The sequence below is a fragment of the Janthinobacterium sp. PSRC1-1 genome (assembly GCF_049897525.1).
GTDB lineage: Bacteria > Pseudomonadota > Gammaproteobacteria > Burkholderiales > Burkholderiaceae_D > Janthinobacterium > Janthinobacterium tructae.
This window is the reverse complement of record NZ_JAFCWK010000020.1, coordinates 1-57,671: the sequence shown is the minus strand read 5'-3', so window position 1 is coordinate 57,671 and position 57,671 is coordinate 1. Positions and strand designations below refer to the sequence as shown.

At 64.0% G+C, this 57,671-nt stretch carries 39 protein-coding genes (1 of these 39 running past the window's edge); 14 read left to right on the top strand and 25 right to left on the bottom strand.

The genetic code is table 11. The features are described from left to right. The 4 genes from kynA to ACP7DW_RS27440 all read left to right on the top strand — a co-directional run. Nucleotides 1-753, top strand: the 3' portion of a protein-coding gene (gene kynA / locus ACP7DW_RS27455) for a tryptophan 2,3-dioxygenase (protein ID WP_426057573.1). It extends 135 nt beyond the left edge of the window; the window shows 753 of its 888 coding nt (coding positions 136-888); its start codon lies off the left edge, out of view; its stop codon occupies nt 751-753. A 23-nt stretch (nt 754-776) separates the two neighbouring features. Next, on the top strand, nt 777-1,322 hold the full coding sequence (locus ACP7DW_RS27450) for an RBBP9/YdeN family alpha/beta hydrolase (RefSeq protein ID WP_426057574.1): 546 nt from the start codon (nt 777-779) through the stop codon (nt 1,320-1,322). A gap of 96 nt (nt 1,323-1,418) precedes the next feature. Then, a complete protein-coding gene (locus ACP7DW_RS27445; protein WP_426057575.1) occupies nt 1,419-3,485 on the top strand; it encodes a hypothetical protein in 2,067 nt (688 codons plus the stop codon). 2 nt (nt 3,486-3,487) lie between these two features. Then, nucleotides 3,488-4,513: a hypothetical protein gene (locus ACP7DW_RS27440; protein WP_426057576.1), complete on the top strand. Its 1,026-nt coding sequence runs from the start codon at nt 3,488-3,490 to the stop codon at nt 4,511-4,513. A gap of 2 nt (nt 4,514-4,515) precedes the next feature. Here ACP7DW_RS27440 and ACP7DW_RS27435 read toward each other — a convergent pair whose 3' ends face one another. Beyond that, complete coding sequence (locus ACP7DW_RS27435) at nt 4,516-5,553, bottom strand: hypothetical protein (RefSeq protein WP_426057577.1); 1,038 nt, start codon at nt 5,551-5,553, stop codon at nt 4,516-4,518. Between the two features lie 134 nt (nt 5,554-5,687). Here ACP7DW_RS27435 and ACP7DW_RS27430 point away from each other — a divergent pair, with 134 nt between their 5' ends. Beyond that, a complete protein-coding gene (locus ACP7DW_RS27430) occupies nt 5,688-6,419 on the top strand; it encodes an alpha/beta fold hydrolase (protein ID WP_426057578.1) in 732 nt (243 codons plus the stop codon). Here ACP7DW_RS27430 and ACP7DW_RS27425 read toward each other — a convergent pair. The 3 genes from ACP7DW_RS27425 to ACP7DW_RS27415 all read right to left on the bottom strand — a co-directional run bounded on the left by ACP7DW_RS27425 (nt 6,396) and on the right by ACP7DW_RS27415 (nt 10,314). After that, the gene (locus ACP7DW_RS27425) at nt 6,396-6,761 is read right to left on the bottom strand and encodes a hypothetical protein (protein WP_426057579.1); all 366 of its coding nucleotides are present in this window, start codon (nt 6,759-6,761) and stop codon (nt 6,396-6,398) included. The two genes, ACP7DW_RS27430 and ACP7DW_RS27425, sit on opposite strands and share 24 nt — an antisense overlap. 111 nt (nt 6,762-6,872) lie before the next feature. Beyond that, the gene (gene htpG, locus ACP7DW_RS27420; protein ID WP_426057580.1) at nt 6,873-8,792 is read right to left on the bottom strand and encodes a molecular chaperone HtpG; all 1,920 of its coding nucleotides are present in this window, start codon (nt 8,790-8,792) and stop codon (nt 6,873-6,875) included. Nucleotides 8,793-8,895: 103 nt separating this feature from the next. Further along, entirely contained in the window at nt 8,896-10,314 is a 1,419-nt protein-coding gene (locus ACP7DW_RS27415; RefSeq protein ID WP_426057581.1) for a PLP-dependent aminotransferase family protein, read from the bottom strand. Nucleotides 10,315-10,451: 137 nt separating this feature from the next. Between ACP7DW_RS27415 and ACP7DW_RS27410 the strand changes: the two genes are divergently transcribed. The 3 genes from ACP7DW_RS27410 to ACP7DW_RS27400 all read left to right on the top strand — a co-directional run bounded on the left by ACP7DW_RS27410 (nt 10,452) and on the right by ACP7DW_RS27400 (nt 14,377). Beyond that, complete coding sequence (locus tag ACP7DW_RS27410; RefSeq protein ID WP_426057582.1) at nt 10,452-11,363, top strand: DMT family transporter; 912 nt, start codon at nt 10,452-10,454, stop codon at nt 11,361-11,363. A 176-nt stretch (nt 11,364-11,539) separates the two neighbouring features. Continuing rightward, nucleotides 11,540-12,733 carry a PLP-dependent aminotransferase family protein gene (locus tag ACP7DW_RS27405; protein ID WP_426057583.1) on the top strand — a complete coding sequence of 398 codons (1,194 nt, stop codon included), beginning with the start codon at nt 11,540-11,542 and terminating at the stop codon, nt 12,731-12,733. A gap of 285 nt (nt 12,734-13,018) precedes the next feature. Beyond that, nucleotides 13,019-14,377 carry a diguanylate cyclase domain-containing protein gene (locus ACP7DW_RS27400; protein ID WP_426057584.1) on the top strand — a complete coding sequence of 453 codons (1,359 nt, stop codon included), beginning with the start codon at nt 13,019-13,021 and terminating at the stop codon, nt 14,375-14,377. Between the two features lie 200 nt (nt 14,378-14,577). Here ACP7DW_RS27400 and ACP7DW_RS27395 read toward each other — a convergent pair whose 3' ends face one another. The 5 genes from ACP7DW_RS27395 to ACP7DW_RS27375 form a co-directional block, all read right to left on the bottom strand. Next, nucleotides 14,578-16,851: a TonB-dependent hemoglobin/transferrin/lactoferrin family receptor gene (locus ACP7DW_RS27395; protein ID WP_426057585.1), complete on the bottom strand. Its 2,274-nt coding sequence runs from the start codon at nt 16,849-16,851 to the stop codon at nt 14,578-14,580. A 246-nt stretch (nt 16,852-17,097) separates the two neighbouring features. Then, entirely contained in the window at nt 17,098-18,675 is a 1,578-nt protein-coding gene (locus ACP7DW_RS27390) for an FGGY-family carbohydrate kinase (protein WP_426057586.1), read from the bottom strand. A gap of 3 nt (nt 18,676-18,678) precedes the next feature. Beyond that, nucleotides 18,679-18,906, bottom strand: coding sequence for a hypothetical protein (locus ACP7DW_RS27385; RefSeq protein ID WP_071078277.1), 228 nt, complete (start codon nt 18,904-18,906; stop codon nt 18,679-18,681). A 147-nt stretch (nt 18,907-19,053) separates the two neighbouring features. Then, nucleotides 19,054-20,622 (bottom strand): glycerol-3-phosphate dehydrogenase/oxidase, encoded by a 1,569-nt coding sequence (locus ACP7DW_RS27380; protein WP_426057587.1) that lies wholly within the window; start codon nt 20,620-20,622, stop codon nt 19,054-19,056. Beyond that, on the bottom strand, nt 20,619-22,229 hold the full coding sequence (locus ACP7DW_RS27375) for an FAD-binding oxidoreductase (RefSeq protein ID WP_426057588.1): 1,611 nt from the start codon (nt 22,227-22,229) through the stop codon (nt 20,619-20,621). Before ACP7DW_RS27375 ends, ACP7DW_RS27380 begins: the two co-directional genes overlap by 4 nt. Nucleotides 22,230-22,368: 139 nt before the next feature. Here ACP7DW_RS27375 and ACP7DW_RS27370 point away from each other — a divergent pair, with 139 nt between their 5' ends. From ACP7DW_RS27370 to ACP7DW_RS27360, 3 genes are all read left to right on the top strand, one after another. Beyond that, complete coding sequence (locus ACP7DW_RS27370; protein WP_426057589.1) at nt 22,369-23,427, top strand: AraC family transcriptional regulator; 1,059 nt, start codon at nt 22,369-22,371, stop codon at nt 23,425-23,427. 95 nt (nt 23,428-23,522) lie between these two features. Further along, complete coding sequence (locus ACP7DW_RS27365; protein ID WP_298404474.1) at nt 23,523-24,305, top strand: 3-hydroxybutyrate dehydrogenase; 783 nt, start codon at nt 23,523-23,525, stop codon at nt 24,303-24,305. Nucleotides 24,306-24,368: 63 nt separating this feature from the next. Next, on the top strand, nt 24,369-25,217 hold the full coding sequence (locus ACP7DW_RS27360) for a DUF2071 domain-containing protein (RefSeq protein ID WP_426057590.1): 849 nt from the start codon (nt 24,369-24,371) through the stop codon (nt 25,215-25,217). On the opposite strand, the gene ACP7DW_RS27355 is transcribed toward ACP7DW_RS27360, so the two are convergent. From ACP7DW_RS27355 to ACP7DW_RS27340, 4 genes are all read right to left on the bottom strand, one after another. After that, nucleotides 25,189-26,826: a methyl-accepting chemotaxis protein gene (locus ACP7DW_RS27355; protein WP_426057591.1), complete on the bottom strand. Its 1,638-nt coding sequence runs from the start codon at nt 26,824-26,826 to the stop codon at nt 25,189-25,191. The two genes, ACP7DW_RS27360 and ACP7DW_RS27355, sit on opposite strands and share 29 nt — an antisense overlap. A gap of 145 nt (nt 26,827-26,971) precedes the next feature. Next, entirely contained in the window at nt 26,972-28,216 is a 1,245-nt protein-coding gene (locus ACP7DW_RS27350; protein WP_426057592.1) for an HD-GYP domain-containing protein, read from the bottom strand. Between the two features lie 396 nt (nt 28,217-28,612). Then, nucleotides 28,613-29,203 carry a hypothetical protein gene (locus ACP7DW_RS27345; RefSeq protein ID WP_426057593.1) on the bottom strand — a complete coding sequence of 197 codons (591 nt, stop codon included), beginning with the start codon at nt 29,201-29,203 and terminating at the stop codon, nt 28,613-28,615. Nucleotides 29,204-29,276: 73 nt separating this feature from the next. Beyond that, complete coding sequence (locus ACP7DW_RS27340; RefSeq protein ID WP_426057594.1) at nt 29,277-29,630, bottom strand: winged helix-turn-helix transcriptional regulator; 354 nt, start codon at nt 29,628-29,630, stop codon at nt 29,277-29,279. A 114-nt stretch (nt 29,631-29,744) separates the two neighbouring features. On the opposite strand from ACP7DW_RS27340, the gene ACP7DW_RS27335 reads away from it, so the two are divergent. Both ACP7DW_RS27335 and ACP7DW_RS27330 read left to right on the top strand, forming a co-directional pair. After that, the gene (locus ACP7DW_RS27335) at nt 29,745-30,452 is read left to right on the top strand and encodes a glutathione S-transferase family protein (RefSeq protein ID WP_426057595.1); all 708 of its coding nucleotides are present in this window, start codon (nt 29,745-29,747) and stop codon (nt 30,450-30,452) included. A 118-nt stretch (nt 30,453-30,570) separates the two neighbouring features. Next, nucleotides 30,571-32,655, top strand: a complete 2,085-nt coding sequence (locus ACP7DW_RS27330; protein ID WP_426057596.1) for a prolyl oligopeptidase family serine peptidase — start codon at nt 30,571-30,573, stop codon at nt 32,653-32,655. A 160-nt stretch (nt 32,656-32,815) separates the two neighbouring features. Here ACP7DW_RS27330 and ACP7DW_RS27325 read toward each other — a convergent pair whose 3' ends face one another. From ACP7DW_RS27325 to ACP7DW_RS27290, 8 genes are all read right to left on the bottom strand, one after another. Next, a complete protein-coding gene (locus ACP7DW_RS27325) occupies nt 32,816-34,870 on the bottom strand; it encodes an esterase-like activity of phytase family protein (RefSeq protein ID WP_426057597.1) in 2,055 nt (684 codons plus the stop codon). Between the two features lie 71 nt (nt 34,871-34,941). After that, nucleotides 34,942-35,868: an AraC family transcriptional regulator gene (locus ACP7DW_RS27320; protein WP_298404458.1), complete on the bottom strand. Its 927-nt coding sequence runs from the start codon at nt 35,866-35,868 to the stop codon at nt 34,942-34,944. 55 nt (nt 35,869-35,923) lie between these two features. Continuing rightward, nucleotides 35,924-36,841: a helix-turn-helix domain-containing protein gene (locus tag ACP7DW_RS27315; RefSeq protein WP_426057598.1), complete on the bottom strand. Its 918-nt coding sequence runs from the start codon at nt 36,839-36,841 to the stop codon at nt 35,924-35,926. A 14-nt stretch (nt 36,842-36,855) separates the two neighbouring features. Next, the gene (locus tag ACP7DW_RS27310; RefSeq protein WP_426057599.1) at nt 36,856-38,337 is read right to left on the bottom strand and encodes a mannitol dehydrogenase family protein; all 1,482 of its coding nucleotides are present in this window, start codon (nt 38,335-38,337) and stop codon (nt 36,856-36,858) included. Continuing rightward, complete coding sequence (locus tag ACP7DW_RS27305) at nt 38,337-39,386, bottom strand: ABC transporter ATP-binding protein (RefSeq protein WP_426057600.1); 1,050 nt, start codon at nt 39,384-39,386, stop codon at nt 38,337-38,339. The genes ACP7DW_RS27310 and ACP7DW_RS27305 overlap by 1 nt, the downstream gene beginning before the upstream one ends. Nucleotides 39,387-39,409: 23 nt before the next feature. After that, nucleotides 39,410-40,228 (bottom strand): carbohydrate ABC transporter permease, encoded by an 819-nt coding sequence (locus ACP7DW_RS27300; RefSeq protein ID WP_070219870.1) that lies wholly within the window; start codon nt 40,226-40,228, stop codon nt 39,410-39,412. A 10-nt stretch (nt 40,229-40,238) separates the two neighbouring features. Further along, nucleotides 40,239-41,099: a carbohydrate ABC transporter permease gene (locus tag ACP7DW_RS27295; protein WP_426057601.1), complete on the bottom strand. Its 861-nt coding sequence runs from the start codon at nt 41,097-41,099 to the stop codon at nt 40,239-40,241. Nucleotides 41,100-41,225: 126 nt separating this feature from the next. Then, on the bottom strand, nt 41,226-42,536 hold the full coding sequence (locus ACP7DW_RS27290; RefSeq protein WP_426057602.1) for an ABC transporter substrate-binding protein: 1,311 nt from the start codon (nt 42,534-42,536) through the stop codon (nt 41,226-41,228). 309 nt (nt 42,537-42,845) lie between these two features. Here ACP7DW_RS27290 and ACP7DW_RS27285 point away from each other — a divergent pair, with 309 nt between their 5' ends. Next, a complete protein-coding gene (locus tag ACP7DW_RS27285) occupies nt 42,846-44,114 on the top strand; it encodes a maltoporin (RefSeq protein WP_426057603.1) in 1,269 nt (422 codons plus the stop codon). A 77-nt stretch (nt 44,115-44,191) separates the two neighbouring features. Here the strand turns inward: ACP7DW_RS27285 and ACP7DW_RS27280 are convergent, their stop codons facing one another. The 4 genes from ACP7DW_RS27280 to ACP7DW_RS27265 form a co-directional block, all read right to left on the bottom strand. Further along, nucleotides 44,192-46,561 carry a chitinase C-terminal domain-containing protein gene (locus tag ACP7DW_RS27280; protein WP_426057604.1) on the bottom strand — a complete coding sequence of 790 codons (2,370 nt, stop codon included), beginning with the start codon at nt 46,559-46,561 and terminating at the stop codon, nt 44,192-44,194. 103 nt (nt 46,562-46,664) lie between these two features. Beyond that, a complete protein-coding gene (locus ACP7DW_RS27275; RefSeq protein ID WP_426057605.1) occupies nt 46,665-48,116 on the bottom strand; it encodes a glycoside hydrolase family 19 protein in 1,452 nt (483 codons plus the stop codon). Between the two features lie 290 nt (nt 48,117-48,406). Further along, on the bottom strand, nt 48,407-49,249 hold the full coding sequence (locus ACP7DW_RS27270; RefSeq protein ID WP_426057606.1) for a sulfotransferase family protein: 843 nt from the start codon (nt 49,247-49,249) through the stop codon (nt 48,407-48,409). Nucleotides 49,250-49,403: 154 nt separating this feature from the next. After that, nucleotides 49,404-57,653, bottom strand: coding sequence for a beta strand repeat-containing protein (locus ACP7DW_RS27265; RefSeq protein WP_426057607.1), 8,250 nt, complete (start codon nt 57,651-57,653; stop codon nt 49,404-49,406). Nucleotides 57,654-57,671: the final 18 nt, after the last annotated feature.

Here is a 57,671-nt window from a genome sequence, read left to right as displayed (position 1 = left end):
GACCGCATCCTGACGGCGCAGCATCCGCTGTCGCCGAACCACAACGAAATGCTGTTCATCGTGCAACACCAGACCAGCGAATTGTGGATGAAGCTGATGCTGCACGAAATGCACGCCGTGCGCGCCAACCTGCAAAGCGGCGACCTGGCGCCCGCCTTTAAAATGCTGGCCCGCGTGGCGCGCATCATGGACCAGCTGGTGCATGCCTGGGACGTGCTGGCCACCATGACGCCGCCCGAATATACGGCCATCCGGCCCTACCTGGGCGCCTCGTCCGGATTTCAGTCCTTCCAGTACCGCGAGATCGAATTCATCCTGGGGAACAAGAACGCCGCCCTGCTCAACGTGCATACGACCGCGCCGGAAACCTATGCGGTGCTCGACGCCGCCCTGCGCGCGCCGTCCGTCTACGATGAAGCCGTCAAGCTGCTGGCGCGCAGCGGCCTGCCCATCGCGCCCGAGCGCCTGGACGCCGACTGGACCCTGCCGACCGCCTCCGACGCCACGGTCAAGGCGGCCTGGCTGGAAGTCTACCGCGACCCGTCGAAACACTGGGCCCTGTACGAGCTGGCCGAAAAACTGGTGGACCTGGAAACGGCCTTCCGCTTCTGGCGCTTCCGCCATGTGACGACGGTGGAGCGCATCATCGGCTTCAAGACGGGCACGGGCGGCACGGCGGGCGTGAGCTATTTGCGCAAGATGCTCGACGTGGTATTGTTTCCGGAGCTGTTCGCCCTGCGCACGGAGCTCTGATTTCAATTTCAGAAGGAGAAGTGATGTCGCCTCTCGTCCTGACCCTGGCCGGCCTGTGGAATTCCGGGCCGCAGCACTGGCAAACCCAGTGGGAAGCGCGCCACCCGCAATGGTCGCGCGTGCCGCATGGGCAATGGCAGACGCCGGACAAGGACGAATGGGTGGCGGAGCTCGACCGCGCCATCGCCGCCTGCGAGCGAGCGCCCGTGCTGGCGGCGCACAGCCTGGCCTGCACGCTGGTGGCCCATTGGGCGGCCAGCGGTTCACCGCACAAGATCGCCGGCGCCTTCCTGGTCGCCCCCAGCGATGTGGAAGCGCCCTCCTATCCCGCCGGCACCACGGGTTTCTCGCCCATGCCGCTGCAAGCCTTGCCGTTTCCCAGCCTGGTGGTGGCCAGCGGCGATGATCCCTACGTCAGCTTCGCGCGGGCACGCGCGTTTGCCGCCGCCTGGGGCAGCGATTTCACCATGATCGGCGACGCCGGCCATATCAATGGCGATGCCGGCTACGGCCCCTGGCCGGACGGCGAACAGCTGCTGCTCGATTTTTGCGCCGCGCACCAGGCCTGAACGGGGGCGCGCACGATAGATCCGCATTTGCCCACAACTCAGAACACAGGCAGAATCGTGGCCTTTCCATAGCGGCGCCCCGGCGCCAGCCCCACGATGAAACGTCCGTTCCTGCCCGTTCTTCTGCCCTTGCTGCTGTGCTCCGCCCTCGCCCACGGCGCGCCCTTCTACGAAGGCAAGAGCCTCGCCCATCCCGCCATCAATGCCTCGCAGGATAGCGGCACCGACATCGCGTTTATCAAGGAGAAGGATGGCGTCAACGGCTATTACTGCGAGTGCAAGAGCAGCAACGCGAAAGCCATTGTGCTCGACCAGTTCGGCAACGCCGTCATCCGCTCCGTCTTCTACGCCTCGCTGGACAAGGAATCGGACACCAGCATGCAAACCATGCTGGTGCTGTTCCGCCAGGGAGACAAGAACGGCTTGCGCGCCTACCGCTACCATCGCGGCTCCGGCAAGTACCGGCGCCTGGACGGCTTGCAGCCGGCACTGAACCGCATCGTGGCGCAAAGCGGCTCTCCCAACGCGGGAACGGTCAAGGCGGCGCTGGCGACACTGGCGCCGATGGACTACAGCGTCGCGCGCGGCAAGAGCGACAATGCGGATGTCGACGCCATCGACCATACGCAAGGCACCATCGTCGGTTACTACAGCGATGACGGCAAGCCCGTGGCGGCAGGCGGCAAGGACGCCATCACCTACAAGAAAACCTTCCAGAAAAAAGGCGAGCGCTTTCTCACCGCCAGCTACACCCTGTACAGCGACGCGGGCGCCGGCATCCTGCCCAATTACCGCCTGTGGCAAGTGACGTGGGAAACGGCGCCGCAGCAATTCACGGGCAGCGAAGACGGCCCGTCCGTCATCTACAGCCTGGCCTGGGACGATGGCTCGGTCGTCGAGCGGGGCCAGTACGTGAAAGGCAAGCGCCAGGGACTGTGGGTGCGCGAAGGCATGCATGAAGGCAGCGAAAAAGGCCATTTCGTCAATGGCCTGCAGGAAGGCCTGTGGTCCTTCAACTATCCCAGGCAGAGCGAGAGCGGCATGTACCGGGCCGGCAAGCGCGAAGGCCGCTGGACCGTCGTCAACTATGCCGATGCAGAGGAAGTAACGGGTTTCGACACCTACGCGGGTGGCCAGCTGAATGGCCCGCATGAACGCCGCATGGGCGGCAAGCTGCAAACGCGCGGCACCTACGTCAATGGCACGCGCCATGGCGCATGGATCACGCAAGACGGCGACGGCAGCTTCATCGACGGCTTGCGCGACGGGCCGTGGAAACTCAAGCTCAAGGACAAGGTCACGCAAAGCGTCACTTTTGTGAAAGGCAAAAAACAGGGCGAGGCACTCGACACGGACGCCAGCGGCGCGCTGCGCGTGCGCGACCACTATCAGGCCGGTGTGCTCGAAGGCAGCCGCACGCGCTACCTTGGCCCGGCCGGCAAGGAGTACGTGGTCTACACGGCCACCTACCGCAATGGCCAGCTCGATGGCCGCGAACAGGCGTTCGACGACAGCGGCAAGATCCTGCGCCTCGATACGCTGTGGGACAAGGGCAAGAAGCAGGGCCTCGATGCGCGCTACTACCCGAACGGCAAGCCGGAGCGCCTGGCCGTCATCGACCAGGGACGCCTGCTCACGCACCTGCGCGAATACTACGAAGACGGCCAGCTGCTCAACGACATCCACCGCTGCACCTTCAAGGAGTACGGCAGCACGCGCGACGACGTGTGCGAATACCACCACATGTACTACCCGGACGGCAAGCCGCAGTATTACTACGCCTTCCAGTACGGCCAGCGCCAGGAAGGCTATTCGAACTACCCGGACGGCAAGCGCAAGGACGAATTGCTGGTCGACCGCGCCGCCGACACCTCCGTCTTCAACGCGTACTACGAAAGCGGCCAGCTCAAATGCACGGAGCCGCGCAGCGGCCACAGCACGCGCACGGTGAATGGCGAGTCGATGATCAGTTACGCCTCGGCCGACCGCGATGGCGACAATATCTGCTACCACCCGAACGGCAAGGTGGCCAGCATCTACACCTTCCGCAAACGCGTGCTCGTCGAGTGCGGCAAGCGCTACGATGACACGGGCAAGCAGACGTTTCCGGGGCCGGAAGGCTGCCCGCCACCCAGGAAAGTCGACTATCCGATAGGACTGTGACCATGACGCAAACAAGACAGCCGCAGCGCATCCAGAACCCCGAGCGCATCGACGCCGGGGCGATCCACGCCGCCATCGCCAGCGGCCAGCAGGTGCTGGTGCAGTTCAATACCCTGGGCGAGCCGGAGCCGCTGCTGGCCGACCTCGACGCCCTGGCCGCCACCTGCGGCTCGGCGCTGACCATCCGCATCTACGGTTACGATCCGAAGGTGTTCGATGCCCGCATCCTGCGCGCGCTGCCGCATGTGGCCAGCCTGTCCATCGACTGCCACCGGCAAGCCATCCATCTGGAAGCGCTGGGCGAGCTGCGCCACCTGAAGCGCCTGAGCCTGGGCGTGTACGAGCTGGCGCAAGCCGACATCCTGCAGCTGGACAATTTGCGCGGCCTCGAATACCTGAACCTGGGCGAATCGGCCAGGAATAATATCGACCTGGCTCCCCTGCGCCACTATGCGCAGCTGGCCAACCTGGCCATCGAGGGCCACCACCAGCACATCGACACCCTGGCCGGCCTGCCCGCGCTGCACGAGCTGTCGCTGTACCGCATCAAGAACAAGGTAGCGCTGGATTTCATCTCGCAGATGGCCCGTCTGGACAGGCTGCTGTTGCAGCTGGGTGGCCGCGAATCGCTTGCGCACATCGAGGCGCCGCTGTTGAAGAAACTGGAAGTGATACGCGTGCGCGGCCTGGAAACGCTGGGCGACATCGGCCGCTTCCCCTTGCTGCAGGCGCTATGGGTGGAAGACCAGATCAAGCTGCGGCACATCGCGCTGGGACCGAATCCCGTGCTCGAACGCCTGAATCTGCACACCTGCAAAACGCTCGACAGCCTACCCGGCCTCGCCGCCCTGCCCGCCCTGCGCCAGATGTCGGCATCCGAGACCATGCTCGACATCGACTCGTTGCTGGCGCACGGCTTGCCCGCGTCCCTGACGCATGCGCGCCTGCGCACCGGCAAAAAAACACGCGACGATGCCATCGCCGCGCAGCTGGTGCAACTGGGCTACGAACAAGCGCGCCCTGGCTGAAATCAGCGGCCGGCCGCCAGCTTGCGCTGCCATAGCGCCACGTCGATCATCACGCCATCGACGCCCGTGTTGCGGATGTAGACGCGGTAGCTGCCCTGTCCCATGTCGCCATCGAGGTAGGCCGTGCGCTCATTGCGCTGCAGCCGGGCACCCTTGGCCAGCTGGCGATAGCGCTCGACCACCGCATCGAAGCTGGCATAGCTGCGCAGCGCCACTTCCAGGTCGCGCGGCGGGCGGCCTTCGGCATGGTCCAGCACATTGTTCTGCTTCTTGCCCTTCAAGGTGAGCGGATAGGCAAACACGCCGGCGCCGGCCGACGTCAGCACCGTGGATGTATCGAGCAGCAGCGGCAACAGCGCCGGCGGATAGGCGGGCGGCAGCTGGGCGCGGTTCCAGCCCGGCAGCGGCGGCTGCGCCAGCACATATTCGACCGTGGCGATCTTCTGCCCGTCGGCACCCGTATCCTTGTCACCCGCGATCAGCGCCAGCATGGGCGGCAGCTGCCTGGCCCAGGCCAGCAGAGGCGCCGCGTCGCCGACCAGCATGCCCTTGCGGTGGAACACGGTCAGCACCGCGTTCGGATCGGGATTGCAGACTTTCGCCAGCGGCTGGCCCTCCAGGCGGCAATGGCCGTTGACCAGGCCAAAGGCGAGGATGACGCCGCGCTTGTCGAGCAGCATGGCGCCGCGTTCACGGCCCTGCTTGCGGTCATTCATCGACGCCAGCAACTGGCGGCCATCGGCCAGCGCGGTGCGCGTGGCGTCGCGCTTTTCGCTGATCGCCTCGAGCGCCTGCGCCAGCAGCAATTCATCGTCTTCCGTGTAGCTGCCGCGCGCGTAACCGAAGAAATCGAACAGCGCGGCGCGCACTTGCGCATCTTCGCTCAGGCGCGGCAAGGGGCCGCCGGCCAGCAGCGAGGACAGGCTTTTCCCGGCCGGCGCCGAGGGCGCCGCCTTGGCGCCGGCCGGCTGGGAAAGGACGCAGGCCGCTGCCAGCAAGACGCCGCCCAGGGTGCGATAATTCGAAAAAATGATATGCATGATTCTGTCTGTCGGGGATTTGAGCGCGATTACGGCCACGTATGGCGCGCCGGCGATTCTAGCATGGCGCCAGTCCCCATGCGGTGCGGCTGGCGGACGGCGCCTGCGCCGAGGCGGCTGTTATGATGGCCGCAATGACGACACCGACCCACGCCACGCCCCTGCTTGTCCTCCTGCCCGGCATGGATGGCACGGCCCGGCTATTCCAGCGTTTTGACGCCGCCTTGCGCGCGCAAACCGCCATCGCCACCCAGGCCATCGCCTATCCGGCCGCACCACTCGACTATGCGGCGCTGGAAGCGTTCGTGCGCGAACGCTTGCCGCGCAACCGCCCTTTCGTCGTGCTGGCCGAATCGTTTTCGGGCCCGCTGGGGGCGGCTTTGCGCGCCGATCCGCCACCGGGCATGCGCGCGCTGATCCTGTGCTGCTCATTCGTGCGCAATCCGCGCCCGCTGCTCGCGCCCTTGCGCCACCTGCTCGGCCTTGTGCCCTTCGGCGCCCTGCCCGGCTTCGCCCTGCGCCAGGCATTGCTGGCGCCCTGCTCCACGCCGCCACTGCAGGCGGAACTGGCAGCGGCGCTGGCGCAAGTGCCGCCCAGCGTGCTGCGCCAGCGCCTGCGCGCCGTACTGGAAACGGACGCCTCGCCCAGCTTCGCGCGCGGCAGCCTGCCGGTGCTGTATCTGCGCGCCCGCCACGACCGCCTGGTACCGCCGGCAAACGCCTTGCAGATACTACGGCAGGCAGCGGGCACGCAGCTGGTCGATATCGACGCGCCGCACATGCTGCTGCAGGCGGCGCCGGCAGCGGCCGCCGATGCGGTCGCCGCTTTTCTCACGGGCCTGTCAGCCGCGCAGGAATCGGCTTAAGCGCGCGCTGGCCAGCACGGCCAGCCAGCTCAAGCCGCCCGACAGCACGCTGAAATAGATGGCCCGCAGCGGATGCTGCGGCAGCAGATACGCAAGCACGGCCGCGCCCAGCAAGCCACACAGCGCAGGCTTCCACCAGCCGGGCGGCAGCAGCGCCAGCAGCAGATTCGTGCCCGCATACACGTAGAACACCAGCAGCAGGGCCAGGCCACCGGCCACGCCACGCGAGCCAAGGCTGCCGAACAGCTGCGTGTACAGGAAAAAACCCAGCCAGCTCAAGGCAATAAACAGCAGGCAGCCCAGCGCGTGCACGCCCAGGCCAGCCATCCAGCGGATCTTCATGAGGCTCCTTAAAGAAAAAGCCGGCCCTTTTCACGAGGAAAGAGCCGGCCTTGATGCATTAGCCGCTGTGTCGGATTACGCTTACGCTAATCCGACCTACACGCATCTGAATTACTTCGCCGTATTGAGCAGCAACTCGTTGAGACGCTTCACGAAACTGGCCGGATCGGCCAGCGAACCGCCTTCAGCCAGCATGGCCTGATCGAACAGGATGTTGGCCCAGTCGCCGAATTTGCCGCCTTGCGCATCTTCGTATTTCAGGCGCGTCACCAGCGGGTGGTTCGGATTGATTTCCAGAATCGGCTTCGATTCCGGCGCGCTCTGGCCAGCAGCTTTGAGCATGCGCAGCAGGTTGCCCGACAATTCGTTTTCATCGGCCACCAGGCAGGCTGGCGAATCGGTCAGGCGGAACGTGACGCGCACGTCCTTGGCCTTGTCGGCCAGCACGGTCTTCATCTTGCCCACCAGGTCGGCGTACGAGGTTTCCGTTTCTTCGTGCTCTTTCTTTTCCGCTTCGTCTTCCAGCGCGCCCAGGTCCAGGCCGCCCTTCGCGACGGAGACCAGTTCCTTGCCTTCGAAGTCCTGGATAAACGACAGCATCCATTCATCGACACGGTCCGTCAGCAGCAGCACTTCGACACCCTTCTTGCGGAAGATTTCCAGGTGCGGGCTGTTCTTGGCGGCGGCGTAATTGTCGGCCGTGACGTAGTAAATCTTGTCCTGGCCTTCCTTCATGCGCGCCACGTAATCGGCGAACGAGGTGATTTGCGCGTCGCTGTCGTTGGCCGTCGAGGCAAAGCGCAGCAGCTTGGCCAGGCGTTCCTTGTTGGCCGCGTCCTCGCCGATGCCTTCTTTCAGCACCTGGCCGAATTCCTTCCAGAAGACGGCGTACTTGTCTTTCTTGTCCTGCTCGTCCGCATTCGCCAGTTCTTCCAGCATGCCCAGCACGCGCTTGGTCGAGCCTTCGCGAATCACCTTGACGTCACGCGATTCCTGCAGGATTTCACGCGACACGTTCAGCGGCAGGTCGGCCGAGTCGATCACCCCGCGCACGAAGCGCAAATAGGTCGGCATCAGCTGCTCGGCATCGTCCATGATGAAGACGCGCTTGACGTACAGCTTGATGCCGCCGCGCTTGTTGCGGTCCCACATGTCGAACGGCGCCTTGGCCGGGATGTACAGCAGCTGCGTGTATTCGCTGCGCCCTTCGACGCGGTTATGCGTGTGCGTGAGCGGCGACTGGAAGTCGTGCGACACGTGCTTGTAGAATTCGTCGTACTGTTCCGGCGTGATGTCGGCCTTGTTGCGGGCCCACAGGGCGCTGGCCTGGTTGACGGTTTCGAATTCGTCTTTCAGGACGGTTTCTTTTTTCTCTTCGTCCCACTCTTCCTTCTGCATCACGATCGGCAGCGAGATATGGTCCGAGTACTTGCGGATGATGGACTTGATCTTCCAGCTCGACAGCAATTCGTCCTCGCCTTCGCGCAGGTGCAGGATGATGTCCGTGCCACGGCCCGTTTTTTCGATGGTTTCGATGCTGTAATCGCCTTCGCCGGCCGATTCCCAGCGCACGCCCTCGGACGCGTCCGCGCCGGCGCGGCGCGTTTCGACAGTGATCTTGTCGGCGACGATGAAGCCTGAATAGAAGCCCACGCCGAACTGACCGATCAGGGCCGCGTCCTGCTGCTGGTCGCCCGACAGCTTGCCGAAGAATTCCTTGGTGCCCGACTTGGCGATGGTGCCCAGGTGCGAGATCGCCTCGTCACGGGTCATGCCGATGCCGTTGTCGGAAATGGTGATGGTGCGCGCATCCTTGTCGAAGCTGACTTTGATCTTCAATTCGTGATCGTTGCCGTACAAGGCGTCGTTATCGATCGCTTCGAAGCGCAATTTGTCGGCCGCGTCGGACGCGTTCGAGATCAGTTCGCGCAGGAAGATTTCCTTGTTCGAGTACAGGGAATGGATCATCAGGTGCAGCATTTGCTTCACTTCGGTCTGAAAACCCAGGGTTTGCTTTTCGGAGACAGCCATTTTTACCTCATAGTCTTGTGGATGGGACGGATGCTACGGAGTTGGGGATTATATAAGCGATTTCAAGGCCCCCTGTTTTACGCGGCGCCTTCACGCAGTGGCCTTATCCCAGCGCGCGGCCCAAGAAATCCCAGACGCGCTGGTCCTGCACCGTGGCCAGGTTCAGGCGCATGCGGGTCGACGGCAGCTGGCGCGGCGAAAACAGGCTGCCCGGCGCCAGCACCAGCCCCTCGGCCAGCGCCTTTTCTGCCAGCAGATTCGTGTCGCAGAGCGCATCGGCCCACACGAACATGCCGGCCGGCGCCGGATCGAAGCGCAGGCCGGCCCGCTCGGCGCGGCGATACGTGCCCTCGCGCACCTTGTCGAGCCGCGCGCGCAGGCGCTCCGCATGCTTGCGGTACAGGCCCTGCGAGAGGATCTTGTACACCACGCGCTCGCCGATGTCGCTGGTGGTGAGCGTTGCCAGCATCTTGCGGTCGGCCAGGCGCTGCGCCCGCTCCGGCGATGTGGCGATGAAGCCCACGCGCAGGTTCGCCGCCAGGCTCTTGGAAAAGCCGCCCAGGTAAATCACGCGGCGCAACTGGTCCAGCGCGGCCAGGCGCGTGGCCGGCTGCACCGCGCCGCCCGGATGCATGTCGCAATAGATATCGTCTTCGACGATGAGGAAATCGTGCTGTTCGGCCAGGCGCAGCACCTGGAACGCCTTGGCCGCCGACAGCGACGTCGAGCTGGGGTTGTGCAGCACCGAGTTGATCACGTACAGCTTGGGACGGTGCAGGGCCGCCAGCTCGGCCAGCACGGCGATATCGGGGCCATCCCCCAGGCGCGGGATGCCGATGACGTGCATGCCCATGGCGGCAAAGGCGCCGAACATCAGCCAGTAGGCGGGATCGTCGACAAAAATGGTCTCGCCGGGACGGGCAAACTCGCGCGCCACCAGGTCCAGCGCCTGCATCACGCCCACCGTGGTGACGATCTGCTCGGGCGGACAGGCGATTTCCAGCCCCGCCAGTTTCAGCTCCAGCTGCTGGCGCAGCGGCAGGAATCCCTGCGGCGCGCCATAGCCCAGCAGCAAACTGCCGGGCTGGCGGCTGACGTCGCGCAAGGCGCGCGCCACCAGGTCGCCATCGAGCCACTCGGCGGGCAGCATGCCGGAGCCGGGCGCGGGGATGACCGGCGTCTGGCGGAACATGTTACGGATCAGCCAAACCACGTCCATCGGCTGCGCCGCCGCGTCCTGCGCGCCAGCGGGCGGCGCCGGCGCGTTCAGCGGCGAGCGCTCGCGCACGAAAAAGCCCGCGCCACGCCGCGATTCGAGGTAGCCGCGCGCCACCAGCTTGTCGTAGCTGGCCACCACCGTGGCGCACGACACTTCCAGGCTGGCGGCGCACTGGCGGATCGAGGGCATGCGCGCACCGCCGCGCAGCAGCTTGTCATCGATGCGCGCCGCCAGCGAGCGCACGATCTGGTCGATCAGCGTTTCACCCGAGGCGCGCGACAACAAAGGAAGTGTATTGCTCATATGACCATGACAGTATGTGAAATTATGCGCAGAAGTGTATTTGTACTGTATTGCTATTGCGCCCTAGGATAGCAGTACCGGGCAGATTCATCCACATCTGCCCGTCTTTCTTCCACACCACCCGCGCCAGGACAGCCATGCCATCGCCCGCCACCACCTCCCCCAGCTCCCTCCCGCGCCTCGGCGCCGACCGCACAGGCCTGTTGCTGGGCTTGATCGCCGTCGCCCTCTTCAGCCTGACCCTGCCCTTCACGCGCCTGGCGGTGGCCGAACTCGATCCCACCTTTGTCGCTCTCGGCCGCGCCCTGGTGGCCGCCTGCCTGGCCGCACTGTGGCTATGGCAGCAACGGGCGCCCCTACCGCGGCGCGAGCAATGGCTGCCGCTGGCGCTCGTCTCGCTGGGCTGCGTGCTGGGCTTCCCCTGGCTGACGTCGATCGCCATGCGCAGCCTGCCCGCCTCGCACGGCGCCGTGCTGGTGGGGATTTTGCCGCTGGCCACGGCCGTGTTTGCCGTGCTGCGCGGCAAGGAACGTCCATCGCCGGGTTTCTGGCTGATGGCCCTGCTCGGCACGGCGCTGGTGGTGGCGTTCGCGCTGCGCCAGGGCGGCGGCAGCTTCCACCTGGCCGACTGGCTGATCTTTGCCGCCGTGCTGCTGGCGGCACTCGGCTATGCCGAAGGCGGACGCCTGGCGCAAGCCATGCCGGGCCAGCATGTGATTTCCTGGGCGCTGCTGCTGGCCCTGCCTTTTGTCTTGCCCGTGGTGCTGTGGAACGCCTGGCCGCAGCGCGCGCTGATGGCGCAGGCCAGCGGCGCGGCCTGGCTGGGCTTTGCCTATATCTCCGTGTTTTCCATGTTTATCGGCTTCTTTTTCTGGTACCGGGGCATGGCGCTGGGCGGCGTGGCGCGCGTGGGACAGACGCAGTTGCTGCAGCCTTTCCTCACCCTGGTGGGCGCGGCCGTGCTGCTGCACGAGCCACTGACGGGCGAAAGCCTGCTGTTTGCCGGCGCCGTGATCGCCGTGGTGGCCATCGGACGCAAGCTGAAATAAGGCGCCCTGACGCCCATTTGCAACGCCCTTGCGCGCGCGGATGGGCAGAGCGGCGTGCAGGCCGTACAATACCGCAGCACCATGGCGACGCCTATCCGGCGCCGCTTGCGCATGCACCGCCACAAGCGGGCCAACAAATCCAGCCGGCGCAGCTCGGCATCTTCTGTGAGACTCGTATGAAAATTGAAAATCCGAATCCGATCCAATGGCGCTTTGCCGAACGCGCGGAACAGCTGCAAAGCTCGTTCATCCGCGAAATCCTGAAGATCACGCAGCGTCCCGAGATCATCTCGTTTGCCGGCGGCCTGCCCTCGCCCGCCACCTTCCCCGTGGAAGAAATGAAGACCGCCTTCGACAAGGTCCTGTCGAACAATGGCAAGGTGGCCCTGCAATATGGCCCCACCGATGGCTACCTGCCGCTGCGCCAGTGGATCGCCGACTCGCTCTCGATCAATGGCAGCACCATCCTGCCCGAGCAAGTGCTGATGACGTCCGGCTCGCAGCAGGCGCTCGACTTGCTGGGCAAGGTGCTGATCGACGAAGGCAGCCGCGTACTGGTGGAAACCCCCAGCTACCTGGGCGCGCTGCAGGCGTTTTCCGTCTACCGTCCCGAATTCGTTTCCGTCGACACCGATGACGAAGGCCTGGTGCCGTCGTCGATCGACCCCGTCGCCGATGGCGCGCGCCTCTTGTACGCGCTGCCGAACTTCCAGAACCCGACGGGCCGCAGCCTGTCCGTGGCGCGCCGCGTGGAACTGGTGGAAACCTGCGCCCGCCACGGCCTGCCGCTGATCGAGGATGATCCGTACGGCGCCCTGAGCTACAGCGGCGAACCGTATCCGAAGATGATCAACATGAATCCGGATGGCGTGATCTACATGGGTTCGTTCTCGAAAGTGCTCACGCCCGGCATCCGCCTCGGCTACGTGGTGGCGCCGACGCCACTGGTGCGCCGCCTGGAACTGGCCAAGCAGGCGGCCGACCTGCATACCTCGCAGCTGACGCAGATGGTGGTGCATGAAGTGATCAAGGATGGCTTCCTGGACCGCCATATCCCCAGCATCCGCAGCCTGTACGGCAACCAGTGCCAGGCCATGCTGTCGGCGCTGGAAGAACACTTCCCGGCCGGCGTCACATGGACGAAGCCGGAAGGCGGCATGTTCATCTGGGTCACCCTGCCGAAGCACATCGACGCGATGAAACTGCTCGATGAAGCCATCGCCAACAAGGTGGCCTTCGTGCCGGGCGCGCCGTTCTACGCCAACACGCCGGACACGCACACCTTGCGCCTGTCGTTCGTGACGGTGCCGCCGGAACGCATCCGCGAGGGCATCGCCATCCTGGGCAAACTGATCGCCGCAAAAATGTAATGGCACTCTCCACGCCCCGCCTGCCGCGGGGCGTGTCACTGCTGCCCGGCACCAACGGGCACGCCTCTGTCCGCCTAACAGCCTTCACGACAGCAACTGCGTGCATGTATTCTTAAAAATGCCATAAGAATAATATTTCACCACCTGCCACAGCATCGATTTTTCCACCCAAGAAATGGGCAAGGCGGTATGATTTGACCGCTGCATCCAATTTGACCCCGGTCAGCATCACGGAAAATGCAGCAAACGCTGGCAGCGCAGAGTACATCGAGAAGGCCGGAAGCAATGAGTTCAGGCAGTGTGGAGCATTCCCAGCGGCGCAACGCCGCCATTTTGATTGTCGACGATGCGCCGGCCAACCTTGAGCTGCTGCGCAAGCTGATGAGCGAACAGGGTTATCAAACCTATGTCGCCACGTCCGGCGAGCGGGCGCTGGCGATCGCCCAGCGCGCCCGCCCCGACCTGATCCTGCTCGACGTGCTGATGCCGGACATGGATGGCATCGAAACGTGCCGCCGTCTCAAGCAGCACCCGCTGACGCATGGCATCCCCGTCATTTTCATGAGCGCGAGGACGGAAACGGAAGACGTGGTGGCCGGTTTCGACTGCGGCGCCGTCGATTACATCAACAAGCCGCTGCGCATGGCCGAAGTGTGTGCGCGCGTGCGCGCCCAGCTGCACATCCGCAGCAGCAATGAAACCCAGCAGGAGCAGGCCGAGCGCCTGCACACCATCGTCAACAACATGGCCGAGGGCTTGCTGATCATCGAAGCCGATGGCCGCATCCAGTATACCAACCCGGCCTGCGACCAGTACCTGGGCTACCGCGAAAACGAACTGGCCGGACGCTCGATCGCTGAACTGCTCAGCCCCCTGGTGACGCAGGAATACCTCGATTACTTTGCCATGTATGCGGCCAGTCCGGAGACGGCGCACAACCACGGCACGCGCGAAGTGGTGATCCGCCACCGCAACGGCGCGGCGCTGAGCATGGACCTGACGCTCACGCCCATGTATCTGCGCCAGCCCCTGTATATCGGCCTGCTGCACGACATCACGCACCACAAGCAGTCGGAAGACGCGCTGCAGCGCGCCGCCTATCTCGATCCGCTGACCAAGATCGCGAACCGCCGGCATTTCGACAGCTTCCTGGAAAAAGAGTGGCAGCGCGCCGTGCGCAGCGGCGGCGCCCTGTCGCTGGTGGTACTCGACGTCGACCATTTCAAGCTGTACAACGATAGCCTCGGCCATCCGGCCGGCGACAGCTGCCTGCAGCAGGTGGCGCAAGCCATCGCCTCGCACGCCGCCCGCCCGGGCGACCTGGCGGCCCGCTACGGCGGCGAGGAATTCGTCATGCTGTGCGCCGACACGGATGCCGACGGCGCCCTGCATCTGGCCGAAACCATCCGCCTGCACATCGAAGCACTGCAACTGCCGCACCCGCGCTCGACCACCTCGCCGTGGATCACCGTCAGCATCGGCGTGGCGACCATCATCCCGCACCAGCCGGACGACCGCGAAGCGCTGTTCGTCGCCGCCGACCGCGCCCTGTACGTGGCCAAGGAAGGGGGCCGCAACCAGGTGCGCGTCACGCAGTCGGGCAGCCAGGCCTGGAAAACGGTCAAGGCATTGGTACTGCGTTAACAGGGAAGCTCAACGAAACATGTCGCGAACCAGGAGTAGGCCCACGCCCCAAACAAGGGCACTCCGGGCCAAGCGAGCCTGAAAAATGTCGAGGGCAAGGCGCAGCGACGCAGACAGTACGCAAGTACGGCAAGGAAGCTGCAACGCCGCCATCGGCATTTTCTCAGGCCCGCGTCTCCGGCCCGCTGTTCCTAAATTAATCAAAACTTACGCGACACGCTCAACTTTGCATTACGCCCCACGCCGGTAACGGCTTCGCTCAAGTAGGGCATGTAATTGCGATTGAAAACATTATCAACCGTCAGGCGCACCTCCGTGCCGCGCCACACGCCCTGTCTGCCATTCCACGACGCGAACAAGGTATGCAGCGCATAGCCTTTCGACGGCGGCAGGCGGTACACGCTGCCCACCGGTAGCACGCGCTCCTGCTTCGCCACGAAGCGACCCTGCCAGCCGATGCTGGCACCTAGGTCGGGCAAGCGCCAGCCCAGGCCCGCCATCAGTTTGTCCGGCGCAATCGTCGACACGGGTTCGTCCTGACCCCACGGGTCGCGCTGGGAACCGGTGCGCGTGCCGCGCTGCTTTGACAGCGAGGCGCTGGCAAACAGGCGCGGCGCGTTGTAATAGGATTCGACCTCCACGCCCTGCGTGCGGAAACCGGCCAGGTTGCGGTAGTCGGACAGCGCCGGCGGCACCTTGCCCGATCCCGGCTCGTAGCCTTCGACCAGCACGCCCAGGCGCGGGCCGATATTGTCGCTGACGCGATTGCGGTAGACCGTCAGGCGCAGCTGCACGTCGTCGCGCTGCATGAAGACGTTCTGGCGGTGCAGCATGACGCCCGCGCGTACGGCCGTCACGCGCTCGACGGCCAGGTTGCGGCTGGTGCCCGGCGTCGATGAACCGAGGCGCGGCGACACATAATATTCATTCGAATACATCTCGTCGATGGTCGGCGCGCGCCAAGTGCGGCTCAAGTCGCCGAACAGCGCCATGCTGCTCGATGCCTTCCAGAACAGGCCCAGGCGGGGCGACCAGTCTGCATGTACTTTCTCGCTGAAATCGTGGCCGGCGGCCGGTAACGGGCTGTTGTAGCGCGATGCCTTGTTCGGCACGCCCTCGGAGACGACCCGGTCGTGGCGCAGCGCCGCCGTCAGTGTCAGATCGCCATAGGTCATCGCATCCTGCAGATACAGGCCCGTGGTTTCCTGGCGCCCGGCCGGCATGTAGTAGGGCTGGAAGTAGCCGTAGTTGTAGCTGGGATCCTTCAGCGCCGTCGACGACGGGTAGTACATCAGGGTATCGCGCACGTTCTTGTGCCATTGCAGGCCCGTTTGCAGCACGTGCGACACGGCGCCCGTCGCAAACACGCTCTCATTGCGCACCTCAAAAATGCGGTCCACGTACGAAGCCCAGCTCTCGTTGCCCAGCGAACCCAGGTAGGAACCCAGCGAGGCGGACGGCAGGCGCTTGTCATGCTGGTCCGTGTGCGAATAGCCGGCGCTGGCCGTCAGCTTGATCCATGGATTGTCCTGCGGCGCGTACTGCCACTTCACGGAATACGTATCGTCGTCCTGGTCGCGGTACACGGCCTTGCGCTGCCACGCCTCTTCCAGTCCGTACTTTCTGATCTCCGCCTCGGTCGGCGTGGGCACGTCCTCGCCCATGGCGGCGAACGGGCCCCAGCCCGTGCTGCCGCTCTTCATCGCCGTCAGGGTCAAGAGCTGCTCCGGCGTCAGCCGGATATTCAGCTTGGCCAGGCTCGATGGCGCGTCGATGGCGGAAAAGCGGAATGGCTTGCCATCGGGTTTGCGCAAATCATCGGACTTGCGCTGCGTGGTAAAGGCCATCGCATCGAAGCGGCCATCTTCCGTGCGGCCATACACGGCCACGGTGGCGTCATTTTCCGCATTGTTCGAATGACGCGAATACTTGAGCATGGCGCCCACTTTCTCGCCGCCTTCCAGCAAGTCTTGCGCATCCTTGGTCTCGACCGTGATGACGCCGCCGAAACCGCCATTGCCATACAAGCTCGTATGCGCGCCCTTGTTCACCTCGATCTGCTTGATCAGTTCCGGCTCGATGAAGATGGAGCCCTGGCGGTATTTTTCAAAGCCCTTGGGCACGCCATCGAGGATGACTTTCACATCCTGCACTTTATTAAAACCCCAGATATTGAGGCTCTGACCACTGGGACGGGCCGTGCCGGCCAGGTCCACGCCGGGCAAGGTGTCGAGCAAGGACGCGACATTGTCGGCCTGCTGGCGCTCGATGTCGGCGCTGTTGATGTACGAGCGCCCGGCCGTGCCGGCGCTGATGGCGTCGCCAAACACGCTGATGGCAGGCATCTGCACGGCGTCAGCCTTCTCGGCCTTGTCGGCCATCGCTGCCGCCCACGCATGGCCGTGCGCGCCACCGAATGCCAGCGCCAGTGCGGCGGCCAGCGGGGTCCATCCTTGTTTGCTGCTGCTCTTCATCGCTATCCTTGCCTGGGTTTGCCTGTTACTCGATGTTGCTGGAGTGAAAATGCTGGGCAGAGGACAGGCGGTGCACGATCAAGCGGCGGCGTTGATGGAAGCGTTGCGGTTGAACTCTGCCCGCGCGGACACGCCGCCGGCGCATGGCCGGCAGCGCACTGCAGTCACCGGCATAAGTTGCCTTGGTGAAATGCGGAATACATCATATATTGGATGCGAATGATTCGCAATACGATTTAATGCGTTTTATTCCGGATAGCCGGTGATGTCGGCGATCTCGCGGTACAGGGGCTGCAGCCGCGCATACATTTTCTGGTACACGCGCCGGTACAGCTGCTCGTAGATTTTGCGGTGCTCGGGATGCGGATGGAATACCTTGCCCTTGCGCGTCATCGCTTGCACGGCGGCGGGAAAGTCCGCATGCCAGCCCAGGCCCACGGCTGCGGCGATGGCCGCGCCCAGGCCCGAACTTTCATACACGTGGGCGCGCGCGGCGGGCAAGCCGAAGATGTCGGCCGTCAGCTGCATGGCCGCGTCGCTTTGCGAGCCGCCGCCCGCGATGCGCAGCTCCGTAATCGCCATGCCGCTGCGCCGCTCGATGCGCTCCTTGCCTTCGCGCAGCGCATACGCGAGTCCTTCGAGGATGGCGCGGTACATATGCGCGCGCGTGTGCACGTCGCCAAAACCGATCATGGCGCCCTTCGCTTCCGGACCCGGCACCTTGATGCCCGGGCTCCAGTACGGCTGCAGCATCAAGCCCATGGAGCCGGGCGGCACGGCATCGACCAGGCGGTCGAACAGCGCTTCGGCGGACAAGCCCGTGCCGTCTTCGGCCGCCGCCGCCCGTTCGCGGTCGCCGAACTGCTCCTTGAACCAGTTGACCATCCAGTAACCGCGAAAAATCTGCACTTCCGTGCTGTAGGCGCCCGGCATGGCGGCCGGATACGGCGGAATGAAGCGCGTCACCTCCACGTACTTGCGGTTGGTCGTGTTGATGGTGGCCGTGGTGCCGTAGCTCAGGCACGCCACATGCGGTTCGACGCAGCCCGCGCCCAGCACCTCGCACGCCTTGTCGGCGGCCGCCGCCAGCAAGGGCGTGCCCTCAAGAATGCCCGTCGCCGCCGCAGCAGCAGCCGTGATGGCGCCCATGCGCGTGCCCGGCGTCACCAGCTCGGGCAGCATGGAGCGCCGGATCGCCAGTGCCTGCCACTTCCAGTCGAAGCGCCCGGCCCAGGCGTGGCGCTTGTAGTCGAACGGGATATACGCCACTTGCGAGCCGGTCGAATCGATATACTTTCCGCACAGGCGGTGGTTCAGGAAGCCCGACAGCAGCAGGAATTTATGCGTGCGGCGCCAGATATCGGGCTGGTGCGCGCTGATCCAGTTGATTTCGGCCTCGCGGCGGAAGTAGGCGATCGTGCCATCGAGGCGCATGGCGCGAAAGGCGGCGCGCCACCACGGCGCCAGTGGCGGAATGTCGCGCGTGCTGCGCTGGTCCAGCCAGGTGATGGCCGGGCGCAGGGGGACGCCATGTTCGTCCACATTGACCACCGTGCCGCGCTGCGTGGTCACGGCCACGCCGGCCACCGAGGACTTGGCTATGTCCGTGCTGCGCCACAGCTGCTGGCACGCTGCGCACACGGCTTGCCAGTAACCGTCGGCGTCATGCTCGGCCCAGCCGGGGTGCTCGGAATAATACGCTTCGAGGAACACTTGCGCCTTGGCCGCCAGGTTGCCATCGCTGTCGAACAGCAGCGCGCGCACGCTTTGCGTGCCATTGTCGATGGAGAGGATATACGGGCCATTGCCCGCTGCGCAGGCCATCGCTTATGCCACGCTGGCCAGCGCGGCGCGCAGCGCGGCCAGCAGCGCCTGCGGATCTTTTTCCGGCTGCGCGCTGAACACGGGCGCTTCCCAGTCCTGCCCGCGCACGGCCACCACGCGCAAGCGTCCCTGTTCGTTCCAGGCCGGATACCAGCCCACGTCGACGATGTCGCCATTCGCGCAGGTGATTTGCAGCAGGTCTTCGCCCAGATCGTCGACGAGAACCTCCACGCTCTGGCGCAGGTCCAGCGGCGACAGGCTGTCATAGGTGATGCGGGCGTCGCCCAGCGCCAGGGGCTGGCCAAACAGAGTGGTGTCGATGATGCTCTCCTCTTTGATATTTTTATCGTTGTTTTTATCGTTGTTTTTATCGTTGCTTCACTCGCCTTGCGGCACGCTGTAATGGCGGCGCCACAGGGCCAGGTAGCGCGCCTGCTCGTCATCCCAGCGCGCATCGTCCCAGCCCAGTGCATGCTGGCAGATGGCGCGCAGGCGCGGCATGATAGCAAGCGCGCCGCCGGCCAGCTGCAAACCGAGGCGCGTGCGCCGCAACAGCAGGTCGTCCAGGTGCTGCACGTCCTCGTTGCGCGCGCCCCAGCGCAGCTGGGCCCACAGCGTCTGCGTGCCGGGAACCGGCGCCAGTTCGCCCGCGTGCGCCGCATCGCACAGCGCCTGCGCTTGCGCGCCATGGCGGCCCAGCAGGCGCGCGCGCTGTTCGCCATCGAGCAGCAAGGCCTTGCCCGACAGGGGCGGCGTGGCGTCGAAAATCGGCAAGGGGCGCAAATCCGCCTGCCAGCCCGGCAGCAGTGGCGCGGCGCGGCGCAATGCGTCGAGGGCGATCACGCGGAACGTCGTCAGCTTGCCGCCCGCCACCGTCAGCAAGCCATGTTCCAGCCATAGCGCATGGTCGCGCGCTTCCTTCGACGGGTCAAGCTGGCCGCTGTCGATGACCGGACGCACGCCGGCAAACGTGGCCAGCACATCGTCTTCGCCCAGCGCCAGCTGCGGGAACTGCCAGCGCAGCGCCGTCATCAGATAATCGAGTTCGCCGCGCGTGATGGCAGGCTCCAGATCCAGGCTGGCGCCGTGGTCGACATCGGTGGTGCCCACCAGAGTCACGCCCTCCCACGGATACGCAAACACGGGACGGCCATCGTGCGGATGCATCAGGCTGACGGCTTGCGCCAGCGGCAGGCGCCAGGCCGGCAGCAGCAGATGGCTGCCGCGCAGGGGCCGCAGTTTCGGCTGCTCTCCCACCTGGCCGCGCAAGCCATCGGCCCAGGCGCCCGTGGCGCTGATCACCAGGCGCGCGCGCACCGTCTGCTGACCGCCGCCGACGCCATCGTTCAAGGTGGCACCGACGACCTTGCCATCTTCACGCAGCAGCGCATCCACGCCCAGGTAATTGACGGCCACGCCGCCATGGCGGCGCGCTTCCTGCAGCACGCGCAGCACCAGGCGCGCGTCGTCCGTCTTGGCGTCCTGGTACAGCATGCCGCCCCGCAGCCCATCGCGGTTGACATGTGGCGCCAGCATGGCAAAGTCGGCCGCATCGACATAGCGGCGCGCGCGCCGGCCCGCCATCACGTCATAGATGGCCAGGCCCAGCATGAACTGGCGCCGCCCCGGTTTCCTGCCCGTGTAGTCGCCAAAGGCAAAGCCCTGCGGCTCGACCAGCCCCGCCGCATCCGTCAGCAAGGCTTGCCGCTCATGCACCGATTCGCGCGTCAGCGCGAACTGGCCCTGCTTGAGATAGCGCAAGCCGCCGTGCACCAGCTTCGAGGAACGGCTCGACGTGCCCCAGGCGAAATCGCGCTGTTCCACCAGCAGCGCCTTCAAGCCGCGCCGCGCTGCTTCCAGCAGGATGCCGGCGCCCGTGATGCCGCCGCCGACGATCAAGATGTCCCAGTCGCGCGCCAGCACGCCAGGCAACTGCGCCCGGTTCACAATGGGCCTTCGACGTCAGGCAGCAGTTTTCCGGGGTTCATCATGCCCTGCGGGTCGACCTGGCGGAACAGCGCGCGCATGGCGGCGATGCCCAATTCTCCCTTTTCGGCGGCCAGCCACGGCGCGTGATCCGTGCCCACGCCATGCTGGTGGCTGATGGTGCCGCCGTTGGCGACGATGGCGGCGCAGGCCGCGTCTTTCAGGCTGCGCCAGCGCGCCATGTTGTCTTCATACGTGGGCGCCAGCCGGTACACATACGTGGTGTAGACGCTGGCGCCCTGCGCATACACGTGCGACAGATGCGTATACGCATGCACCTGCTCGCCGTGCGCGGCCAGCGCATTGCTGCCCGCCTGCTCCAGCGCCGCCATCATGGGCGTCACGCGGGGCCAGTCGACGGCCGTTTCCACCGTGTCGATGACATAGCCGTGCTCCCAGGCGCCATTGCGCAGGTAGACGTTGCGAAATCTCCCCTGCTTCCACTTGTCGCCCATGTGGCGTCCCACGTGCACGCCCTTGTGGCGCCGCGCCAGCGCCAGCGCGCCGCGCAGGGCCGCGCGTGCCGGTTTCGCTTCGCCGCTGACACCCAGCATCAGCATGCACTTGCCTTGCGCGCAGCCGCGCAGGGACAGGTAGCGCTCCAGCAGTCCCACCAGTTTCTTGTGTCCCGCCAGGGTCAACATGGTTTGCGTTTCAACCGCGTTCGACAGGCGCAACATGCACAGGGGCAGGCGCGACTGGGCCAGCGCCCGCACGGCCGCCTGTGCCTGTCCCCAATCGGCGAAAAACACGGCGTGGAACGCTTCGTAGGGCGGCAGCGGCGAGATGCGCACCGTGGCCTGCGTCAGGATGCCCAGCCGCCCCTCGGAACCGAGCACCATTTCGCGCAGGTCGATGCCGGCCGCCGAAGCGGGAAACGTGGGAATCGTCAGGGTGCCGGACGGCGTTTCCACCTCGCCGCCCGCGAACAGCTGCTCGATGCGGCCATAGCGCAGCGATTGCTGGCCCGACGAGCGCGTGGCGATCCAGCCGCCCAGGGTGGAATATTCGAACGACTGCGGATAGTGGCCCAGGGTATAGCCATGCGCGCGCAGCTGCGCTTCCAGGTCGGGACCGTAGACGCCCGCGCCAAACGTGGCCAGCTGCGCTTCGCGGTCCAGGTGGCCCAGCGCAGACAAACGCCGCAGGCTCAGCGCCAGCACGGGGCGCGACCCCGCCGCCACCGTCAGGTGCCCGGCCACGCTGGTGCCGCCACCGTGCGGTATCACGGCCACGCCGGCCTGGCGCGCGTAGTCGAGCAGCTGGCGTACCTGCAGTGGGCTGTCGGGAAACGCCACGCCATCGGGAACAACACCGATGCGGCCGTGGCGCAATTTGAACCAGTCGGGCAGGCTTTGACCGAGCGCATGGCGCACGCGCGTGGCAGGCAGGGTATCGATCAGCGGATGCGGCGCCAGGCGCGACGCGCTCACTTGCGAGCAAGCCTCGTCCAATGTGGCATCGAGCATGCCGCTGCCCGGCCCCAGGCGCTCGCCCAGGAATGCCAGCGCCTCCTCGCTCAGCGCGTACGTGACGCTCTCGTCCCCCCAGCCATTCCAGCGTTGCATTGACATCCCCTGTGTTGGGCCAGTTGCGCGCCACGGCGGCTTGCTATACTGTCCTTGCCTTATTTTCTTGCCAGATCAATAGCATATGCCGCCACACACGAAGGGTATTGGTTTTTCATGACAATCGCATTGTTCCATCATGACAAGTACTGACGGCCGTGTCGCCGGCGCCTATCTGCTGCCGCTGCTCGAAGCGGCCGGCGCGCACGGCATCCCCGCTGACACCCTGGCACAGGCGGCCGGCGTGCCGCCGCACAGCCTGGAAGCATCGGCGACCAGCCTGGCCGCGCGCGACTACGTGCGCCTGCTCGATGCGGCCGCACAGCTGGCGGGCGACGCGCATTTCGGCCTGCACGTGGGCCAGCGCGTACGCATGGGCACGTACAGCGCCTACGGCTTGATACTGCTCAGTTGCAGCAACGTGGGGCAGGCGCTGGAGCAGACGGCCCGCTACGAGCGGCTGGCGCACGACCTGGGCCGCTCGACCCTGCAGCGCGACGGCGCCGTCGCGCATTACCGCTGGGCCAGCAATTACCCGGGCGCCAGCCGGCACCTGGTCGACAGCGTCTTTGCCGGTGTCAAGGTGTGCGGCGACTGGCTGGCGGGCATGCCGCTGCCGCCGGCCCGGCTGGCGTTTACCCACGATGGCGGCGGCGAGCTGCTGCGCCACGCCACGCACCGCGACGAATACGTGCGCGTGCTGGGCAGCCTGCCCGCATTCAACGCCCCCGCCAACACAGCCACCTTCGACGCGCAATTGCTGGACTGGCCCGTGCCAAACGCGGACGTCAGCCTGTACCCCGTGCTGTGCCAGCATGCGGAACAGTTGCTGGCGCAGCGCCAGGCCGAAACGGGAAGCGGCGCCGGCATCGAGGCGCACGTGCACGCGGCCATCGTCGCGGGCTTGCGCCAGGGTTCGGCGCGGCTGGCCAGCGTTGCCGCCACCCTGGCCGTCACGCCGCGCACCTTGCAGCGCAAGCTGGCCGACGCTGGCACCAGCTTCCAGGCCCTGCTGGACCAGGCCCGCTACGGCCTGGCGCGCGATTATTTGCGCGCGCCGGATTTGTCGCTGGTCGACATCGCCTTTCTGCTCGGCTACCAGGAACAAAGCGCGTTCAACCACGCGTTCCGCGTCTGGGCGGGCACCAATCCCGGCGCCTGGCGCCTGCAGCAATTACAGGAGAAGCTAGCCGGTTGACAGGCGTGCGCGGGTCATGCCTGACGCGTTTTCTGGCTATACTGGCATAGTCTGACTTCCCACGATCACTCCAACCCGCAATGCAAAGGATTAATATGCAACTCAAAGACAAAGTCGCACTGATTACCGGCGCCGCCAGTGGTATCGGCAAGGAAATGGCCATTGAATACGCGAAACAAGGCGCCAAGGTCGTCATCGCCGACCTGGTCCTGGAAGCGGCCAGCAAGACGGCCGAGGAAATCAAGCAGTCAGGTGGCCAGGCGTTTGCCGTCGCCATGGATGTCTCCAGCGAAACGCAGGTCGACCAGGGCGTGGCCGATGCCGTGGCCCACTTCGGCGGCATCGATATCCTGATCAGCAACGCGGGCATCCAGATCATCAGCCCCGTCGTCGACTACCCGTTCGAGCAATGGAAAAAGATGCTGGCCATCCACATGGACGGCGCCTTTCTCACCACGCGCGCCTGCATGCGCGAAATGATCAAGGCCGGCCGCGGCGGCGCCATCATCTACATGGGTTCCGTGCATTCGCACGAAGGCTCGCCGTTCAAGAGCGCCTACGTGGCCGCCAAGCACGGCCTGCTGGGCCTGGCCAAGGTGGTGGCCAAGGAAGGCGCCAAGGACGGCATCCGCGCCAACGTCATCTGCCCCGGCTTCGTGCGCACGCCGCTGGTCGACAAGCAAATCCCCGAGCAGGCGGCCCAGCTGAACATCAGCGAAGAAGACGTGATCAAGAAAGTGATGCTGAAAGACACCATCGACGGCGAATTCACCACCACGCAAGACGTGGCGCAAACGGCCGTCTTCCTGGCGGCGTTCCCGTCGACGGCACTGAGCGGCCAGTCCATCGTCGTGAGCCACGGCTGGCACATGCAATAAGACGTAGCGTCTCCGGCAGGCGGCGCCGTCCGCCTGCATCACCGCACTCGAAAGACTTCCCAATTGCAAGACAACACCTATCGTCACCCGCGCGCGGGCTGGCCGGGGCGCCTGTTTGCCGCGCTCGCCAATTGCACGCGTTTCGCCAGCGTGCGCCAGGCTGTCATGGCGCGCCTGCCTTTCCTGACCCTGCACAGCGACGTGCGCGACGTCGTGTACGTGAGCTGGCTGGTCGACGCCGCTGCCGCGCAACAATTAGTGCCCGCAGGTGTGGCCTTGTGGCAGCGCGACGGCAAGACACCGTTCACCGTGCTGACCTACCGCCACGGGCATTTCGGTCCGGCCCTTCCGGGTCCGTTACGCAAGCTGCTGCCGTCGCCCCTGCAAAGCAACTGGCGTTTGTATCTGGACCACACGCCGCCGGGCGCGCCCGCCGTGCCCTGCGTGTATTTTCTGAAAAACATCATGGACAGCTTGCCGCATGCGCTGGGCACGCGGCTGTTCAGCGACATCTTGCCGACCCACCTGGCCGCCACCATGACGCTGGAGGTCAGCGCCACGCAAGCGCGCTGCAGCATCGCGCCCGGCGCCGGCAGCGCACCCGCGCTCGAGGTGCAGGCGGACATCACGGCGAAGCATGGTCTCGATGCCGATTGGCAGCAGCTGTTCGGCAACTGGCGCGACGCCGTCGCCTTCCTCGCTTGCCAGGATGCGGCCATCGCGCACGTGCCGCGCAACGGCAAGCTGGTCTTCGGCGAAATCGAACTGCCCGTTGATGTGGATCAAGTGCAAGCACTGACCGCCTGGCGTGCCGACTGCGGCTTGCTGAGGCAGTTGCCGCCCGTGTCCAGGCCGTTTGCCTTTCTCGTACCCGAGGTTGCCTTCAAGGCGCTGTCAGAGCGCCTGCTGTAGCGCGGCGCTCCGGCGCGCGCAGTGGCGTGGCCTGGCTGCGCCGCCGTTCCAGCTTGAACAAGGCCATCGCCTGCTCCAGCTGCATGGTCTGGTCTTGCAGCGACGCCGAGGCGGCCGCCGATTCCTCCACCAGCGCCGCGTTCTGCTGCGTCACTTCATCCATCTGCGTGACGGCCATGTTGACCTGGCCGATGCCGTGGCTCTGTTCGCGCGAGGCCGAGGCGATCTCCGCCATGATGCCGTGCACGCCCTGCACGGCGCCCAGCATTTCGGCGCTGCTGGCGCCCGCCTGCTGCGCCAGCTTGGCGCCCGCCTGCACCTGCGCCAAAGACGCCGTGATCAATTGCTTGATTTCCGTGGCGGCCGCCGCGCTGCGATGGGCCAGGCTGCGCACTTCGCCCGCCACGACGGCGAATCCCCGCCCCTGATCGCCCGCGCGCGCCGCTTCCACTGCCGCGTTCAGGGCCAGGATATTGGTCTGGAAGGCAATGCCTTCGATGATGCCCGTAATGTCGCCGATCTTCTTTGACGAGGCGTCAATGTCCGCCATCATCGTCACCATCTGGCCGACGATTTCACCGCCGCGCCCGGCCAGACCGTGCACCTTGCCCGCCATGTCGCTCGCTTGCACGGCGTTGCCGCTGTTTTGCTGCACCGTGGCGGCCAGCTCTTCCATGCTCGACGCCGTCTGCTGCAGGGCCGACGCCTGCGCTTCCGTGCGGCCCGACAAGTCCATATTGCCGGCGGCGATTTCCTGGCTGGCCATGCTGATGCGCAGGAAATTGCCGCGCACGTCGCCGACGATGGAATGCAAGTTCACGCGCAACTGGCGCAAGGAACGCAGCAGCTGCCCCATCTCGTCGCGCCGCGTGGTGTCGAGTTCGCCCGTCAGGTCGCCACCGGCCATCACGTCGCAGGCCTGGCGCGCCCGCTGCAGCGGTTGCAGCACGGCGCGGTGCAAGCTGTGCCAGAAATACAGCGTCGCGCACAAGGCCAGCACGGACAGGCCCGTCAGCCAGCCACCCGCACTGGCCGGCAGCACGCCCGTATTCCAGGCCAGTTGCAGCAGAAATACCAGGCTCAGCAAGCCCAAATTCCAGCCGATGCGTTTGCCCAGCGGCAGGTCGCGCAAGCTCGCCAGCCTGGCCAGCCAGCCCGTGCGCACGGCCGCGCCCTGGCTGAGGGCGATGCCATCGGCCTGCCCTGCCTTGATGCGCGCGTACAGGGCCGACGCCTGCGCCACTTGCTGACGCGTCGGTTTGGTGCGCACGGACATGTAGCCGACAGCGACGCCGTCTTCCACCACCGGCGTCACGTTTGCCAGCACCCAATAGTAATCACCATCCTTGCAGCGGTTTTTCACCATGCCGCTCCACGAACGCCCGGAGCGGATGGTGGCCCAGAAATCGGCGAAGGCTTCGACCGGCATGTCCGGATGCCGCAGGATGTTTTGCGGCGCACCGATCAATTCTTCCGCACTGTAGCCGCTGACGGCGATGAAATACGGGTTCGCATACGTGATATTGCCTTGCAAGTCGGTAGTCGAGACGATGGTCTCGGTATCGCTCAGAGTGATCTCGGTATCGTTGACGGGAAGATTGATTCGCATGGTCACATCCTCAGTGGTAGCCCGTAAGGTAACGGGTGTGCGGACAAGGAACGGTCGCCAGACAGGAAAACAGACGCGGCACTGGCATCATTATTTTAATATTTTATTATTAATAAAATATACTTTATTCCTGGCGTGGCTGCCGCTATGCCACAGCAGCTTCGCCGACCCAGTAACGGTCGACGTCCAGCAAGCCCCACTGGGCCGCGCTTTCCGTGGAAATAATGCGCTCTTGACAACCCGGCGCCGCCAGGTCGATGACGCAGGGTGCGATACACGTGCCGGCGCGGATGGAAAAAAATACGCGGACCGTGGGCGAGGTCAGCGCCTTGCCCGCCGCCTGCCCCACCACCACGGCCAGGCGTTCCGATTGCAGCCGCACCAGGGTGCCCAGCGGATAAATGCCCAGGCATTTGACGAAGGCGGCAAACAGTGTCGCGTCCAGATGCCCGCCGCGCCAGGCCGCCATGCGGCGCAGCGACTCGGCCGGGCACCAGCCCTGCTTGTACGGCCGGTTCGAGGTAATCGCGTCGTATACGTCGCAGATGGCGCCCATGCGCGCATACAGGCTGATTTCCTCGCCGCACAAGCCTTTGGGATAACCGCTGCCATCGAGTTTTTCATGGTGGTGCAGACACACGTCCAGCGCCACCGGATCGATCTCGTCCACCTCGAGCAGCATGCGATGGCCGGCCGCCGGATGGGCACGCACGGAGGAAAACTCCGCGTCGCTCAGGCTGCCAGGCTTGTTCAGGATGGCCGACGGCACGGCCATCTTGCCGATATCGTGCAGCAAGCCCGCCAGGCCGGCCGAGCGCACCTGCTCCGGTGCCAGTTCCAGCTCCCTGGCCAGCGCCGTCATCAGCGCACACACGGCCACCGAGTGCATATATGTATAGTTGTCGGCCGTTTTCAGGCGCGCCAGGCCCAGCAGCACGCCGCCGCCGCGCAGCACCGAGGAGGCGATGTCATCGACCAGCTCGTAGGCCTGCCCCACGGCCAAGGCCTTGCCCATGCGCGCTTCGTCAAACATCGTCTGCACGGCCTGGCGCGTACGCTCGAGCAGGCGCCGGGCGTGCGCCATTTCCGCCTCGCGCGACAGGGCAGGCGCCACATGCGCAACGGCGACGGAGACGGCCTGCGCTTCAGCTTCGGTGCAGACTGTGCCGGCTGCGGCAACGGGCGGCGCGGCAACAGGTTCAGGCGGCGCCAGTCCGCGCGCCGTGTCGATCCACACTTCATTCAGGCGGGCCACCCGGATACGCTCCATGTCAGCCGGCGATTCGAGCAAAAAGGAACGCTTCCAGAACGGGTTCTCCAGCCAGGAGCGGCCGAGGCGCTCGACATACATTCCCAACATGAGTTCGCTACTTGTTATTTTTTTCAGCACGACGGTTCTCCACCCATTCAGATCGCGGCATTTACTTGCCCAGTCTCAATATCATACGCCGAAAATAATGATTAAACCGAATAAATTAGTTTATATGGCAGAATCACAACAATTGCAGCAATAATCACCAATTCTATCGTTTTAATTGGAAATAAATGATTAATCAATAAATATATCAATTAATCCATATTGGTTTCGTGGAATTGCAAGCATCCTGCCGAGCAGGGAGGCGCATGCCTGCCGGCGGCCTCATGGGCCACCACACGGGCATGCTGTGCAGGAAAGGAAACGCGTGCGCCAGCGCCAGACGTCGCGAAAAGACGCTGGCGCCGTGCAGGGAGAAGTATCAGGCGGATGCGCGAGCGGCGTGGCCGCCGGCGGCCGGCGGCTGGCGGTCTAGCGCGGCACGTAGCGCCAGTTGCCGCTGTCGAGCATGAAGGTCAGTTCCGTCTTGATGCCATCCGGACGGCTCGGCACGCTCAACTCCGTGTCGCACACGAGGTAGCCCGTCTTGCGCTTGACGTCGCACTCGTTGACGGCCTTGACCTGCATGGTGCTCTGCGCTTCCTGCATCTGCACGTCCTTGGCCGCCTCCGGATTGCGCGCCACTTCGTCCTTGGCCCAGGCGCGTATCATCGCTTGCGCCTCGGCCGGCGACGGTCCCGCGAACCTGGCGTTCTTGCGTTCGACGCCGACCCAGGTATCGCCCTCTTTACGCAGGGGCAATACATTAAAACCGTCGCGCATGCCGGCGCTCATGGCCACCAGGCACACCACTTCGCCTGGCACTTCCAGCGAATCCTGGCAACCCTGCAGGCTGGTGACCTTGACAGCGAACGGCATGGCTGACTGCGTCTTGGCTTGTGTCCTGGCCACGCCCGCCTGCACGGCGGCGTGGATTTGTTCGAGTGTCGGCATGGTAGCGGCATGGGCCGGCAAGGCGGCAAACAGGGCGGCGGCGGTCAGGGCAAGGGAAGTCAGGCGCATGGGTATCGAGAGTAGTGAGCTAAGGCCGGCAGTCTAGCACTTTGCATAAAAACAGCTGTTTCTCTAGAGACATTTATCCAGCGTCGGACGCAAGAAAGGCGCCGCCCGCATCCGCCTGCCCGCGCAGGCGCAGGCCAATGGCGCGCAGCATCTCGACCAGCTCGCGCAGGCGCAAGCCCTCGTGCGTCAGTTGGTACTCGACCTTGACGGGCACTTCCGCGTAGATCGTGCGCGTCAGAAAGCCCGCCTCTTCCAGCGCGCGCAAATCCAGGGTCAGCATGCGCTGCGAGATATTCGGCACGGCGCGGCGGATTTCGCTGAAACGCTTCGGCCCCGCCATCAGATAGCTGAGCAACACCACTCTCCAGCGCCCGCCCAGCAGTCGCATGGCTTCTTCCACGGCGCAGCCGGAGACATTGTCTTTCATGGTTCGCTTCCCACCTGGTATAAAAAATGTACCTATACCACATTATTCTGCCTTCTTCCAAATAGTAACCATACCCCTTAGACTGCCCTTCCCTCATCCAATTGGAGCTCCAGCATGGAAACCACCCTGATCTATAGCGTGCCGTTCGGCTGCTCGTTTGCCGCCATCGCCGCCCTCGAATGGAGCGGCTTGCCGTATCGCCTGGCTCGCGTGGAAGCACGCGACCCGGCCAGCAAGCAGCATCCCGCCTTTCTCGCCATCAATCCGCTGAGCCAGACGCCGGCCCTGCTCACGCACGCGGGCGCGCCGTTGCTGGAAAGCATGGCGATCCTGCTGCACCTGGCCGCCCGCGCACCGCACAAAGGCCTCGGTTTTGCGCAGGGCACGCCCGTCTACGACCGCCTGAACAGCGTACTGTCCTTTCTGCACACGACGTTTCACGCCGCCTTCATGCCCGCCTTCCAGGCGTCGCGTGCGGCGCCGGACGATGCGCGCGCGGCTATCTGGCGCGAGATGGCCATCGAGAAGGTCAACAAAAGCCTGGCGCACCTGGAGCGCCTGCTCGCTAGCCGCGCCTGGCTCGCTTCGGAGACGGCACCGTGCATCGCCGACGCCTACCTGGCCGCCACGGCGCGCTGGGCCGAACCGCTGCAGCTAGCCAGCCTGGCCGATTATCCGCACGTTGCGCGCGTGCTGGCCGCGCTGGAACAAGACTCCGGCATCCGCTTTGCCCACGCCATCGAAGACGGCTTGCCGGCCACCAGCCAGGGCGGCTTCCTGGGCCACGTGGCACTCGACCAACTGGCACTGCCAGCCGGCTAACCGGCGGTCAACTCCCGCAGCAAGCGCATCTTTATTGCTATGATGTCGGGCTGCCGGCGGTACAGCCGGCCACGTCAATACCATATCGATAACGTCGTCATAAGAATCGGGAGTTTGAATGAGTTTACGTCTGCTGCTCTTGGGAGCATTCAGTGCCGCCATGGCCACCACCGCCGCCGTGCCGGCATTGGCCGCGCCGCGCGGTTTCACCGTCGAAGACATGGTCGCCATGGAACGCGTAGGCAGCCCCGTGCTGTCGCCGGACGCCACGCGCGTTGTCTACACGGTGCGCACGACCAACCTGGACAAAAACCGCGGCAACACGCAGCTGTGGATGATCGACCTGCGCGCGCCGAACGCGGCGCCACGCCAGCTCACGCGTGGCGATGCCAGCGCCAGCGACCCGCAATGGTCGCCGAACGGCGACGCCATCTACTTCCTCTCCGGCCGCTCCGGCTCCTCGCAAGTGTGGCAGCTGCCCCTGAATGGCGGCGAAGCGGCCAAGGTCACCGACCTGGCGCTGGATGTCGACACCTACCGCCTGTCGCCGCAGGGCGACCGCCTGGCCTTCAGCATGGGCGTCTTCCTCGATTGCGCCGATATCGCCTGCACGAAAAAGCGCCTCGATGAAAAAGCCAAGAACAAGGCGACCGGCATGGTCTACGAGCAGATGTTCGTGCGCCACTGGGATTCCTGGGCCGATGGCCGCCGCAACGCGCTGTACTCGGCGCCGATCGACGCCAGCGGCAAGGTCAGCGCCGCACCCGTGAGCCTGAGCGGCACCCTCGATGGCGACGCGCCATCGAAGCCGTTCGGCGACAACGGCGAATATCACTTCAGCCCGGACGGCAAGACGGTGGCCTTCTCCGTGCGCGTGGCCGGCCGCACGGAAGCGTGGTCGACCAACTTCGACGTCTACACGATTCCGGCCGCCGGCGGCCAGGCGCCGCGCAACCTCACGGCCGACAATCCGGCCTGGGATGCGAAAGCCACGTATTCGCCCGATGGCCGCACCTTGGCGTATGTCGCCATGACCAAGCCTGGCTTCGAAGCGGACCGTTTCCACCTGGTGCTGATGGATGTCGCCACCGGCAAGAAGCGCACCGTGGCCGACGACTGGGACCGTTCCGTGGCCGACTTCCGCTGGACGCCGGACGGCAAGGCCTTCCTGGTCTCCGCCGATGACGTGGGCCAGCACCGTTTGTTCCACATCGACGCGGCCAGCGGCAAGGTCGCTGCGCTGACGGGCAAGGGCGCCGTGGGCGACTTCGACGTGCGCGGCAACACCATCGTGCTGGCGCAAGCGAACCTGGCCTCGGGCGCGCAGCTGTACACGCGCAAACTCGACGCCAAGTCGGAAACCGCGCCGCTGGTGCAGCTGACGAAACAGAACGCGGCAGCGCTGGCCGACGTGCGTTTCGGCGAATATGAACAGTTCTCGTTCGCCGGCGCGAATGGCGAGACCGTCTACGGTCACGTGATGAAGCCATGGAATGCCAAGGCCGGTGAAAAGTATCCGGTCGCCTTCCTCGTCCACGGCGGCCCGCAAGGCAGCTTTGGCAACAGCTGGAGCTACCGCTGGAATCCGCAAGTGTATGCCGGCGCCGGCTACGCCACCGTCTTCATCGACTTCCACGGCTCCACCGGCTATGGCCAGAAGTTCACGGATTCCATCAGCGGCGACTGGGGCGGCAAGCCGCTGCTCGACTTGCAGAAGGGCCTGGAAGCGGCCACCAAAAAATTCCCATGGCTGGACCGCGAGCGCAGCTGCGCGCTGGGCGCGTCGTACGGCGGCTACATGATGAACTGGATCGCCGGTAACTGGCCGGACGGCTTCAAGTGCCTGGTCAACCACGACGGCGTGTTCGACAACCGCGGCATGGCTTACGCGACGGAAGAACTGTGGTTCATGGAATGGGAAAATGGCGGCACCTACTACGACGCGCCGGCCAGGCACGAGCAGTTCAATCCCGTGAACTTCGTGAAGAACTGGAAGACGCCGATGCTGGTGGTCCAGGGCGACCTGGACTTCCGCATCCCCACCGCGCAAGGCCTGGGCACCTTCACGGCGCTGCAGCGCCGTGGCATCCCGAGCAAGCTGCTGGTCTTCCCGGACGAGAACCACTGGGTGCTGAAGCCAGCCAATTCGCTGCTGTGGCATCACACGGTGCTCGATTGGTTGAATACCTATACCAAGAAGTAACGGGGGAGTGTCGGATTACGGCCTTCGGCCTAATCCGAACTACCCTCGATTTCCACAATAAAAAGCCGCAGGGTGCATCCAGCACCGCGCGGCTTTTTGTTTTGTAGGTCGGATTAGCGGCGCGCAGCGCCGCGTAATCCGACATCACCACCGCGCTCGTTCAATAGCTATTAAGCGCCTTGGCGAACTTCACGATCCACAAGCGGCTAGGACGCTCGCGGTCGTCGCCGCGCGCCACACGGATGGTGTTGGCGGCATTGCAGCCGGCCGCGCTGCTGGTGACGATGGTACCGTTGGCATCGACCGTGCACTTGGTCACGTCGGCATCCGCCACTTCCACGCCATTCGCGTCGAAGATCTTGGTTTTCAGGCCGAAGTCATTGTCGTTGGCCAGCGCGATGGTGGAGTCGTCGATCAGGGTCAGGCCTTCGGCTTTTTCCGCCGCCCAGCCGATGGCGTTCAAGTCCAGCAGCAGGGTTTTCTTCAGGGGCGTGACGGCGGCCCAGTCGGCGCCATTGACGGGGGCGCCGCCCATGCTGCTCTTTTCCAGGTCCGAGGTCGTCGCGTTGAAGGCGGCGGCCGCAATGTCCGTGGCGCCCTTCAGTTCGACCAGCATCAATTTGTTGAAGACCTTGCCCGATGGCGCGGCACCCTGCTCGATGACGAGGAACTTGCCGCCGCCCAGTGCCACCATGTCGCCCAGCTTGGCGTTGCCCGTGCGGCCATCCTGGTAGTCGGCCGCGTTCAGCGGATACGCGTACATCTTGCCGCTGCTGCCCGTCGTCGGGTCGAATTCGATCCAGCGCGTGAAGCGGGCGAAGCGCTCGACCTGCTCATTCTTCTTCGTCACCGTGTATGGCGCCGTGCCGTCGGACAGAGGGCTTTGCAGGAAGGCGTACAGCTTGTCATTGCTCGTATCTAAGGTCATGCCTTCCATGCCGCGGTTCGCGCGGCGCTTGGCGAACAGCGCCGGCAAGCCCTTGCCCGGCTCGTACTTGGCCTGGATGATGCCCGTGGTGGCATCGATCTTGACGATGAACGGGCCGTACTCGTCCGAGACCCACAGCGCATTGCGCTTGGCATCGACGACGATGGCTTCCGAATCGAGGCCGCCCGCATTGAAGACGGCCTTGCCGGCAGCATCGAACTTCATCGCATCCATGACGGGAATCTCGGCCGAATTGCCCACTGCACCGACGGGCACGGGCAAGCCCGAGCTGTTGACGGCGGCCGATACCTTGATCGGCGTGCTCGAACCCAGCACGGCGCCGCTCTTGCCCACCGTGATGACGCCGAACGAAGGCGTAAAGCTCGGCGACGGGAAGATCTTGCTGCCGATCGTGCCCTTGCCCGATGGATCGGGCAGCAGCGGGCCGTCGCCGTTCGGGCCGCGGTCCGTCAAGCCATAGAATTCCAGGTCGCCCGCCGCGTTCTTGCCTTTATACGCCAGGCCCGAGCCGTAGGACGGCAAAAAGCCGTTCGGGAATTCGCCCTTGATCTTCGCGTTCGCGCCTTCGTACGGCACGTAGAATTTATCCGCCGCCTGGATCTGGTAGCGCGTTACGGTGACTTTCACTTCGCCCAGGGGATTGGCCTGCGTCAGCGCTTCATTGACGGGCGCGCCCGCTTTCGAGGCGAGCGTGTCTTCGAAATGCTCGCGCGCCAGCGCGCGGCGCTCGGCATCGACCGTGCGGCCGGCGAATTTCCCGCCCACCGCTGCCAGATGCGCGGCCAGCGCCGTGTTGAACACGGCCGGAGCGACGGCAAAGTCCAGCGTCTTGCCGGCCAGCGCCGCCTTCACTTCGGCCGTCAGCTTGATGCCGTTCGACGGATCGCTGTCGTCATCGAGCAGTTGCAGCGCCAGCAGGCGATTGACGACCTTGTCGTCCGCCACATTCGTGCTGGCGGCCAGCGCCAGCGGCGTGACGACGGCGCCGCATGGCGCCGAACCCAGGGCCAGGCCGCCCACGCTGAAGGCCACGGTGTCGCCCGGGTTGCACATGAACTCACCCTTGGCATTGGTGCTGGCCTTGGCCGCGCTGCCGGCCACGTAGTCGAGCCCTTCCACCGCGCCGTCGAGGAACACGCCCGTCTGCGCCACGGGCTTCGAAGGCTCCGCTGGCGTATTATCGCTGCCGCCGCAGGCGGCCAGGCACAGGCTGGCGGCGATGGCCAGCAGGGTCAGTTTCGGGGTCGACGTTACAGCAGCGTTCATGCATTCCTCGGCTAAAGTGGGATGGAAGCCGTGGAGAGTAACTGGGCAAAGTGACAAGCCCGTGACAGCCATCAAGCCCGTGGCGTATCCGCAACAGGCCCGCCGATGCCGCCAAAGCGCCCATCGGCCTGACGCCGGAATTCCTTCGGCGTGACGCCCTTCACCTGCAAAAAGCGGCGGTTGAAATTGGCCACGTTCTGGAAACCCACGTCGTAGCAGACGTTCGAGACGTATTGATCCGTGTCCATCAGCAGCTGGCAGGCCTTGTTGATGCGCAACCGGCTGAGGAAATCGGTAAAACTGTTGCCCGTCGCCTTGCGGAAGAAGCGCGAGAATTTACTCAGCGACATGCCCACCTGCTCGGCCAGCATTTCCGCCGAAATCGGCTCGCGGTAATTGTCCGTAATGTAGTTAAGGACGGCGTTCACCTTGGCCAGGGTAGCGTCATCGTCGTAGGAACGCAGTGAAGCGCTCGACAGCAGCCGGTAATTGGCCGTGCGCGCCAGCTTGCTCATCAGTTGCACGAATGCGGCGAAGCGCTCGGCGCCATGCGTGGCGCGGATGCGCGCCAGGTGCTGCTCGGCCTCGTGGCCCATGTCGAAAAACTCCACGCCATAACTGGAGCGCTCGAGCAGCGGCAGCAGCTCGCGCAGTTCGGGGATGACGCGCGCGGCGCCGGCCAGCGGCGCGTGGGCGAATTGCACGATCATGTCGCGCAAGGCCACGCCCCCTTCCGGCACCACGTTGGAAATCCAGTTGTGCGGCAGGCGCGGGCCCGTCAGCACCAGGTGGCCGGGCGAGAATTCGCCGATATAGTCGCCCACGAACAATCGCCCGCTGGTGGCGACGATCAGGTGCAACTCGTATTCTTCGTGGCAGTGCCAGCGCACGCGCGAGCTGGGATAGCCGTGTTCCAGGTAATTGATGATGCCATCGTAGCTTTCGCGCTCCAGTTCGGGCGCCTTGCGCTCGCTGTCCTTGTGCCACAGGTATTCCATGCTTGTCTCTCCCAGGCGGCTCCCGCCCGTGCCATCGAATGTACCTTAAAAAGCCTCAGGCGCCAAAACGGCCTTGCGCCTGCTGGCGAAACTCCTTCGGCGTCATGCCCTTCAATTCAAGGAAGCGCCGGTTGAAATTGGCCACGTTATTGAATCCTGCTTCATAGCAGATGTTGCTCACATACCGCTCCGTCTCCATCAGCAGCTGGCACGCCTTGTTGATGCGCAGGCGGTTGACGAAGTCCGTGAAGCTGTTGCCCGTGGCGCTGCGAAAGAAGCGCGAAAACGTCCGCTCGGGCATGTCCACCTGCTCGGCCAGCTGTTTCAGCGAAAACTGGCTGCTGTAATTGTGCACGATGAAGTTGATGGCTGAACTGATGCGCGCCAGCGCCACGTCGTCGTCGCTCGACTGCATGGGCACCGTCGACAGCAATTGGTAATCGCTGGTCTGCGCCAGTTCGCCCAGCAGGGTCAGAAACTCGATGAAGCGCGGCAGGCCGCTGCTGTCGCGGATACGCCGGAAGCGCCGCAGCGACTGCTCGCTGACGCCGAAAAATTCCACGCCATGCAGGGCACGCTGCAGCAGCGGGAACATCCCTTTCAGTTCCGGGATGGCGGCTGCCATCGACGCCAGCGGCGCATGGCCGAACTGGATCACCATGTCGCGCAGCGCCACGCCCTCGGCCGGCGTATCGAGCGAGACCCAGTTGTGCGGCACGCGCGGCCCCGTCAGCACCAAATGACCGGGCGCGAACTGGCCGATATAGTCGCCGACAAAGACCTTGCCGCTCGTCTCGACGATCAGGTGCAGCTCGTACTCGTCGTGATAATGCCAGCGCACCAGCGCATTCGGATAGCCATGCTCCAGGTAGCGGATGAAGCCGAAACTGCCTTTCGGCTCGAAGCCGGGCGTGGCGTCGCGCTGCTGTTCCAGCTCCATCTGCGGCAACGAAACATCGGTTTTGCGGGGCATGGCGCGCCCTCCCCTCAAGCGACGCTCTGTTCCAGCGCCGCCCGCGCGCCCAGCCCATACAGGCTGGCCAGCGCATCACCCACCGCCTGCGTGAACGCCGGTGTGTCGCAAAGGTCGCCGAACAGCTCGCGCAGGGACAACAACGGCGCGGCGTCCGCGCCGCCCTGCAGCGCCAGCGCGCGCAGGCGCGCCGCATACGGGTCGTTCAAAGGCATCTCGCGCCCCTGCTCGTCGTGGCCTTCCAGATAGCGGAACCAGCACGCCACGGTAAACGCCAGCAGCGTGATGGCGCCGCCCCGGGCCAGCGCTTCGCGCACGGACGGCAGCACGAATTTCGGGATGCGCGCCGAGCCCTCCGTGCCGATGCGCGCCAGCTGGTCGCGCACGGCCGGATTCGAAAAGCGCTCGATCAGGGTCGCCTTGTACCGTTCCAGGTCGATGCCTTCCACGCTATCGAGCAGCGGCGTGACCTCGTCATCCATCATGCGCCGCACCAGCCGGCGGATGCCGGGGTCACCCATCGCTTCATGCGCAAACGTGTAGCCGAGCTGCATGCCGATGTAGCACAGGGCCTGGTGGCTGGCATTCAAGAGACGCAGCTTCATTTTTTCATACGGCAGCACGTCGTGCGTCATCTGCGCGCCCACCAGTTCCCAGGCCGGGCGGCCCTGCGGGAATTCGTCTTCGATGACCCACTGGCGGAACGGCTCGCAAACGACGGGCCAGGCGTCGATGATGCCAAAAGACTCGCGCACCAGCGCCCGGTGTTCATCGGTGGTGGCCGGCGTGATGCGGTCGACCATGCTGTTGGGGAAGCTGCCATGCGTGGCCAGCCAGCGCGCCAGCTCCCCGTCGCGCAGGGAGACAAAGGCCAGCAGCATCTTGCGCGTCACGTCGCCATTGTTTTGCAGGTTATCGCAGGACATGATGGTAAACGGCGCCAGTCCCCGCTGATGGCGCAGCGCCAGCGCGGCGGCCAGGTAACCGAATGAGCAGCGCGGCGCCTGCGGGCGCGCCAGTTCGTAGGCGATGTCGGGATGGTCCGCATCAAACTCGCCCGTGCCCTGGTTCACATAATAGCCGCCCTCGGTGATAGTCAGCGCGACGATGCGCGTGCCGGGGTCGGCCAGTTTTTCCAGCACGGCTTGCGGGTCGTCGGGCGCATACAGGTACTCGCCGACGCTGCCGATGATGCGCGCGGCATCGCCGGCCGCGCTGCGCTCGACCACCGTATATAAACCGTCTTGTGTCCGCATGGCGTCGCGCATGGCCGCGTCATGCGGCAGCAAGCCCACGCCGCAATAGCCCCATTGCGCATGTTCCTGGCCCGGCAAGGCCAGTAAATCATCGAGGTACACGGCCTGGTGGGCGCGGAAAAAACCGCCCACGCCGATATGCACGATGCTGGCCACGAGCGCCTCGCGCGCATACGCGGGCACGGCCACGTTGGCGGGCAGCTTGGCCAGGTTCGCCTGGTTCAATGCGATGGCGTCCATTACAGCGCTCCTTTCGCCGCCGCGTAGGTCTTGCCGGCGCGGTCAAAATAGTGGACGAAGCCCGGCTCGAACGTCAGGTGCGTCTGCTGGCCCGGCTGCAGGCTGCTGCGCTCGGCGCCGCGCGAGACCACCTGCACGTTGTTCGGCAGGCGCACATAGGTCAGGGTTTCCACGCCCAGGGATTCCACCAGGTCGACGGTGACGGGCACGCTGCCCGGCTGCGCCGCGCCCAGGTGCACGTGCTCGGGGCGGATGCCGACAAAACCATCGGCCTGCGCCGCGCTGCCCGCCTGCGCCAGCAGCTGCGGCGCCGCATCGGCCGGCACCACGTTCATGCTGGGCGTGCCGATGAATTGCGCCACAAAACGGTTGGCGGGGCGGTCATACAGTTCCAGGGGTGAGCCATGCTGCTCGATCTGCCCGTCGCGCAGCACCACCACCCTGTCGGCCAGGGTCATCGCCTCGACCTGGTCGTGCGTCACATAAATCGTGGTGGCGCCCAGCTCGCGGTGCAGCTTGGCGATCTCGATGCGCGTCTGCACGCGCAGGGCCGCATCGAGATTCGACAGCGGTTCATCGAACAGGAACACTTTCGGGTCGCGCACGATGGCGCGGCCGATGGCCACCCGCTGACGCTGGCCGCCCGACAATTCTTTGGGCGTGCGTTCCAGGTATTTCCCCAGGTCGAGGATGGCGGCCGCCTTGTCGACCTTTTCGCGGATGATGGCCGGATCGACGCCGGCCAGTTTCAGGGCGAACGACATGTTCTGGAACACCGTCATGTGCGGATACAGCGCATACGACTGGAATACCATCGCCAGGTCGCGCTTGGACGACGGCACGTTGGTGATGTCACGCCCGTCGAGCGACAGCTTGCCGCCGTCGATCGGTTCCAGGCCCGCGATCAGGCGCAGCAAGGTGGATTTGCCGCAACCGGACGGTCCCACGAAGACGACGAACTCGCCCTGTTGGATGTCCAGGTCGATGCCCTTGATGGCGCGGTGCTCGCCAAAGAATTTTTCGATATTGCTCAGTTGAAGGTAAGCCATGATGTGTGTCTCTATTCTGTAGTTTATTTGACTGCGCCAAAGGTCATACCCTGGACTAACTGTTTCTGGCAGAACCAGCCCAGCGCCATGATGGGCGCGATGGCCATCAGCGATGCGGCCGACAATTTGGCCCAGAACAGGCCTTCCGGGCTCGAATACGAGGCGATGAGCCAGGCCAGCGTGCCCGCGTTGGACGCGCCCAGGTTCAGCGACCAGAACGATTCATTCCACGACCACACCATGCACACGAGGGCCGTGGAGGCGATGCCGCCCACGGACAGAGGCAGCACGACGTGGCGGAATTCGTCCCACACGGTGGCGCCATCCATGCGCGACGCTTCCAGGATTTCGCGCGGCAACTCCTTCATGCTCGTGTACAGCAGCCAGATCATGATGGGCAAATTCATCAGCATGAACATGATGGTCAGGCCGATGCGCGTATCGAGCAGGCCGAAGTACTGGTAGCAGATATAAATCGGCATCAACGCGCCCACGCCGGGCATGTAGCGCGAGCTGAGCATGAATTTCAGCAAACCGATGGTGCCGCCCGTGGGAAAGAAGGCCATCGAATACGCGGCCGGGATGGCGATCAACAGGCCAATGGCGGTGGAGACCACGCTGGTAAACAGCGAGTTCCACGCGTAACCGAAGTAATTGTCGCGCGCCAGCACTTCGCGAAAACTGTCGAGTGTCGGCGTGAAGAACAGCAGGGGCGGCGTGGAAATGGCTTGCCCTTCCGTCTTGAAAGCCATCAGGCCCAGCCAGAAGATGGGAAAGAACAGCAGCAGCGCGCACAGCCAGGCGGCGGCCGTGCGGCCATACAGATTGAGTTTGCTATGCATCAAGGTCTCCTTATTTCGACAGATTCTTGCCGATGACGCGCATCAGGAAGAAGGCGGCGATGTTGGCGATGAGCACGGCGAACAGGGCACCGGCCGAGGCCGCTCCCACGTCATACGACAGCAGTGCCTGCTGATAAATCATGAAGGTGATGGTGGTCGTGTCGAAACCGGGACCGCCGCCCGTGGTGGTGAAGATTTCCGCAAAGATCGACAACAGGAAAATCATCTCGATCATCAGCACCACCGAGACGGCGCGGCCCAGGTGGGGAATGTAGAGATAGCGCAACTGCTGCAAATAGGTGGCGCCATCCATGCGCGCCGCTTCCAGCTGTTCGCGGTCCATCGATTGCAGGGCCGTCATGAAGATCAGGCAGGCAAATGGCAGCCATTGCCAAGAGACCATCATGATGATGGAAAACAAGGGGTGGGCCGACAGCCAGTCGACGGGCGTGGCGCCAAAAAAGATGCTGATTTGCGCGAACAGGCCGTAGATCGGATTGAGCAGCATGTTCTTCCACATCAGGGCGTTCACGGCTGGCATGACGAGGAACGGCGAGATCAAGAGCACGCGCACGATGGCGCGCCCGGGGAATGCCTCATTGATCAGCAGTCCCAGCGCCGTGCCCAGCACCACCGTGATCAGCATGACGGAAAACAGCAGGGTGAACGTATTCTGCAAGGCCGGCAGGAACGATGCATCGGTAAAGAAAAAGTGAAAGTTGGCCAGGCCATGGAAAGGATGGCCGCTCGGATCGAGCATGGAATAGCGCACGAACGCGTAAAACAGGGTGATCAGCAGCGGAATGACGGAAATGACGGAGACGGCAAGCACGGCCGGCGTCAGCAAAGTCCGGGGGATAAGGCGTTTCATAGGATTCTCTTGAGACGTGAGGGAATGATCAGCAACAGAAATCCGGGGTCAGACCCGTCGGGTCTGACCCCAGCTTTAAGCCACCAATCTCTTCGCCTGTTGGCAAACCAGACGGCAAGAAAGGTCTTACTTGTAATAACCACCTTTACGCATCTCGCGTTCCGCCGTCTGCTGCGATAATTCCAGCGCCTGCTCGACCGTCACCTTGCCCAGCAGCGCCGCCGCCATCTGCTGGCCTGCCGCCACGCCGATCACCTGGAATTCGGGGATCGAGGCGAATTGCACGCCCACGTACGGCGACGGCAGCATGGTGCTTTGCACGGCGCGCGTGGTGGCCAGGGCCTTGCCTTCGGCGGCGGCAAATTTCGCCACTTTCTGGAACTCGGGACTCGCATACGTCGACTTGCGCGTGCCCGTCGGCACGTTGGCCCAGCTGGTTTCCTTGGCCACCAGTTTCACGTAATCGGGCGAGGTGGCCCAGTTGATGAAGCGTTGCGCTTCATTCGGGTGCTTCGAACTGGCGGGAATCGCCAGCGACCAGATCCACAACCAGTTGGCGCCCCGCTCCGTCACGCCGATGGGCGACTGCGCAAACGCCACCTTGTCGGCCACCTTGCTTTGCTTGGGGTCGGTGATGAAGGAAGCGGCGATCGTCGCGTCGATCCAGATGCCACACTTGCCCTGGTTGAACAGCGCCAGGTTTTCATTGAAGCTGTTGGCGGCGGCGCCTGGCGGGCCGTATTTCTTCATCAGGTCGACATACATGGTGACCGCGTCCTTCCACGGCTTGCTGGTAAATTGCGGTTTCCATTGCATGTCGAACAGCTGGCCGCCGTAGGAATTGGCCATGGTGGTGATCAGGGCCATGTTGTCACCCCAGCCCGGCTTGCCGCGCAGGCAGATGCCGTACACGCCGTTGGCCGGATCGTGCAGCTTGGCGGCCACGTCGCGCAACTGGTTCCAGGTGGGACGGTCTTCGATCATCACGCCCGCCTTTTTGACCAGGTCGCTGCGGTACATGATCATCGAGCTTTCGCCATAGAACGGCGACGCGTACAGTTTGCCGTCGCCGGAGAGACCTTCGCGGATGGCCGGCAGCAGGTCGTCGATATCGTATCTGGCGTCCGGCTTGATGGGGATCAGCCAGTTTTTCTTGCCCCAGATCGGCGTTTCATACAGGCCGATGGTCATCACGTCGAACTGGCCGCCCTTGGTGGCGATATCGGTGGTCATGCGCTGGCGCAAGACGCCCTCTTCCAGGGTCACCCATTTGAGCTTGATGTCGGGATTGGCTTGCTCGAAGAACTTGCTGAGCTTTTGCATTTCGATCATGTGGCCGTTGTTGACGGTGGCGATGACCAGGTCGGTGGCGGCAATCGCGGATGAGGCGAAGCAGAAGGCGCCGGCGCACAGCGCGGCAATGGCGGAACGTTTCATTGTGTGTCTCCAGTGTTTTTTGTCGTTGGCAATGCCGGCATGCTTGGCACCACGACCACAATGTAGCACCGGACTTTGATACTTTCTGATACTCCGAAACCGCAATTCGATACTCTTTTGCAGACCCGCTATGCACCAGAGTATCAATATTGAGTAAAAACAACACTTTGAAAGAAAGTATCGTCACTTGTACGTTTTGTATCGGCCTGGTTAAAAAAGCGCTGCTAGACTTGGTTTTCGGCATTAGACCGTATGCGCTGCCCGTCCTCCGGGCGCCAGCGCTACCACCTACATTTTTCTGGAGACCGCATGAATCGCACTGCATTGAAAACTTTACCTGCCCTGCTGCTGGCCATCGCCAGCGCGTCCGCCATCGCCGACCCCATGTACCCAAGCGATGCCGAAGGCTTCCACGGCTACCTGCGCGCCGGTGCCGGCAGCAATACGTCGGGCGACGGCGGTTCGCAAGGCTGCTTCGGCCTGGGCGGCAATACCATGAAATACCGTCTGGGCAATGAGTGCGACGCCTACACGGAATTCGGCTACACCAAGTCCGTCGCCAAGTCCGGCGGCGTGAACTACCTGGCCACCATCTGGGTCAACGCCTACGCGCCAAACTCCGATTTCGGCGACAACAAGCTGGGCATCGTCAAGGCCTACGTCGAAGCGCAGGGACTCGATTTCCTGAACGGCGGCACGGCCTGGATCGGTAAACGCTTCTACTACCGTCCCGACATCCACATGCTGGATCTGCAATACATCAACATGAACGGCACGGGCGCCGGCCTGGACCGCATTCCTGCCGGCCCGGGTAAATTCTCGTATGCCTTCTTCAAGGACAACGACATCAAGATCGCGTTGCCGAACGGCGGCGTCAACACCAAATCGGCCGTGCGCCAGAACTTCATCTTTGGCGAGATTCCCGTCAATGCAAACGGCACGCTGGACCTGGCCGCGACCTACATCATCGGCGAAGGCAAGGATGATGTTGCCACGGGCAAGCGCAATAACGGCTGGCAACTGTCGGCCTTCCACCGTCAAGGTAAAGTGTTCGGCGGCGGCAACACCTTCGGCGTGCAGTACGGCGTCGGTCCTGGCACCGGCAATGGCGCGCAGTTCGGCGCTTCGGGCGACACCAATTTCGGTTCGGACGTGAAACGCACGCGCATCTTCAATGACATGGCGATCCAGCCGATGGCCAATTTCGGCATGGAATTCGTCGCCCTGTGGCAAAAAGACGAGTCGAACGCCAAAGGTTCCTCGACCTGGACTTCGGTCGGCGTGCGTCCTGTGTATGCATTCACCGACAACTTCAAACTGGTGGGCGAACTGGGCACGGACCGCGTGACGCAAGCGGGCGGCCAGCCGGCCAAGCGCCTGACCAAGCTGACCATCGCGCCGACGATCTCGGCCGGCCCTGGCCTGTGGTCGCGTCCTGAACTGCGCGCTTTTGTTACCTACGGCAAATGGAACGATGCGGCCACCGCGTCGGTCAATGCGTCGAACAACGGCGGCCCGATCTACAACAACAATACCAGCGGCACCTCTTATGGTTTCCAGGTAGAAACCTGGTTCTAAACGGAATCAACGGTAAACACTAAAAAGGGCGGAACCTCGGTTCCGCCCTTTTCTGTTTACACGACGGCATCAAGCCATTACGGCAGCGCCACCGGCAATTCCGGATACTCTTGCGTCAACGCATATTTAGTGCCGCCCACGGTCACCGTGTAATTGGCCGGTCCCGAGATCGGCAAGCGGTAGTTCAGGGTCAGCGCCACGGAGCCGCCCGGCGCCAGCGATTGCCAGGCGGGAATCGCAAAGCGGGCCCGGTTGTAGTTCTTCGTGAAGCCGCCGATATTGTTCGGTCCCGTGTAGCCGGCATTGATCACCGTCAAGCCGAAGCCCGACTGGTCGCTCATGTCCGACGGTGCCGAGACGGGATAGTCGAACTCCACCACGGTGCCGCCCGGCAAGGTCGACGCCGTGTTGTTCTTCACCGTCATCACCGGGTTGATGGGGAAGTTGTTGTCGCCCAGCTTCCAGCCACCGAGGCTGATGCTGACGTTGGCCGCCGTGCCCGGCATGGCGATTTCGGCGCGCTTGTTGCCATATACGCCAGCCGTGCGGAAGGCCTGGTACAGCACGTCCGTCAGGGTGGTGCCCATGAAGTACTCGCCCTTGCCGCCATTGCGCGTGGCATCCCAGGCATAGTCGCCCGCCATTTCCCAGATCATCACGCCGCCGATATTGTTGTTGACGATGTACTGCGCCTTGGCCGCGATCGATTGCGTGGTTTCCGTGGAAATGAACACTTTCTTGGTCGCATTCCACAGCCACGGCGCCACCATGGTGCTGCTGTAGAACGGCACATAGGTGCCCACCAGCGCCTTGTCCGTGACTTTATAGGCGTCCAGGTAGCTCGGCACGATGCCGTTCTGCAGGTTCAACGCATGCCAGATGGGGTTGCCGCCACCGGGCGTGGGTTTCCCTTGGGAGTCGAGGTCGTACCACACGTTGTCGATGCCGGTGGCGCCCATGCCGCAGGTTTTCACGCCCGCGCAGGTGACGGTGGAATTGGTCAGCGCCGTCGTGCCCCACAAACCGTTGGTGCCGCCCGTCACCTCCTTCCAGCCACGCGTGTAGAACGGCACGCCGATATTGATGCGTCCCGCCTGCATGGCGCCCCGGTAGTAACGATACGCCCAGTCCGTGTTCAGGTAGCCGATGTTCTGGTACTGGTAAGCGTTGCCGGCACGCAATTCGCCATCGTTGCCATCGTCAAACAGCGCCGCGTTCGGTCCCACATACTGGTTCCACGCGCCATGCAAGTCGTAGGTCATCAGGCTGGCGTAATCGAGATATTTCAATCCCGACATATTTTCTTCGCCCCGCAAGACCCAGCCCGAGGCGGAGCCGGCAATGGTGAGCAGATAGTATTTATTGTCCTGCACGGCCGCTTCGTCGAGCTTCTGACGCAGCACTTTCAGCAGCACGTTATAGCTCGTCATCAAGCCCGCCAGGCGCGGTTTCGAGGCGGCGAAGTCGTTCGGATTGCCCGCTTCATTGTTGGTGGTCGGGTGTTCATAATCGACATCGACGCCATCGAAGAAGTTGTACTGGCGCACGAAGGCCACCATGGAATCGGCCAGGGTGTTGATGCCAGCCGTGTTGATGCTGCCATCCGCATTCGTCGTGGCCGTGTAGAAGCCGCCGCTGCCGGCCCAGCCGCCCACGGAAATCATCAGTTTCACGCCAGGATACTTCTTCTTGTATTGCGCCAACAAGTTGAAGTGGCCCTTGTAGGGCAAAGACGGGTCCATGGCCGCCGCCGGCACGTTCGGCCAGGTGAGGCCCGTATCGGGATTGGCCGCGCCGCTGCCGATGGCGATTTTTGACGTGGCCGGGTCGACGGAGGCAAACGCATAGTTCAGGTGGGTGATCTTGTCCCACGGCAGGTTGTTCACCAGGTAAGTCGGGCTGCCATCGACGCCCGTGCGCCAGCTGGCGAAATAGCCGACGATGCGCCGGTTCAAGCCATTACCGAGCACTTCGCGGCCATTCGCGTCATACACCTTGCAATACGGCACATTCGGCACGGCCGAGATCAAGCCGTCCGGGCGGCAAGCCGTGGGCGTCGGTGTTGGTGTCGGCGTCGGTGTCGGTGTCGGTGTCGGGGTCGGCGTCGGTGTTGGCGTCGGGGTTGGCGTCGGCGTTGGCGTTGGCGTTGGCGTCGGCGTTGGCGTTGGCGTCGGCGTTGGCGTCGGCGTATCCGTCACGGCCCACGGGCCCCACTGGTCGGCGGCGCTGGGGACATTGCCCTGCGTCCACCACTTGGCCTTGTAAGTGACGCCCTGGTACAGCACGCACTGGCCGCCCGTGTAGACGGTGGCGGCATCCCAGACGGCGCACGCTTCCACGGCGGCGAGCAAGGTGTTCGGCGTGGCGGTCGTGCCGTCCTGGCCACCGCCGCCGCAAGCGACGAGCACGCCGCTGAGCAGGGCCATCAATAATGCATTCGATTTCATGTTGTACTGGTCTCCGTTATGGTTTTACATCGAGAGCTTGTTGCAGGCCCCTCTGGGGGCTCTTGTCAACTGTGATCCCTGGCCGGCTGTCTTGCATTGACTGCTACTGCAACTTCACATTCCAGTTGGCTTCCACGCATTTCACGTAGTTCCCGGCCAGCAAGGCGCTGTACGGGGTTTGATAGCTGACCAGCTGGCATTGGTTGTCGCCACCGGCGCTCCAGTTCTTTTCCCAATAGATGTTGTAGGAAGCGGAACTGGCCGGGGTGAAACGTTGCATATTGGCGCAAGACAATTGTTCACCGGAATAATCCCAGCCCATGTCGGCGGCAAACTGCTTGTAGTAATCGATGCGGTTTTGTGCGGCCTGCTTTTCCGTGCCCTGCCCGCACTCGGCATTGATGATCATGATGGTGGTGGCAAAGTTATTGCCCGCACCGGCTGTCGTATCGGCCGCGTTCGGCACCCAGGTACCGTCGAGCACATGCAGCATCGACGGTTTCGGCGGTTGCGGATAGACAAAGAAGAACGTGGCCGAGGCCAGGTTCAGCCAGGTCGACGCCACCAGGTCCGGGTTTTTCAGCAGGACCGTTTGATCGCCGTCATGCATGGCTTGCGAAAACGGACCGTAGTTGTAGTTGTACGACAGTTGCTTGGCGCCGCGGCCAAAGTATTTCTTGAAGCTGCCGTCGGCATTGGTGCCGCAGGTCCAGACCTTGTTGAAGACAGGGTCGGCGCACTCGATGTTGTAGCCACAGCCGGCGCCCGTCTCGTCGCAGCCCAGTTCGCGCAAATACTTCAAGCCCTGGCGCCATTGCGGCAAGGGGCTGCTGGCGTTATGGTCGCCCGTTTCCTGGCCGAAGTGGGCAAACATGGTGGCCAGGCTGTGGCGGCAGATGGCGTCCGCATTGCGCCCGTCCCCATAGTCGTCGCACACGGCGGGGAATTTCGCCACCGCTTGCAGGAAGCGCTGGTAAGTGTAGCTGGCGTCGCGCGCGGCAAAATAATAATCCCACTTGGCCGCCGGCAGCAGGCGTTCGACGCGCTTGACGTTGAGCGGATTGCCGGCCAGGCCAGGCTGCACGGCTTCGACGGCCGCATTGCCCAGGGTGCGGATCGAGGCCTTGACCTTGCGGAAGAAATCATTGTTCGTCAGCGCCGCCTCGTTGGCCTCGGCCTGGACCCTGGTGGGCACGCCTGGCGTGGGTGTCGGTGTCGGTGTCGGCGTTGGTGTCGGCGTTGGTGTCGGCGTTGGTGTCGGTGTCGGTGTCGGCGTGGTGGTATCGATGCTCCACGCTCCCCACTGGTCGTTGCCCGGCGCCGTGCCCTGCACCCACCATTTGGCCCGGTACACCTTGCCGTCGTACACGGCGCACTGCCCGGCCGTGTAGACGGCAGCGGCGCTCCAGGCTGCGCAACTGTCGCTGGCGGCCGAGGCGGCCAGCAGGGTCGATGGGGGTTCGGTGGTGGAATTGCCGCCGCAAGCGAGCAGCGCGCTGCCCAGCAGGCCGGCCATCAAAGGCGTAGCCAGCCGGCTTGATTGCCGTGTTTTCACATTGTCTCCTGAACGTTAGACGCAAACTATCGAAGTAGCTTTTTATGTTGTACGTAAAGAAAGCACAGCGAAGCATCGGCTTTCTGCACAGAGAATGCGACGCCAAAAATTGGTAGTCAAGTGGTTTTATATAACGGTGTTTTTTACAATACCAGTGACTTCAGACGGTACGGCCACGGTGCGCCAGGCGAAGAGTCAGGGAAGAGAAAAAAGGAGGATTTGCGCCAGTTGCCGGCAATACCGCGTTGGCGGCGGTGCGGCAAGTGGTATTAACACTGCCGCACGTGTTTTCAGGCGGAGGGCGTTGCCGCGCGCAGGTGTTGCGGATAATACAGCTCATAAAACCAGCCGTACGCCTCCTCGATTTGCGCCTGGATGCGCGGCGGTATCGCATGCGGCCTGGGCGCGCTGATCGTCGCCTGCTGGCGGTGCGTGTACTTCATGCGGTAATGGCTGTCGCTCTCCTGGATGCCCACGGCAAGATCGTGCGGGTCGATCTGCCATGGCGCCAGGCCCAGCCACGCGTACAGGTGCGACATGCATTCCACCGGCCGCGCCATCAAGTCTTCGAAACGCACGAAATACAGCTTTTTCTGCACCTCGACCGGCAGGTCCAGCACGGCGTGCAGGGAGCTCAGGGGCGCGCCTATGGTGCGGTCCTTGGCAAACAGCATGTCCGCGCGCCCCATGCGGTCAAAATCGGCCAGGTGATCGATAAAATCGACAAGAATGGTGCGCTGGTGCTGCGCTTCGATGGAGCCGTATACCTGGCCCAGTTCGCGCACGCAGACAATGACTTTCGCTTCCGGCGCCAGTTGCAGCAGCATCTCCACGCAATGCAGCCAGCCGCGGTTCTTGTCCACCACGCCCTGCTTGCCGCAATCCTGGTACCAGCCGCGCAGGAAGCCCTGCATGGCCGTTTTCAGATGGTCATAGCTGGCGTCGAAGGTGCTATCGAGCTGCGACAGGAAAAAAGCATCGTCGCTGACCATGCGCCGCATGCCCAGCAAGGTATTGCACAGGGGGGAACTATTGCCTTCGCAATGCAGGTCGGGATGCTGCGCCAGCAACTGGCACAGCAAGGTGGAGCCAGCGCGTGGCAAGCCGGCCACGCCGATGAAATGGGATGTCATGCGATGGTACTTTCTGTTCAGCACTGCTCTTCTGACGGAAAACAAGGATGGTGCAGCCATTATAAAACTGTTGCGACGACGCGACGGCATAAAAAATGCCGCTTCGAAACACGAAGCGGCACTCCGACGCCACCCTATGGTGACGCAGCATGCTTTACTGGCTGTCCTGGCGCGTGCCGACGGAAACTTCGACCGGCAGGCGCAAGCCGCTGTCGACCACGCTCAGGCGCAGGCCTGGCAGGACATTGCTGACGACATTGCCGGCCAGTTGCACCACCGGCGCGCTGCCTGCTTTACCCGTCTCTCCCTCGCGCGGCGCCTCCTGCGTGGCGGCAGGCTTGCCTGGCGCCGTCTCGCCACTGACGATCATGTCGGCCTGCACCATATTGCCCTGCGATGGCGCCACGGCTACGGCCGCGATCACGCTGGCGACGGCGCTTTCCAGCGCTTCCGTCGGCTTGACCTTCAGCACGCCATCCACATAGTTCAAGGCGTAATTGTTCGACGCCTGGCCCGATGCCGATACCAGATAATTGCCGGCCACGGATGCCGTCGTCGCCGACGTGCTGAACGCCAGGTTGCCGCTCACTTCGGCAGCCAGCGTGTCACCACCGAGCAAGCCGCTGTAGCCGGCGCTGAAGTCGGGGTTGACGCGTCCCTGGTCTTTTTCAGTGTTATCGACTTTGACCGTCAGCGCTGCCTGCGAGATCGTGGCCGTGGTGCTGGCGCTGGTGTTGACCACGTAATTGCCCGCATCCGTGCCGCTCAGGCGTATGCCTGCCACCGTCACCGTCTTGCCCACGCCCGCGTTCTTGTCGCTGAAACTGGCGCCATTGCTGGCAATACTCAGCTGGTCATTTGCGATGCGGTTGTCGCGCAAGGAAACGGCGGCAGTCGTGCTGGCGTCATACACCTTGTTGACGCCGCTGGCGCTGACCGTCAGGGTGGCTGGCGTAATCGTGGCCGTGGTACTGGCCAGGCTGCTGGTCAGTACATAGTTGCCAGCATCGGCACCGGCCAGGCCCAAACCGCTGATGACCACGGTCTTGCCCAGCGCCGCATTCTTGTCGCTGAAGGTGCCAAGAACGGGTCCGCTGCCCAGACTCAGGACGTCGCCGGCCACCATGCCATTGAAACTGGCGCCCGCCAGGTTCAGGCTGGCCGCCGTGCTGCCGTCATACACCTTGTCCGTTGCCACGATACCGGCAATGGCGCTGATGGACGCCGGCGTGATGCTGGCCGTCAAGCCGGTCGGGTTGCTGACCGTGTAATTGCTGGCCGAGCCGGAACCGTCGAGCAAGGTCGTGCCACTGACCGTCACGGTTTTGGCGTTCGCCACGTTCTTGTCGCTGAAGGCCGCCGTCTGGCCGCCGATGGCCAGGGTTTCGTCGGCCACCAGGCCGACCAGGCTGCCACCAAGCAGTTGCGCCACCGCATTGCCGTCGTAGACCTTGTTGCCCGCGACCTGGCCCGTCACCGTCAGGGCTTTCGGCGTGATGCTGGCCGTCAAACCGGTCGGGTTGACCACCGTGTAGTTGCTGGCCGAGCCAGTGCCGTCGAGCAAGGTCGTGCCGCTGACTGTCACGACTTTGGCATTCGCCGCGTTCTTGTCGCTGAAGGCTGCCGTCTGACCGGAGAAGCCCAGGGTTTCGCCCTCCACCAGGCCGACCAGGCTGCCACCAAGCAGTTGCGCCACCGCATTGCCGTCGTAGACCTTGCTGCCCGCGACCTGGCCCGTCACCGTCAGGGCTTTCGGCGTGATGCTGGCCGTCAAACCGGTCGGATTGCTGACCGTGTAATTGCTGGCCGAACCAGTGCCGTCGAGCAAGGTCGTGCCGCTGACCGTCACGGCCTTCGCGTTGCCCGCGTTCTTGTCGGCAAACGCCGCCGTCTGCCCGCCAATGGCCAGCGTTTCGCCCTCCACCAGGCCGACCAGGCTGCCACCAAGCAGTTGCGCCACCGCATTGCCGTCGTAGACCTTGCTGCCCGCCACCTGGCCCGCCACCGTCAGGGCTTTCGGCGTGATGCTGGCCGTCAAACCGGTCGGGTTGACCACCGTGTAGTTGCTCGCCGAGCCGGAGCCGTCGAGCAAGGTCGTGCCGCTGACCGTCACGGTTTTCGCGTTGCCCGCATTCTTGTCGGCAAACGCCGCCGTCTGGCCGGAGAAGCCCAGGGTTTCGCCCTCCACCAGGCCGACCAGGCTGCCGCCACTGATTTGCGCCACCGCATTGCCGTCGTAGACCTTGCTGCCCGCCACCTGGCCCGCCACCGTCAGCGCCTTTTTCGTAATGCTGGCCGTCAAGCCAGTCGGGTTGACCACCGTGTAGTTGCTGGCCGAGCCAGTACCGTCGAGCAAGGTCGTGCCGCTGACCGTCACGGCCTTCGCGTTGCCCGCGTTCTTGTCGGCAAACGCCGCCGTCTGCCCGCCAATGGCCAGCGTTTCGCCGTCCACCAGGCCGACCAGGCTGCCACCAAGCAGTTGCGCCACCGCATTGCCGTCGTAGACCTTGCTGCCCGCCACCTGGCCCGCCACCGTCAGGGCTTTCGGCGTGATGCTGGCCGTCAAACCGGTCGGGTTGACCACCGTGTAGTTGCTCGCCGAGCCGGAGCCGTCGAGCAAGGTCGTGCCGCTGACCGTCACGGTTTTCGCGTTGCCCGCATTCTTGTCGGCAAACGCCGCCGTCTGGCCGGCGATGACCAGGGTTTCGCCCTCCACCAGGCCGACCAGGCTGCCGCCATTGATTTGCGCCACCGCATTGCCGTCGTAGACCTTGCTGCCCGCCACCTGGCCCGCCACCGTCAGGGCTTTCGGCGTGATGCTGGCCGTCAAGCCGGTCGGGTTGCTGACCGTGTAGTTGCTGGCCGAGCCGGAACCGTCGAGCAAGGTCGTGCCACTGACGGTCACGGCCTTCGCATTGCCCGCGTTCTTGTCGGCAAACGCCGCCGTCTGGCCGGAGAAGCCCAGGGTTTCGCCGTCCACCAGGCCGGCCAGGCTGCCGCCACTGATTTGCGCCACCGCATTGCCGTCGTAGACCTTGCTGCCCGCCACCTGGCCCGCCACTGTCAGGGCTTTCGGCGTGATATCGGCCGTGCCGCTGGAAGCATTGCTACCCAGAATGTAGTTGCCCGCGTCCGCACCAGCCAGCGTGATACTGCTAACCGTGACAACCTTGGCCGTGCCCGCATTCTTGTCGCTGAACAAGCCAGAGCCAGCAACACTCAAGCTGTCGTTGCCAATAATGCCATCAAAGCTTGCCGTTCCCTTCAAGGTGGCCGTTCTCAAGCCATCATAGCTCTTGTTGTCCACGCCCACGTTCGACACGCTGCTGATCGTTGCCTTGGCAATATCGGCCACGCCGCTGGACGTCGTGCTGGCCAGAACGTAGTTGCCCGCATCCATGCCACCCAGGGTGATGTTGCTGACGTTCACTGTTTTACCGGTGCCCGCGTTCTTGTCGCTGAATTCGCCATTTCCCGCCACCGTCAGGCTGTCGTCGCCGAAGATGCCGGTGAAGGTCGCCGTGCCATTCAAGGTGGCCGTTTTCTGGCCATCATAGGTCTTGTTGTTGACACCCACGTTCGACACGCCGCCGATGCTGGCCTTGGCGATGTCGGCCACGCCGCCGGACGTCGTGCTACCCAGAATGTAGTTGCCCGCGTCCGCGCCGCCCAGGGTGATGTTGCTGACATTCACCGTTTTACCGGTGCCCGCGCTCTTGTCGCTGAAGACGCCGCTGCCGGCCACCGTCAGACTGTCACCGTTCATCTTGCCATCAAACACTGCACTGCCGTTCAAGGTCGCCGTGGTCAAGCCATCATAGGTCTTGTTGTTGACGCCCACGTTCGACACGCCGCTGATGCTGGCCTTGGCGATGTCGGCCACGCCGCTGGACGTCGTGCTACCCAGAATGTAGTTGCCCGCGTCCGCGCCGCCCAGGGTGATGTTGCTGACGTTCACTGTTTTACCGGTGCCCGCATTCTTGTCGCTGAATTCGCCATTTCCCGCCACCGTCAAGCTGTCGGCGCCGATGATGCCGGTGAAGGTCGCCGTGCCATTCAAGGTGGCCGTTTTCTGGCCATCATAGGTCTTGTTGTTGACGCCCACGTTCGACACGCCGTTGATGGTGGCCTTGGAAATAATCGCCGTCACCCCGCTGGCGTTGCTGAAGGCGTAGTTGCTGGCCAGGCCGGTGGTGCCATCCGAGATGGTCGCGCCCGTCACGGTGACGACCTTGCCGCTACCCGCGTTCTTGTCGGCGAAAACGCCGGTCTGGTTCGTCAGATCCAGGTTCAGCGTCTCACCACTAAGCAGGCCGCTCAATGCGCCGCCCGACAGCACGGCATTGCGCGTGCCGTCATAGTCGCGGTTTGCCGCCGTCACGCCCGTCACCGTCAACGCTTTCGGCGTGATAGTGCCCGTCACGCCGCTGGCATTGCTGAAGATGTAGTTGCTGGCCAGGCCGGTGGTGCCATCCGAGACGGTCGCACCCGCCACGGTGACGACCTTGCCGCTGCCCGCGTTCTTGTCGGCGAAAACGCCGGTCTGGTTCGTCAGGTCCAGGTTCAGCGTCTCACCGCTGACCAGGCCGCTCAATGCGCCGCCCGACAGCACGGCATTGCGCGTGCCGTCATAGTCGCGGCTTGCCGCCGTCACGCCCGTCACCGTCAACGCTTTCTGCGTGATATTCGCCACGCCGCTGGATATCGTGCTGGCCAGCGTATAGTTGCCCGCGTCCGCACCGCCCAGTGTCAGGGCGCTGACATCGACGGTCTTGCCCGTGCCCGCATTCTTGTCGCTGAACAAGGCATTGCCGGCGACACTCAGGCTGTCGGCGCCGATGATGCCGCTGAAGGTCGCCGTGCCATTCAAGGTGGCCGTTTCCTGGCCATCATAGGTCTTGTTGTTGACGCCCACGTTCGACACGCCGTTGATGGTGGCCTTGGAAATAATCGCCGTCACCCCGCTGGCATTGCTGAAGGCATAGTTGCTGGCCAGGCCGGTGGTGCCATCCGAGATGGTCGCGCCCGTCACGGTGACGACCTTGCCGCTGCCCGCGTTCTTGTCGGCGAAAACGCCGGTCTGGTTCGTCAGATCCAGGTTCAGCGTCTCACCACTAAGCAGGCCGCTCAATGCGCCGCCCGACAGCACGGCATTGCGCGTGCCGTCATAGTCGCGGTTTGCCGCCGTCACGCCCGTCACCGTCAACGCTTTCTGCGTGATAGTGCCCGTCACGCCGCTGGCATTGCTGAAGGTGTAGTTGCTGGCCAGGCCGGTGGCGCCATCCGAGATGGTCGCACCCGTCACGGTGACGACCTTGCCGCTGCCCGCGTTCTTGTCGGCGAAAACGCCGGTCTGGTTCGTCAGGTCCAGGTTCAGCGTCTCGCCGCTGACCAGGCCGCTCAATGCGCCGCCCGACAGCGAGGCCAGCTGCGTGCCGTCATAGTCGCGGCTTGCCGCCGTCACGCCCGTCACCGTCACGGCCTTGGGCGTAATCACCAGGCTGCCATCGATATAGCTGACCGCATAGCCGGACTGGCCGCCCGCAGAGTACAGGCCGCTGGCCGACACGCCATAGCTGCCGACATTCACGGCGCCTGAGGGATTAGCTGCATACACGACCGTACCGAGCAGGCTGGCGCCCGCCACCGTGTTCGAATACGTGACGCTATTGCTGCCGCCTGCGTAGGCCACGCCGTCATACACCTTGCTGCCATAGGAGACGCGCACGGCGATCTGCTGCATGAACGAGCGCAGGAAAGGCGCGCTCTGGCCGTCGTAGACGACCCACATCTGCGCCAATTCCCAGCCGGCGCCCGTGTAGTTCGACAGCATCTTGAGCCCGCTCGTGCTCAGGTTCGTGCCGCCGGCGCTCGTTGCCTTGCCGCTGGCCGTAGTATCCCAATAACTGCCTGTGACGCTGCCCAAACCCGTGCCGACCAGGCCGCCGCCCGCGCCGCTCACGCTGCCATTCGCATAGCTGGTGGCGACGCTGCCGCTGTTGCTGCCCAGCAAGCCGCCCGTGCCGCTGCTGCCAGTCACCGCGCCGCTGGCATAGCTATCCTTGAGCGTGCCCGTACTCGTGCCCACCAGGCCGCCAACGTTGTTGGCGCCCGTGACGGCGCTGGTGGCAAAACTGCCGCTGACGCTGCCGCCATTCGTGCCGACCAGGGCGCCCGTATTGTCGCCGCCGCTGATCGTGCCGCCAGACAAGCCCACATTGGCGATCACGCCGCCGCTACCGACGACGCCAAACAGGCCCACGCCCGCCACGCCCGACTTGATAATATTGAGGTTGGAAACAATATGCCCGGTGCCATCGAGGCTACCCGTGAAGGCCGAACCTGCCGTACCGACGGGAATGAAGCCAGTGCTGCCCCACACATCGTTACCGTTCGCGGCCGTGCTTGCCGCGCTGAAGCTGCTGCCCAGCGTGTAGCTGGAGGCCTTGTTCATTGCCATCAATTGCAGCTGGTGCGTGGAATTGATGGTGTTCGACCATTCCGACGCCAGCATGGGGCGCGTGCCGGCGCTCGCGCCATTGATGGAACCATCGCCGCTGACGATCACCCAGTTGTTGCCCGCCGCACCGGCCGTGTTAGTGAAATTGAAACCTGCGAAATTACTGCCTTGCAACATCTGCGCGCTGGTCAGGCCCAGCGCATTCGAGGTGGCCGCGTTGCCAGTCACGCCGATGGCGGCGATCCCGCCATTCAAGCTCTTGTCGAAATAGGCATTCGTCACCGTGCCGCCGTTGTTATCGCCGACGATCATGCCGACGCTGACGCCCCCCGCCGTGAGCTTGCCAGAGTAATAGACGTTCGTCATTGTCGAAAGGTTGTAGCCGACGACACCGCCCACGGTGGAATTGGCAGTCACATTGCCGGTGGCGTAGCTGTTGCGTATCGGGCCATATGACAAGCCGACCAGACCGCCGATGTTATTGCCAGTGCCTGTCACATTGCCGGTGGCATAGCTGTTATCGACCGTGCCGCCGGACTCTATCCGCCCCAGCAAGCCACCCAGGCCGGAAGTCCCCGTGACATTGCCCGTGGCATAGCTGTTCTTCACCACGCCATTGTAATGGTTGATCGCTGCCAGCCCCCCGCCATAGCTGCCACCAGTGCTACCGACACTGACTGCACCAGTAGCATAGCTGTCGCTGATCGTGCCGTAGTTAATTACCGCCAGGCCACCAGCAAAGTAACTGGTGGATGTGGCAGCCACGGCGCTGGAACTGCTCTTGATCAAACCGCCCGCGGTATTCAATCCCACCAGTCCTCCCGCAGCACCGTAGGCAGTTGCCAGCACGGTCCCTGCAGCGCGGCTATTACTGACAGTGCCCGCATTGGTGCCCACCAGCGCGCCCATATTGACGTAACCGGCACCGTGCACGGCGCCGCTGCTGCTCACATTGTTGATCGTGCCCGCATTGTAGCCAGCCAGCGCGCCGACATCCGTGTAGGCAGCGCCAGACACGGCTTGCGAACCCGTAATATTGACATTGCTCAAACTCAAGTTGCGCACGCTGCCGGCCAGGCCAATATTGCCGAACATCGCAGCCGGCGTCTCGGCACGGTTGATGGTCAAGCCATACAGTTCATGGCCCAGGCCATCAAACGTGCCAGTGAATGGCGTGCCGGCGCTGCCGATCGGCACAAATCCTTTGCCGCTGTCCCAGCTGCCCGTGACACTGGCGTCGACATTGCTGCCCAGGACATAGTTGCCGGACAAATTGCCCTGCATGCCCTGCACATCGTTGCCGCTCGTGCTGTTGAAAGCGCCCAGGCTGTTGATCACCTGATACACGGTCACGCTGCCGTTACTACCCAGCTTGGTGCTGAAATTGTTGCCCGATGGCAGATCGACTTCCGCCTTGACGTTGTACGTGGACTGATTGCCGGCGGCGAGCGCGCTCTGGCCGTATTCGAGCGCCAGACTGGCCGTGCCCGAACCCCGCATGGCCTTGTTGATGTTGATATTGTTTTGCGCCGTCAGGGTCAGCTTGTTGGCCGCCCAGTTCACGTTATCGTTGACGTTGATATTGCCTTGCGTGCCGCTGCCGCCCGAGATGCTCTGGATCTGCACATTGCCGGACTTCAAGGAGTTGCTCAGGAAGGCACCCGTCATGTCACCGCCGGACACGGCGATATTGAAGTCCGTGGGATCGATCAGCCAGGTGCCTGACATCCCCTTGGCCGACGCCGTGGTCACCTTCAGCGCAGCGTCGATTTTCACATGCGCGGCCGAGGTATCGATGAAGCCGCCATTGCCACCATCCGGCGCGCTGGCGTCGAGCGTGCCGCCCGCGTTCACCGTGCCGGTCTGCATGTCGCCCAGCAACTTGATCGTGCCGCCGCGCGTGTCGATGGTCTGCGCCTCGATCACGCCCGTGTTGTTGACCACGGTTCTCAAGAGGTCGCC

What these genes read in the sequence shown, in the direction of transcription:
- ACP7DW_RS27450 (WP_426057574.1), top strand. Translation starts at nt 777, where the DNA reads ATGTCGCCTCTCGTCCTGACCCTGGCCGGCCTGTGGAATTCCGGGCCG.
- ACP7DW_RS27445 (WP_426057575.1), top strand. Translation starts at nt 1,419, where the DNA reads ATGAAACGTCCGTTCCTGCCCGTTCTTCTGCCCTTGCTGCTGTGCTCC.
- ACP7DW_RS27440 (WP_426057576.1), top strand. Translation starts at nt 3,488, where the DNA reads ATGACGCAAACAAGACAGCCGCAGCGCATCCAGAACCCCGAGCGCATC.
- ACP7DW_RS27435 (WP_426057577.1), bottom strand. Translation starts at nt 5,553, where the DNA reads ATGCATATCATTTTTTCGAATTATCGCACCCTGGGCGGCGTCTTGCTG.
- ACP7DW_RS27430 (WP_426057578.1), top strand. Translation starts at nt 5,688, where the DNA reads ATGACGACACCGACCCACGCCACGCCCCTGCTTGTCCTCCTGCCCGGC.
- ACP7DW_RS27425 (WP_426057579.1), bottom strand. Translation starts at nt 6,761, where the DNA reads ATGAAGATCCGCTGGATGGCTGGCCTGGGCGTGCACGCGCTGGGCTGC.
- htpG (WP_426057580.1), bottom strand. Translation starts at nt 8,792, where the DNA reads ATGGCTGTCTCCGAAAAGCAAACCCTGGGTTTTCAGACCGAAGTGAAG.
- ACP7DW_RS27415 (WP_426057581.1), bottom strand. Translation starts at nt 10,314, where the DNA reads ATGAGCAATACACTTCCTTTGTTGTCGCGCGCCTCGGGTGAAACGCTG.
- ACP7DW_RS27410 (WP_426057582.1), top strand. Translation starts at nt 10,452, where the DNA reads ATGCCATCGCCCGCCACCACCTCCCCCAGCTCCCTCCCGCGCCTCGGC.
- ACP7DW_RS27405 (WP_426057583.1), top strand. Translation starts at nt 11,540, where the DNA reads ATGAAAATTGAAAATCCGAATCCGATCCAATGGCGCTTTGCCGAACGC.
- ACP7DW_RS27400 (WP_426057584.1), top strand. Translation starts at nt 13,019, where the DNA reads ATGAGTTCAGGCAGTGTGGAGCATTCCCAGCGGCGCAACGCCGCCATT.
- ACP7DW_RS27395 (WP_426057585.1), bottom strand. Translation starts at nt 16,851, where the DNA reads ATGAAGAGCAGCAGCAAACAAGGATGGACCCCGCTGGCCGCCGCACTG.
- ACP7DW_RS27390 (WP_426057586.1), bottom strand. Translation starts at nt 18,675, where the DNA reads ATGGCCTGCGCAGCGGGCAATGGCCCGTATATCCTCTCCATCGACAAT.
- ACP7DW_RS27375 (WP_426057588.1), bottom strand. Translation starts at nt 22,229, where the DNA reads ATGCAACGCTGGAATGGCTGGGGGGACGAGAGCGTCACGTACGCGCTG.
- ACP7DW_RS27370 (WP_426057589.1), top strand. Translation starts at nt 22,369, where the DNA reads ATGACAAGTACTGACGGCCGTGTCGCCGGCGCCTATCTGCTGCCGCTG.
- ACP7DW_RS27365 (WP_298404474.1), top strand. Translation starts at nt 23,523, where the DNA reads ATGCAACTCAAAGACAAAGTCGCACTGATTACCGGCGCCGCCAGTGGT.
- ACP7DW_RS27355 (WP_426057591.1), bottom strand. Translation starts at nt 26,826, where the DNA reads ATGCGAATCAATCTTCCCGTCAACGATACCGAGATCACTCTGAGCGAT.
- ACP7DW_RS27345 (WP_426057593.1), bottom strand. Translation starts at nt 29,203, where the DNA reads ATGCGCCTGACTTCCCTTGCCCTGACCGCCGCCGCCCTGTTTGCCGCC.
- ACP7DW_RS27340 (WP_426057594.1), bottom strand. Translation starts at nt 29,630, where the DNA reads ATGAAAGACAATGTCTCCGGCTGCGCCGTGGAAGAAGCCATGCGACTG.
- ACP7DW_RS27335 (WP_426057595.1), top strand. Translation starts at nt 29,745, where the DNA reads ATGGAAACCACCCTGATCTATAGCGTGCCGTTCGGCTGCTCGTTTGCC.
- ACP7DW_RS27330 (WP_426057596.1), top strand. Translation starts at nt 30,571, where the DNA reads ATGAGTTTACGTCTGCTGCTCTTGGGAGCATTCAGTGCCGCCATGGCC.
- ACP7DW_RS27325 (WP_426057597.1), bottom strand. Translation starts at nt 34,870, where the DNA reads ATGAACGCTGCTGTAACGTCGACCCCGAAACTGACCCTGCTGGCCATC.
- ACP7DW_RS27320 (WP_298404458.1), bottom strand. Translation starts at nt 35,868, where the DNA reads ATGGAATACCTGTGGCACAAGGACAGCGAGCGCAAGGCGCCCGAACTG.
- ACP7DW_RS27315 (WP_426057598.1), bottom strand. Translation starts at nt 36,841, where the DNA reads ATGCCCCGCAAAACCGATGTTTCGTTGCCGCAGATGGAGCTGGAACAG.
- ACP7DW_RS27310 (WP_426057599.1), bottom strand. Translation starts at nt 38,337, where the DNA reads ATGGACGCCATCGCATTGAACCAGGCGAACCTGGCCAAGCTGCCCGCC.
- ACP7DW_RS27305 (WP_426057600.1), bottom strand. Translation starts at nt 39,386, where the DNA reads ATGGCTTACCTTCAACTGAGCAATATCGAAAAATTCTTTGGCGAGCAC.
- ACP7DW_RS27300 (WP_070219870.1), bottom strand. Translation starts at nt 40,228, where the DNA reads ATGCATAGCAAACTCAATCTGTATGGCCGCACGGCCGCCGCCTGGCTG.
- ACP7DW_RS27295 (WP_426057601.1), bottom strand. Translation starts at nt 41,099, where the DNA reads ATGAAACGCCTTATCCCCCGGACTTTGCTGACGCCGGCCGTGCTTGCC.
- ACP7DW_RS27290 (WP_426057602.1), bottom strand. Translation starts at nt 42,536, where the DNA reads ATGAAACGTTCCGCCATTGCCGCGCTGTGCGCCGGCGCCTTCTGCTTC.
- ACP7DW_RS27285 (WP_426057603.1), top strand. Translation starts at nt 42,846, where the DNA reads ATGAATCGCACTGCATTGAAAACTTTACCTGCCCTGCTGCTGGCCATC.
- ACP7DW_RS27280 (WP_426057604.1), bottom strand. Translation starts at nt 46,561, where the DNA reads ATGAAATCGAATGCATTATTGATGGCCCTGCTCAGCGGCGTGCTCGTC.
- ACP7DW_RS27270 (WP_426057606.1), bottom strand. Translation starts at nt 49,249, where the DNA reads ATGACATCCCATTTCATCGGCGTGGCCGGCTTGCCACGCGCTGGCTCC.